Here is a 57671-nt window from a genome sequence, read left to right as displayed (position 1 = left end):
TGGCAGTCGCCTCGGGTCATCGACCCGAGGCGTACCATCAGCCGAGTGATTCCAAAGCCTAAAAGAAGATGATGGTGAGGGGTCCGGAGAGAGGAAGAATTCCTTCTTCCTCTCCCCGGGACAGGCCGGATGCGAAGGACCGGACGCCTACCCTTTGAACGCCTCCATCTGCGCCCGCGCCCCGGACACCATCGCGTTGATGTCGCTCCCCATGGTCGCGTAGTTGAAGCCCATCCCGTGCATGCGCTTCACGTAGGCGCCGGTGATCGCGTGCAGCCCGATGAACTTGCCCCTGTCGTGGCAGGCGCGGATCAGCATCTCGTAGAGATCGAGCATTTCCTTGTCCTCCCGCTCCATCACCGGCGGCAGGTAGCCGTGAGAGATCGCGAGGTCGGTCGGGCCGATGTAGATCCCGTCCACACCCGGCACGTCGAGGATCGCGTCCAGGTTCGCCACCGCTTCCCGCGTCTCGATCATCGGCAGGCAGAGGGTGTCGTCGTTCGCGTCGTAGAAGTACCGCCCGACCTCGCCGTAGATCCCGGCCCGCACCGGCCCGTTGGACCGCGTGCCGGCCGGCGGGTAGCGGCAGGAAGAGACGAAGGCCTCGGCCTGCTCCCGCGTGTTCACCATGGGGCAGATCAGCCCCTGCGCGCCCGCGTCCAGCAGCTTGCCGGCGATCCCCGGCTCGTTCCAGGGCAGCCGGGCCAGGGGCACCGGCCCGTGCCGCTGCATGCCCTGGAAGCACTCCACCGCCGACATGTAGTCCTGCACCCCGTGCTGCAGGTCCACCGTCAGGCTGTCGAAGCCCATCCCGGACATCACCTCGGCCGAGAAGGCCGAGGGAATGGCAAGCCACCCGTTCACCGTCCGGCGCCCGGCCTTCCAGGCCTCCTTCAGCGCATTTGCCACGCGCTTCCCCCCTTCTGATCGCGCGCCAGGTTCGGCGCTTCCGGCGGGCATCCTTCCCCGCCGCCCCGTCCAGCGCAATGCGAGGAGTGTCCCTGGCATCGGGGTTCCCCGGGCGTAACACATGCTTGGGCAATCCATCCCGAAGCGCAACCACCGGCTGCACTCGGCGCTAGCCACACGGCCCGCCGCACCGCAGGGACGGGGCCAGGCACAGGAGCACACACCATCATCCGCGAGGACGAAGAGGCGATCGCCACAGCCATCGAGGCCGCGCTGCGCCATGGCACGATCCGCCCGGCCTTCCAGCCCATCGTGCATCTCAAGAGCGGGTCCATCGCCTGTTTCGAGGTCCTGGCCCGCTGGACCGACGAGAACTTCGGCCCCATGCCCCCCGCCCGCTTCGTGCCCGTGGCGGAGCGGCATGGGCTTGCCGCCAACCTCGCCCGGCACATCATCCGCTCCGCGTGCCTCGCCGCCCTGGACTGGGGCGGCAGCTTCCGCCTCGCCTTCAACATCTCACCCCAGCACTTCCAGGACAGGGCCATGCCCGCCCTCTTCGAGGAGTCGGTCCAGGCCACCGGCTTCCCGCTGGATCGCACGAAGATCGAGATCACGGAGACGGCCGTGATCGGCGACATCGACGGGGCGCGCGTCGCCGCGGACCTGCTGCGCGGCAAGGGCGTGCGCATCGCGCTGGACGATTTCGGCACCGGCCACTCCAGCCTCACCCGCCTGCGCGCCCTGCCCTTCGACGAGATCAAGCTCGACGGCAGCTTCGTCCGCACCATGGGCGACTCGGAGGAGAGCCGGCAGATCGTCGGCGCCGTCATCGGCCTCGGCCGCAGCCTCGGCGCCCCCGTGGTGGCGGAAGGCGTGGAGACGGACGCCCAGGCGGAGGCCCTGGCCCGGCTGGACTGCGACTACGCCCAGGGCTGGCTCTTCGGCCGCCCCGTCCCGGCCGCGGAAGTGCCGCCCATGCTGCACGCCCGCGGCGCCATGGCCTTCGCCCCCGCCACCCGCTACCCCTCCGGCGAGCAGCGCCTGACGCAGCTGGAGGCCATCTACGCTGCCGCCCCTGTGGCCCTGGTCTTCGTGGACCGGGCGCTGCGGATCGGCGCCGCCAACCGCCGCTTCAGCGCGCTGATGGGGATGGACGCCCGCGCCCTCTCCGGCCGCAGCCTCGGCGAGATCGACCCGGCCGCCATGGCCCAGGCCCATTCGGACCTGGAGCACGCCCGGCGCGGCGAGCCCATCCCGCCGCGGATCTGGTTCCTTCCCGCCGGCCGGGGCGCCGCGCTCCTCCACACCGCCCCCGCGCGGGACGAGGCGGGCGAGCTGCTCGGCCTCTCCCTCGCCGTCTCGGAGCTGCCCGGCCAAGGTTGAACGGATCGGGTTGAGCGGATCGGGGCGAGCGGGGCAGGCCGGGGTGGGCAAGGGCGCCTCCCCCTCCTAACCTCCCTCGCATGCCCGAAAGCGCCCCCGGCCCTGCCTGGCGCGTCTCCTCCGAGACCGCCCCGCTGCGAGAGGTCCTCCTCTGCCCGCCGGACCACTACCGCTGGATCCCCACCAACAGCATCGTCCGCCGCACCCTGGCCGAGGGACGCCAGGCGCCCGCCACACACCACCTGCAGGCGCAGCACGCGGAACTCGTCCACGCCATCCGCCAGGGCGGCGCGGCATGGGGGATCGAGGTCCGGCTGATCGCCCCCGAACCCCACCTGCCCTACATGGCCTACACGCGGGACAGCGCGGTGGTGACGCATGAGGGCCCGGTCCTCTGCCAGCTCGAACGTCCCCAGCGCCGCGGCGAGTACGCGCCCCTCACCGACTGGCACGCGGCCCATGGCAGCGCCTTCTGGCGCAAGTCCAGCGCCGGGACGCTGGAGGGTGGCGACATCCACATCATCCGCCCCGGCCTCGCCGCCATCGGCGCCTCCGGCGGCCGTACCGATGAAGCGGGCGCGGAACAGCTCGCGGGATGGCTGCGCGAGGAGGGCTGGGAGATCCGCGTCGAGCCCTTCGACGAGCACTTTCTCCACCTCGACGTCCTCTTCTGCATGGCCGCCGACGGCCTCGCTGTCGCCTGCGAGGACGCGCTGGACCCCGCCTTCCTGGACTGGCTGCGGGGCAAGGGCATCCGCTGGATCGACGTGCCCTACCGCGCCGCCATGAACCTCGGCTGCAACATCCTCGCCCTCGGCAACGGCCGCGTGGTATCCGCCCGGGAGAGCACGGAGCTGAACGCCGCCCTGCGCGCCGAGGGGCTGGAGGTGCTGGACCCCGCCCTCTCCCTCTTCACCGCCGGCGGCGGTGGCCCTCACTGCCTTACCTGCCCCCTGCGGCGGGACGACTGAACGGAAGGACGGACATGACTGCCGAAACCCGCCCCGTGGACCACGTCATCGCCGCCCTGCGCGAGCTCATGGGCGACCGCGTGACCACCAACCCCTCCATCCGCGATCAGCACGCGCGGGGCGAGGACACCACCACCCCCGTCCAGCCCGACGCCGTCGCCTTTGCCGAGACGACCGAGGAGGTCTCGAAGGCCCTCGCCCTCTGCAACCGCCACGGCGTCCCCGTGGTCCCCTTCGGCGCCGGCACCTCGCTGGAAGGCCACGTCACCCCCGTCCGCGGCGGCATCAGCCTCGATCTCTCCCGCATGAACGCCATCCTGGACGTGAGCCAGGAGGACATGGACTGCCTCATCGAGCCCGGCGTCACCCGCCACCAGCTCAACGACCACCTGCGCGACCAGGGCCTGTTCTTCCCCGTCGATCCCGGCAGCCACTGCACCATCGGCGGCATGTGCGCCACGCGCGCCAGCGGCACCAACGCCGTCCGCTACGGCACCATCCGGGAGAACGTGATGGGGTTGGAGGTCGTGATGGCCGATGGCCGCGTCATCAACACGGGCAGCCGCACCCGCAAGGCCGCCAACGGCTACGACCTCACCCGCCTGGTCATCGGCAGCGAGGGCACGCTCGGCGTCGTCACCAAGATCCGCCTGCGCCTGCACGGAATTCCGGAAGCCACCTCGGCGGCCGTCGTCCAATTCCCAGACATGAAGGGCTGCGTGGAATCCGTGATCCAGGTGATGCAGCTCGGCATCCCCGTCGCCCGCATCGAGCTGCTGGACGAGGTGCAGGTCGCCGCCTGCATCAGCTACTCCAAGCTCGACAGCCTGCAGATCCTGCCCACCCTCTTCCTCGAATTCCACGGCACTGAGGCCGCGGTGAAGGAGCAGGCGGAGGCGGTTGAGGCCATCGCCACCGACATGGGCGGCCTCGGCTTCGCCTGGGCGGCGGACCAGGAGACGCGCAACAAGCTCTGGACCGCCCGCCACAACGCCTACTACGCGGCCATCGCCAGCCAGCCCAACTCCCGCGGCGTCACCACCGATGTCTGCGTCCCCATCTCTCGCCTGGCGGAGGCCATCCTCGGCGCGAAGCAGGACATCCTGGCATCCGGCCTCTCCGCCCCCATGGTCGGCCATGTCGGCGACGGCAACTTCCACACCGTCATCCTCGTGGACCAGGACGACCCCACGGCGCTGGACCGCGCCTGGGCGCTGGACCGCCAGATCGTCGCCCGCGGCCTCTCCCTCGGCGGCACCTGCTCCGGCGAGCACGGCGTCGGCATGGGCAAGGCCGAGTTCCTGGAGCAGGAGCACGGGATGGAGGCCCTGGCCGTCATGCGCAGCGTGAAGAACGCGCTGGACCCCAAGGGCATCCTCAACCCCGGCAAGATCTTCCGGAACTGACACCCGGCGGGCATCACCCGCCCCATCGATCGCGGCGACCCCGCCCCCATGCAGGGGCGGGGCGCGGAGGACGTCACCACCGATGCCCCCTCTCCATGAATGACGACGCGCGCGAGGCCTCGATCGCCTTCGCCGCCCCCCTCATCGCCCTCACCCTGGGCCATGTCCTCTCCAACGCCGTCCGCACCCTGCCCGCCATCGCGGCCGACCGGCTGGGGCACGACCTGGAGGTGACTGCCGGCGGCCTCGCCTCCCTCACCGGCGCCTACAATCTTTCCTTTGCGATCGCCCAGGTGCCAATCGGCGTGGCGCTGGACCGCTTCGGCGTGCGCCGCACCTCGCTCGGCCTCCTTGCCGTCATCGGCCTCGGCGCCGTGCTCGCGGCGGTCGCGGGCGGCGCCTCGGGCTTCCTCCTCGCGCAGATCGTGCTCGGCCTGGGCTGCGCGGGGATGCTCATGTGCCCCGTCACCTACGCCGCCAAGCGCCTTTCCTCCGCGCGCTTCGGCCTCTGGTCCGGCCTCATCCAGGCGCTCGGCAATTGCGGGATGCTCCTCTCCGCCAGCCCGCTCGCCCTGCTGGTGGAGGCGGCGGACTGGCGCGCCGGCTACCTGGCCTGCGCGGCCCTGGCCCTCGCCGCCATCCTCCTCGTCGCCACCCTCGTCCGGCACGATCCGCAGCCCGCCCCCACGGCCAGCCTCGGGGCCGATGCCCGCGCCGTGCTGCGCCTCGCCGCCTCCCCCGCGCTGCGCGGGGTGGTGGTGCTCGCCTTCGCCTCCTTCGCCGCTGCCATCGGCGTGCGCGGCCTCTGGGGCGGCCCCTGGCTGATGGAGGTGAAGGGGCTGGCCCGCGTGGAGGCCGGGAACGTCCTCCTCCTCGCCACGGTCGCCCTCGTCGTCGGCCCGGCCCTTTGGGGCATCGCGGACCGCCGCATCGGCCACCGTCGCACCCTTCTCGGCATTGGCCACCTCGGCGCGGCCGCCTTCCTCGTCCTCATCGCGCTCGGAGGCCCGGGCGGCCCCTTCGGCACCCTGCCCACGGCCTGGGACGCGGCCACGCTGCTCGGCTTCTTCTTCCTGATCGCCGTCCAGCCGCTGGCCTTCGCCGCCACCCGCGCGGCCGTCCCGCCGGAGATGGCCGGCAAGGCCCTCTCCGGCGTGAACCTCTCCTTCTTCGCCGGCGCCGCCGTGATCCAGGCCGCCTCGGGCCCGGTGGTCGCCGGCGCCGGCCTTGCCTCCGGCCTGCTCTTCCTCGCCGCCACCACGGCGGCCTGCACGCTGGGCTATCTCTGGCTCACGCGCCCGTCGCGCGGGCCGGTCAGTCCACCAGCCCGGTGAGCGGCGGCGCGTCGCGCTCAGGGCCGGGCTTGATGTCCGTGGCCTCCTTCACCCCGGGGGTAATCACGGTCGATTCCCCCGTGGCGGGCTCCGACTTGCCCGGACCGGCATTGCCCTCGTTGGTGCCGGGGCCGGGCTTGTAGCCGGCCTCCGGCCGGATCCCGGGATCGGCCGGGTTCTCCTGATCCTCCCTGGCGTGGTGCGGGCCCACGCTCTCCGGGCGGGCCGTCTTGGTCTGGGTGCCCCAGTTCTCCAGCATCCCCGGCACCCTGCTGTCGCGCCCCTCGGGGCCAGCGCCCTTCCCGTCCTCGGCCATGATCCGGTCCTCCAGATGTCAGCGGATGGAACGCCCGGCACGGAGAGGGGTTGTCCATGCGGCCCCGGGTGAGAGGCGACCCCGAGGGCGCGGGCGCCCCGGGATCACCCGCCCGGTCGCACCTCCAGCCCCGTCCAGCGCGCGGCGAAGGCCCAGAGGTCGGCCACCTCCTCGATGCCCTTGTCGATCGGCTTTCCCGCGCCGTGCCCGGCCCGGACGTCGATGCGCAGCAGGCGCGGCCGGTCGCCGAGATCGCCCGCCTGCAGCGCCGCGGCATATTTGAAGCTGTGGCCGGGAACGACGCGGTCGTCCGTGTCGGCCGTCGTCACCAAGACCGCCGGGTAGGCCACCCCCTCCCGGACGTTGTGATAGGGCGAGAGGGACAGGAGGTTGCGGAAATCCGCCTCCCTCTCCGGGTCACCGTAGTCCTGCTGCCAGAACCCCCCGCCGGTGAAGCGGTGGAAGCGCAGCATGTCCATCACCCCCACGCCGGGCAGCGCGGCCGCGAAGAGGTCCGGCCGCCGGTTGACCACGGCGCCGACGAGCAGGCCGCCATTGGACTCGCCCTGGATGGCAAGGCCGCCCGGCGCGGTGACGCCCTCCGCCTTCAGGTACTCGCCGGCCGCGATGAAGTCGTCGAGGACATTCTCCTTGTTCAGCAGGCGCCCCGCATCGTGCCAGGCCTTGCCGTACTCGCCGCCGCCCCGGAGGCCCGCCACGGCATAGACGCCTCCCTGTTCCACCCAGGCCAGATGGGCCGGCGAGTAGTAGGGGACCATGCTGATGCCGAACCCGCCGTAGCCGTAGAGCACCGTCGGCGCGGGGCCGGCGACATCCTTCCGGCGGACGATGACCAGCGGCACCCTCGTGCCGTCCTTCGAGCGGTAGAAGCGCTGCTCGACGGCGATCCGGCCGAGGTCGATCGCCACCTCGGGCCGCGCCCAGACCGTCCAGCGGTTCGCGGGCACGTCATAGCGCAGGACCGTCGTCGGCGCGTCGTGGCTCGTGAAGACGAGGAAGGCTTCGTCATCCCCGGGGTGCCCGCGGAACCCGCCGGCGGTGCCGAGGCCGGGAAGCCCCACCTCCCCGTCCGGGGTGCCGTCGGGGCGATGGCGCAGGATCCGCGTCCGGCCATCGACGAGGTAGGAGAGGAGGAGGCGGCCGCCGACGAGCGCCGCATCGACCAGCACCTCCTCGCGCTCGGGAACAAGGTCCCTCGGCCCCGCCCCCACCCGGTCGAGATCCAGGGCCACGACCTTCCCGCGCGGCGCGTCCTGCTGCGTCAGCAGGTAGAGGGTCGTGCCGAGGTTGCCGATCACGCTCCAGGCGACATCGGTCCGCTCGACCAGGCGGAAGGGCGTCCAGGCGGAATCCGCCAGGTCCAGCACGGTCAGGGCGTTGCCGCCCGGCCCGGGCATCGAGAGGATGGCCGCGTAGCGCCCGTCCGCGGTCACGGAGGCCAGGTTCAGGTGGTCCGGCCGGTCCGGCGTGGCATGGACGGCCCGGTCCTCCGCCTGGGGCGTGCCGATCGCGTGGAAGTACACCGCGTGCCCCATCACCCGGGCCTCGAAACCCGCCGGACCCTGGGGCGCGGGGAAGCGGGAGTAGAGGAAGCCGGACCCGTCCCCCACCCAGGCGAGCGCGGTGAAGCGTGCCCATTCCAGCCGGTCCTCCAGCCACGCGCCGCTCGCCACGTCGAGGACGCGGATCGTCCGCCAGTCGGTCCCGCCCTCCTGCACCGCGAAGGCGACATGCGCGCCGTCCGGCGAGGCCGACCACTCCGCGAGCGCCGTGGCGCCGTCCTCCGACCAGCTGTTCGGGTCGATCAGCACGCGGTCCGGGCCGTCCACCCCCTCGCGCAGGACGAGGACGTCCTGGTTGTCGAGGCCGGGGTTGCGAGTGAAGAAGTAGCGGTTCCCCCGCTTCTCCGGCGGCGTGAGGCGCTCGTGGTCGACCAGCGCGGCCAGCCGCTCCCGGAAGGCGTCGCGGCCCGGCAGCCCCGCGAGGTAGGACCGGGCCAGCCGGTCCTGGGCCGCTGCCCAGGCCGCGACCTCAGGATCGGTGCGGGCGTCGCTCTCCAGCCACCGGTAGGGATCGGCGACCCTCACGCCGAAACGCTCCTCAACGGCATCGACGCGCCGGGTCTCGGGATAGTCCATCGGCATCCTCCTGTCGTTCAGGCCGGGGAAGGTCCCCGCCGGGCAGTGCCCGGCCCCCCGGGCGCGGGCAGGCGCACGGGGTCGCAGATCGGCAGGGTGCAGGCCGCGCGGATTGCGGCCGCCAGCCGGTCAATGACCTCGGCAAGCCCGTATCTCCGCCCATGGGTGATGGCGGAGGAGCAGATCTCCTCGTCCACCACGCGCAGGGCCGCCATGGCCGCCGCCGCGCAGAGACGGACCTCGAAACCGTCCACGGGCAGCCCGGCCCGCGAGGCGACGATCGGCAGGAGCTCCGCCTCCGCCTGCGCGCTGGCCATCAGGTAGGCCGCGCGCAGGGCCGGCTCCCGCGGAAAGAGCGAGACGAGGCGCGCGGCGGCCACGCCGTCCTCCATCTCCTGCCCGCCCTCAGGCGCGGGCGTCATCGCCTCGTGCAGGTGGCGCTCGATCGAGACGTCGCCGGGCCAGGCCCGCAACGTCTCGATGAACCGGTACCCCGTGGCGAGGAACAGCGGCTCGACGCAGGCCTCCTTCGAGCGGAAGTAGCGCCAGACCGTACGCTTGGAGAGCCCGGCCGCCGCCGCGATCGCGTCGCCGCTCGTGCCCTCCACCCCGTGCTTCCAGAAGAGGGCCGCCGCGTGCCGCGCGACGGCGAGCCTGGCTTCCTGGATCCTCGGGCGCTCCACGGCCGCCTCCTGTCACTCAGTGCCAGACGCATATGGCACTGAGTGACAGTTCGCGCAACAGCCCGCGCCGATCCACGGGCACGCGGCACCGGCCAGGTCCCATCGCCCCGCCCCCGAGCAGCCCGATGCCGGCCGCTTCGCCCCGCTCCCGTAAAGCCGCAATCCCGCCTGCCGGGGCCGTACCGGCCCGGGAGACCGCGGGGCACACTTGCCCCCGCGGAACTCCCTACGCGGCGCCGGGGGTCAGGCCGCCTGCGCCGGCGCCGTGTTGAGCGCGGCCAGGACCGCGCCGCGCAGCCCGTCCAGCTTGCGCTCGTTCTCCACCTTCAGCCCGAACAGGTCCTTCACGTAGAACACGTCCACCGCCCGCACGCCGTAGGTGGTGACGTGGGCGGAGGCGATCTGCACCCCCTGGCCGGAGATGGCGGCCGTCACGTCATGCAGCAGGCCCGGCCGGTCGCGCCCGTTCACCTCGATCACGGTGTGGGTGTTGCTGGCGTGGTTGTCGATCACCACGCGCGGCGGCACCGTCACGGCCCGCAGCCGCGCGGGCTCGCGCTTCACCTTCCGGATCTCCTCCCCGATCCGCAGGCGGCCCGAGAGCGTCTGCTCGATCACCACGGAGAGCCGCGCCAGCCGGTGCGGCGCGTCCAGCGCCCCGCCAGCCGCGTCCTGCACCCAGAAGGTGTCCAGCGCCATGCCGTTGGTCATGGTGTGGATGCGCGCGTCCACGATGCTGGCGCCGGCGATCGCCAGCGCCCCCGCGATCTGGCTGAACAGCCCGGCATGGTCGGCGGTATAGACCGTCACCTCCGTCACCGCCCGGTCCTCAAGCACCTCCGTCCGCACGGTCAGCGGCGCCTGCACGCACTCCGCCTCCCGGATCATGGCGGCGTGGCGGGCATGGGTGTCGGGATCGAAGGAGAGCCAGTAGCCGGGGTAGCCGAGGGAGAGGAACGCCTCGATCTCCGCCTGCGGCCGCCCGGCCAGGGCGCCCGCCGCCGCCTCCCGCGCGCGAGCCACGCGCACGTCGCGCTCGGGCACGGAGAGCCCGCCCGCCAGCACCTCCGCCACGCGCCAGTAGATCTCCCGGAGCAGCGTGGCCTTCCAGCCGTTCCACACCTTCGGCCCCACCGCGCGCATGTCGCAGACCGTCAGCACCAGCAGCAGGCGCAGCCGCTCCGGCGACTGCACCACCTCCGCCATGTCGAGGATCGTCTTGGGGTCATCGATATCGCGCTTGAAGGCCGTCTGGCTGACGAGAAGGTGGTTGAGGACAAGCCAGGAGACCGTCTCCGTCTCCTCCGGGGAAAGCCCCAGCCGCGGGCAGAGCTCCTGCGCGATCCCCGCGCCGAGCTCCGAGTGATCCCCGCCCCGCCCCTTGGCGATGTCGTGCAGCAGCAGGGCGACGAAGAGTGCCCGGCGGGACTGCAGCTGCCCGACCAGCTCGGAGGCGACGGGCGCCACGGTGTCCAGCTCCCCCCGCTCCAGCGCGTTCATGACCCCCACCGCCTCGATCGTGTGCTCCTCGACCGTGAAGACGTGGTAGGTGTCGAACTGCATCAGCCCGACGATGCGCGCCCATTCCGGGATGAGGCGGGAGAGCACGCCCGCCTCGTTCAGCGCGCGCAGCCAGCGCCCGCTGTTCTTGCCCGTCAGGATATCGAGGAACAGCGCGTTCGCCTCCGCCCCGCCGCGCAGGCGGGCGGCGTAGCGCGCGTTGCGGATCAGCGCGCGCAGGCCCAGCGGGTGGATCTCCAGTCCCCGGTCCCGCGCCATCCGCATGATCCGCAGCATAACGGCCGGGTCGGCCGCGATGTCGTGCTCCGGGGCGAAGAGGATCTTGCCGTCGGCCAGCGTCAGGCAGGCCTTCTTCATCGCCTCGTCCGGCGCCCGCTGCAGCGCGGGCATCCCCAGCGCCGCCCGCTCGATCGCCGGCTCCAGCAGGCGCTTGAGGCGCACCACCTCCCGCGCCGTGAGGAAGAGGTGCTTCATGAATCGCTCCACCCCGTCCTGCTTGCCGTGGCGCGTGTAGCCCATCCGGGCGCCCACCACGGGCTGCAGGTCGAAGGTCAGCCGCTCCTCGGCGCGCCCGGTCACGTAGTGCAGGTGGAAGCGCACGGTCCACAGGAAGGACCAGGCCCGCTTAAAGGCCCGCGCTTCCTGCGCCGTCAGCAGCCCACCGCCGGGGCTGTCCGGCCCCACCATCTCCCACATCTTCTCCACGCCGAAGGCGTAGCGGGCCAGCCAGTACATGGTCTGCAGGTCGCGCAGCCCGCCCCGCCCCTCCTTGATGTGGGGCTCCACCAGGTAGGGGCTGTCGCCGTAGCGGGCGTGGCGCTGCCCGCGCTCGATCTGCTTGGCGTGGAGGAACTGCCCCAGCCCCCATTCCTTCCGCGCCCCGGCATAGGCGAGTTCGAAGCGGTCGTAGACCCCCCGGTCCCCCTCCAGGAAGCGCGCGTCCAGCAGGGCGGTCTGGACCGTCGTGTCGCCCCTGGCGTCCACCAGGCATTCCTCGATGGAGCGGGTGGCGTGGCCCACCTTCACCCCGAGGTCCCAGAGCAGGTAGAGCATGAACTCCACCGCCCGCCGCCCCGCCGCGTCCAGCGGCTCGTCCGAGACGAAGAGAAGGTCGATGTCGGAGTAGGGCGCCAGCGTGCCGCGCCCGTACCCCCCGGTCGCCGCCAGTGCGAAGGCGGGCACCGCCCGGCCGGAGGTCGCGAGAAGGCTGTAGCGCAGGATGGCCGCGATCAGCCCGTCCATCTCCGAGGCGAGCGCCCGGGCGGCGACGAGGCCCGGCAGGGTCTCCCGCTCGAAACGCTCCTGCATGCCCCCCTGGATGCGGCTGAGGTGCCGACGCAGCAGCCCCAGCGCCGCGTCACGGGGGATGGCGGGGGAGGATTCGAGGCCGTCCAGCCCCTGCTGAGGCGCGATCCCTGCTTCGGCGGCGCCCAGGCCAGCGGTGTTCATCCGACGGAAGATAAGGACTCGCGCTGCGCCGCAACAGCCGTTCCCTGCACCGGAAGCATCGATTTCAGCCGGTACAGCGCCTCCAGCGCCTCCCGGGGCGCCATGGCGTCCGGGTCCAGCCCTCCCAGGGCCTGGTGCAGGGGATCCGCCTCCACCCCCGGTTGCCGCGCCGCGGCGGGTGCCGCCGGCGACGCGAAGAGCGGCAGCTCCCCCGAGAGCGGGTCGAGTCCCCTCGCCCGCTCCTCCAGCGAGGCGAGGACCGTCTCCGCCCGCCCCACCACCTCCCGCGGCACCCCGGCCAGCCGGGCCACGTGCAGCCCCCAGGACCGCTCGGAGGCCCCGGGCCCGACGAGGTGCTGGAACACCACCTGCCCCCGGTGCTCCCGCACCTTCATGGCCGCCGGCGTCAGCTCCGGCAGCTTCCCGGCCAGGGCCGTGAGCTCGTGGAAATGGGTGGCGAAGAGGGTCCGGGACCGCAGCCGGTTGTGCAGCGCCTCCAGCACCGCCCAGGCGATCGCCAGCCCGTCCCAGGTGGCGGTCCCCCGCCCCACCTCGTCCAGCACCACGAAGCTCCGCGGCCCGGCCAGGTTCAGCACCGCCGCCGTCTCGCTCATCTCCACCATGAAGGTGGAGCGCCCGCCCGCGATGTCGTCCGCCGTCCCCACGCGGGAGAAGAGCCGGTCCACCAGCCCGATCCGTGCCGATTCCGCCGGCACGAAGAGCCCGGCCTGCGCCAGCACCACCATCAGCGCGTTCTGCCGGAGGTAGGTGGACTTGCCCGCCATGTTCGGCCCCGTCAGCAGGCAGAGCCGCCGCCCCGGGGAGAGATCCGCGTCGTTCGGCACGAAGGCCGGCCCGCGGCTCCGCCGCAGCGCCGCCTCCACCACGGGGTGCCGCCCCTGGGTGACGCAGAAATCCGGCCGGTCCGGGATCTCCGGCCGGCACCACCCGCCCGAGGACGCCAGCTCGGCCGCGGCCGCGTGCACGTCCACCTCCGCCGCCGCCCGCGCCGCCGCCGCGATCCCGCCCGCCGCGTCCAGGCACAGCTTCCGCAGGTGCCGAACCACCAACGCCTCCCGCTTCGCCGCCTCGTCCCGCGCCTGAGAGAGCTTGCGATCGAGGTCGGAGAGCGCCCCGCAGGTGAAGCGATGGGCATTGGCCATGGACTGCCGGTGCACGGGCGCCATCGGCCCCGGGGCGGGCTTCTGCCGCAGCAGCACCTCCCCCGCCGCCGCCGGCACCTCGGCCAGGAAACCCAGCTGCTGGTGGTGCCGGATCTTCAGGCTCGCCACGCCCCAGGCCTGCGCCAGGTCCATCTGCAGGGCCAGGATCGCCCCCCGCGCGTCGTCCCGCAGGCGCCGCAGCGCGTCCAGCTCCCCGTCATAGCCCGGGCCGACCACGCCCCCTTCCTCCAGCCGCGCCGGCAACTCCGCCGCCAGCGCCCGCGCCAGCTCCGCCCGGGGCGATCCCTCCGGCACCAGCGCCTCCCCGGCCGCGAGGAGCAAGGGCGGGACCGGCGGCACCCCGGCGGCCTCGGCCAGCGCCGCCCGCATCGCCTCCGCCCGCCCCAACCCGTCCCGCAGCGCCGCCAGGTCGCGCGGGAAGAACCGCTCCACCGAGAGCCGCCCCAGCGCCCGCGCCATGTCCGGCGCGCCCCGCAGCGCCTCCCGTAGCTGCCCGCGCACCGTCGTCGCCGCGAGAAGGAAGGAGACCGCGTCGTGCCGCGCCGCGATCGGCCCCGCCTCCGCCAGCGGCGCCGCCAGCCGCGCGGCCAGCTCCCGCGCCCCGGCCGCCGTCAGCGTCCGGTCCACCGCGGCCAGCAGGCAGTCCTTCCCCCCGCGCTCCGCCTTCAGGATCTCCAGGGATCGGCGGGTGGCCGCATCCATCCGCAGCGTCCCCTCCCCGCCCCGGCACTCCGGCGGGGCCAGCCGCGGCAGGCTCCCGCCCGAGGTCGCGCGCACGTAGTCCAGCGCCATCGCCAGGGCGCCCGCCTCCCCTTCGGAGAAGCTCCCAAACGCGTCCAGCGAGGCCACGCCCCAGGCCTCCGCCGCCAGCCGCGCCCCCTCCTTCGGCGGCATCGCCTCCCGCACGACCCCGCCCAGCGGGGTCAGCACGTCGCCCCCGGCCAGCGCCTCCGGCGCCAGCACCTCCGCCGGGTCCAGCCGCGCCAGCAGGGCGCCCAGTTCCCCCGCCGGCAAGGTTTCCGTGCAGACATGCCCCGTGGAAACATCCAGCCAGGCCGCCCCCACCCGGTCCGTCCCGTCCGGCACCAGCGCCAGCAGCCAGGAAGGCCGCGCGCCCTCCAGCAGCGCCTCCTCCGTCACCGTGGCCGGGGTAACGATCCGCACCACCTCCCGCCGCACCGCCGGGGCCTTGCGCGCCTTGGCCTGCTCCGGCGTCTCCATCTGCTCGCAGATGGCCACACGAAAGCCCCGCCGGATCAGCCGGGCCAGGTAGACCTCCATCGCGTGCACCGGCACGCCCGCCATGGGAATCGGCTGCCCGCCATGCTCCCCGCGATGCGCCACCGCCAGCCCCAGCGCCTCGCCGCCGAGGATCGCGTCCCCGAAGAACAGCTCGAAGAAGTCGCCCATGCGGAAGAAGATCAGCGCGTCCGGGTGCGCCGCCTTCGCCGCGAACCACTGCGCCATGGCCGGGGTGGCGCCGGCCGCATCGGGAAGGGGGGAGCTGGGCGAAGCGGCATCCATGGCGGGAGTCCTATGGCGCGCCGTGGGATCGGTCCAGCGCCTCCAACCCGATGCCCCCGAACCCGATGCTTGCGCGCCCGCATCGAGCGGGGGCAGGCTCGCGCGGAAGCGGAGGACGACGAGAGATGGAACGCCGGACCTTGTTGCGCGCCACCCTGTCGGGCGTCGGGGCGGGCGCCGCCGCCCTCGGCGGCCTCTCCGCCCCGTCCCTGGCACAGAATACCCGCGCCCGCACCCTGCGCTTCGTCCCCCAGGCCAACCTGACGAGCCTGGACCCGATCTGGACCACCGCCACCGTCACGGGCAACCACGGCTACTACGTCTTCGACACGCTCTACGCCGTGGATTCCCGCAACCGCCCGCAGCCCCAGATGGCGGAGGGCCATGAGGTGCTGGACGACGGCCGCCGCTGGCGCTTCCGCCTGCGCGAAGGCCTGCGCTTCCACGACAGCACGCCCGTCCGCGCCGCCGACTGCATCGCCAGCATCAAGCGCTGGTGCGTGCGCGACCCCTTCGGCCAGCTCCTCGCCCGCGCCGTCGCCGAATGGCGCGCCGTGGACGACCGCACCTTCGAGGCCGTGCTGCGCCGCCCCTTTCCCCTGATGCTGGACGCCCTCGCCAAGCCCGATGCCAGCGTCTGCTTCATCATGCCCGAGCGCCTTGCCTCGACAGAGGCCACGCGCGCGATCACCGAGATGATCGGCTCCGGCCCCTATCGCTTCGTCCCCGGCGAGTACAATTCCGGCTCCCGCGTGGTGTACGAGAGGTTCGACGGCTACGTGCCCCGCCAGGAACCGCCGGAGCGCGCCTCTGGCGGCAAGGTCGCCCACATCCCGCGCATCGAGTGGCACGTCATCCCCGACGCCTCCACCGCCGCCGCCGCCCTGACCAACGGCGAGATCGACTGGTGGGAACGCCCGCTCTCGGACCTGCGCTCCGCCCTCTCCCGCAGCCGCGACATCCGGCAGGAGATCCTCGACGTGGAGGGCCGCATGGCGCTGATGCGCCTGAACTGCCTGCAGCCCCCCTTCGACGACGTCCGCCTCCGCCGCGCCGTGCGCCTCTCCGTGGCGCAGGGGGACTACATGCGCGCCGCCCAGGGCGACGACACCACGCTCTGGAACGAGTGCCGCAGCCTCTACCCGCGCCGCACGCCCTACTACCGCGACAACCCCGACCTCATGCCCGGCAGCCTCGACGCCGCCCGCGCCGCGCTGCGGGAGGCCGGCTACACCAACGCCCGCACAGTCATCATCAACCCCACGGACTTCCCGGACATCGGCCCGCTCGGCCAGGTCACGGCGGACGCGCTGCGCCGCGCCGGCATGAACATCGACCTCGCCGAGAGCGACTGGGGCACGGTGATCCAGCGCCGTAACTCGCGCGAGCCGGTCGAGAGGGGCGGCTGGAGCATCTTCCACACCACCGGCAGCGCGAACACTTACGGCAGCCCCGCCATGTCCCCCCTGATCCGCGGCGCCGGCGAGGCCGGCTGGTTCGGCTGGTGGAAGAGCGACCGCGCCGAGGCGCTGACCGCGGAGTGGGTCGACGCGCCGGACGAGGCCGCCCGCGCCCGCCTGGCCGGCGAGATCGGCCGCCTCGCGCTGGAGGAGGTGGCCACGGTCCCCCTCGGCCAGTTCACCATCCGCACCGCCTTCCGCCGCGACCTGACGGGCATGCTGGAGGGCAGCACGCCCTACCCCTGGAACATCCGCCGCACCTGACGCGTCGCGCTGCGCCGCACGCTTGTGCGGCGCAGCTTCCGCATTGCAGCACGCAAGATTCGAACCCGGCCATTCCCCGCCACGCACCGATCCGCTAAACGCGGCCCTCCTGGCGCCCCATATGGGGGCAGGAGCGGAGGGAGCCGGCATGGACGACGCGCGACGCACCGGAGGGGGGGATTCCCGCACCGCCCGCATCACCCGCGAGGAAGCGCTGGCGATGCACGCGGAGGGCAAGCCCGGCAAGCTGGAGATCCGGCTGACGAAGCCGCTCGCCACCGCGCGCGACCTCTCCCTCGCCTACTCCCCCGGCGTCGCCGAGCCCTGCCTGGAGATCCACCGCGACCCGTCGCTGGCCTACGATTACACGGCGAAGGGCAACATGGTCGCCGTCATCTCCAACGGCACCGCCGTGCTCGGCCTCGGCGACCTCGGCGCCGTGGCCAGCAAGCCGGTGATGGAGGGCAAGGCCGCGCTGTTCAAGCGTTTCGCCGACGTGGACTCCATCGACCTCTGCGTTGACACCTCCGATGTGGACGAGTTCGTCAACTGCGTCCGCTTCCTCGCGCCCAGCTTCGGCGGCATCAACCTCGAGGACATCAAGGCCCCCGAGTGCTTCGTGATCGAGCAGCGCCTGCGCGAGATCATGAACATCCCCGTCTTCCACGACGACCAGCACGGCACCGCCATCGTCGCTGCAGCCGGCCTCATCAACGCCTGCCACCTGACCGGCCGCGAGCTGAAGGACACGAAGCTCGTCCTCAACGGTGCCGGCTCCGCCGCCATTGCCTGCGCGGAGCTGCTGCGCGCCATGGGGATGCGCCCGCAGAACATCACGATGTGCGACACCAAGGGCGTGCTCTATCGCGGCCGGACGGAGGGCATGAACCAGTGGAAGTCCGCGCACGCCGTGGACACCACCGCCCGCACCCTCGCCGAAGCGCTCAAGGGCGCAGACGCCTTCTTCGGCCTCTCCAAGAAGGGAGCCGTCACGCCTGACATGGTGAAGGCGATGGCGGAGAAGCCCATCATCTTCGCCATGGCCAACCCCGACCCGGAGATCACCCCGGACGAGGCTCGGGCCGCGCGCCCGGACTGCATCGTCGCCACCGGCCGGTCCGACTACCCGAACCAGGTCAACAACGTCCTCGGCTTCCCCTTCATCTTCCGCGGCGCGCTGGACGTGCGCGCCACCACCATCAACGAGCACATGAAGATCGCCGCCGCCGAGGCCCTGGCTCTCCTCGCGCGCGAGGACGTGCCTGAGGAAGTGGCCGGCGCCGGCGGCGGCGCGGGCCTGCGCTTCGGCCCGGACTACATCATCCCCCACGCCTTCGACCCTCGCCTCATCTCCCGCGTCTCCCCCGCGGTCGCGAAGGCGGCGATGGAGAGCGGCGTCGCCAGCAAGCCCATCACGGACATGCACCATTACGCGCGCACCCTCGCGCAGAAGCTGGACGCCGCCGGCGGCGCGCTGGAAGCGATCACGGAGCGCGTGCGCCAGAACCCCCGCCGCGTGGTGTTCGCGGAAGGCGAGGAGGAGAAGACGATCCGCGCCGCGATCGCCTTCCGCAACGCGGGCTACGGCACGCCGGTGCTGGTCGGGCGCGAGAATCGCATCCACGCCACCGTGGCATCCCTCGGCGTGCCCATGCCGGACGGCATCGAGATCCACAACGCCGCGCTGTCGGACAGCAACCTGCGCTACGCCGAGTACCTCTACGCCCGCAAGCAGCGCGAGGGCTTCCTGTTCCGCGACGCCCAGCGCGCCGTGAACCTGGACCGCAACGTCTTCGCCGCCTGCATGGTGGCGCTAGGCGACGCGGACGCGATGGTCACCGGCACCACCCGCTCCTACTCCGCCAGCCTGAAGCAGATCACGCTGGCCATAGACCCCGCCCCCGCCTCCCACGGCGGCCCCGGCGTGGTCTTCGGCCTCACCCTCCTGCTCACCCGGCGCGTCGGCACCGTCCTCGTGGCCGACACCGCCATCCACGAGCGCCCGGATGCGGAGACCCTGGCCGAGATCGCCGTGCAGTCCGCCGCCCAGGCCCGCCGCCTCGGCCTCGAACCCCGCGTGGCCTTCCTCTCCTTCTCCAACTTCGGCGACCCCCGCCACTCCGTGATCCCGGAGACGGTGCGCGACGCCGTGCACCTGCTCGACGCGCGCGGCGACCTCGGCTTCGAGTACGAGGGCGAGATGGCGGCCGACGTCGCGCTCGACCCGCAGCTCCGCGCCCTTTACCCCTTCTGCCGCCTCACCGGCCCCGCCAACGTGCTGGTGATGCCCGGCCTGCACGCCGCCCATATCCTGTCCAAGGCCGTGCCGCGCCTCACCAGCGCCCCCGCCATCGGCCCGCTGCTCATGGGCATCTCGAAGCCGGCGCAGATCCTCTCCATCGCGGCGGGGGTGAACAACATCCTCGACATGGCCTGCCTCGCCGCGCACGACGCCATCGCGCGTTAGCCGGGCCTCACGCCGTCCGCGCGCGAGCGGCGCTCACGGCAACGTCAGCAGTGGCCGGTTGGATCGAGGTCTGACGGCCCCAGATGACCGGTCGCGAACAGCGCCCCGGCGCCCGTTCCCCCGCCGCCCGGCCGCTCACGGCCCGGGCGGTCCCGTTCAGCCGAACAACCGCTGCACCCCCAGGGGCGTCGCCGCAAGGGAGGCCATCTCATGTCTGACAGCACCGGTTACGGCCAGCTCGACCCCGCCATCTTCGGGCCGGGCTACGGCCAGCAGGACCCGGCCGAGTTCGGCCCTGGCTACGGCCAGCTCGATCCATCCACCTTCGGCCCCGGCTACGGCCAACAGGACCCCGCCGAATTCGGGCCCGGCTACGGCCAGCTCGACCCGTCGATATTTTCCAGCAGCGTCGAAGAACCATCAGTCGTCAGCGCGACGACCTCGGACTGGCTCTTCGGCTGAGTGCGGGCGGCCTCGTCCGGCCGCTTCTCTCGCACCGGCCTAGGCCCGCTTCTCCACGATGAACCCGATCGAGGTGGAGACCAGCCCCTGGATTGACAGCCGCAGATGCGGCGCGTCCGGGATGGAGAGCGGCGCCTCGGCGCCGGGATAGGGCGGCAGGTCCACGAACTGGTCCAGCACGCCACTGCCCGTGCCGAAGTCCATCGGCAGCATGCGGTGTCCCGCCAGCGCCAGCCGCGCCTCCAGCTCCTCGATGTGCCGGCGCTGGAACAGCACCGTGGTGCCCTCCTCGAGCGTCGGCCCCTCCGGGTCCATGTTGAACTCGGTGGTGTGCACCGCCACGCCGCCGGGGCGCAGGCACTTCATCGCCTCCACCACGAAGTCCAGCCCCTGACGGATGGAGCCGCAATGCTCCAGGGAGCAGATGGACCAGAGGAAGTCGAAGCCGCCGTGCAGGTCCGCCGGGATCTCGTTCATGTCCACGGCGCGCATGGAGACACGCTCGTTGAAGGTCTCCACGTCGATCAGCCCGGGCTTGAAGATCGTCTCCACCCGGCCGCCGTGCTGGTCGGTTTCGATCCAGTTGCGGGCGCGCAGGTCGGTCGCGTCCAGGTCGGTGGCCAGCACCTCCACCCCGCGGGCCGCCAGGAAGCTCGGCAGCCACTCCGCCCCCACCGCGAAGCCCAGGCCGCGCCGGCCCGGCATCATCATGCCCCGCTCGTACAGCGCCTGCAGCGCGTAGCAGTCCTCCCACACCTTGCGGTGGTACACCGGCACGAAGCCGATCTGCCCGCACCAGTGGCGCAGCCAGTGGCTCTCAATGTCTTCCTGCCGGCAGAGCCGGCCGCCATGGCCCGTGTCCACCGGATCGGGCGGCAGCGGCGCCCCACGGCCGGCCACCCCCGCCTCGTAGAGCTGGCTCGCGATAACGGAGCCCATGACCTTCGTGTTCCACGCCGCCAGCTCCGCATTGCGGGCCGCGGTGCCGGAGGAGAGCTCCAGGGATTGCAGCTTGCCGAGCATCTGCCCCGGTGGGGTGCGGCTCAGGCCTTTGGCGATGGAGCGAAGACGACGGAGCAAGGGCACCTGGTTCCAGAAAGGACGGGCTGCCCGTGCGGCCCGCCCACCCCACTACCTACCGGGCCACCCCGCCCCTGACCACCCCCGAAGGGCGGCGGCCGGGTCTCGGCTCAGCTGTCCAGCCGGATCCCCAGCTCTCGGATCAGCGGCCGCCACTCCCCGTTCTCCCGCGCCACGAACCCCGCGAACTCCGCCGGGGAGAAATTGGCGCGCTCGATGCCCAGCGTGGTGAAGCGCGCGCTCATCTCCTCGGAGGCGATGGCGCGGGCCAGCTCCGCCGAGAGGCGGGCAACCACCGGCGCCGGCGTGCCGGTGGGGACGGAAATCCCCTGCCAGCCATAGGCGATGGCACTGGCGAACCCCAGCTCCCGCGCCGTCGGCACCTCCGGCGAGGTGGGGGAGCGCGCCTCGCTCAGCACGCAGAGCGCGCGCACCTTCCCGTCGCGGATGAAGGCGGTGCCGGTCGCGCAGTCGATCATCACGCTCTCCACCGTGCCCGCCAGCAGGTCCTGCATCGCCGCCGGACCGCCGCGATAGGGCACGTGCGTCGCGTCGAACCCCGCCCGCCGCTTGAACATCTCCATCGCCAGGTGGTGCGGCGAGGCGACGGCCGGCGTGCCGTAGGTCGGCGCCTTCGCCTTCGCTGCCGCGATGTAGCCCGCCAGGTCCCGGATCGGGCTGTCCGCCCGCACGGTCAGGAAGAGCGGGAAGCGCCCGATGAAGCCCACCCCCGCCAGGTCCTTGTCCGGATCATAGGGCAGCCGCGCGTAGAGGGCGGGATTGTAGACAAGGATCCCGTTATCGACGTGCAGCAGCGCGTAGCCATCCGCCGGGCTGCGGGAAACGGCCTCGCTCGCCACCACCGCGCCGCCGCCCGGCCGGTTCTCCACCACCACGTTCTGCCCCAGCCGCGGCCCCATCTGCCCGGCGATCATCCGCCCGAACAGGTCGGAGGCGCCGCCCGGCGGGTAGCCGATGATCAGCCGCAGCGGCCGGTCCGGCCAAGCCGGGGCTGCCGGGCCCTGGGCCATGGAGCGCGGGGCGACCAGGGCGGCGGCCCCGAGGCCGAGGGCACCGCGCGCGAGGCCTCGGCGGGTGGTCATGGGGTGCGGCATGAGAGGATTCCCCGGCAGGCAGGCGATCGGATCGGACGGACATCATGCGGCAGCACCGTGTCACCGCCAATCGGCGCTGCGCCGAGGAAATGCGCCCGCACCTGTGGCGCCGCCCGCCCCCGCATCAGGGCAGCGGCACGAATGCCCAAAGAATGAACAGCCACAACGGCAGGGTCACCACCGCCACCACGTGCTGCATGGTGGTCATCGCCGCCATCAGCGGCGCGTCCCCGCCCATCAGCCGCGCCATGACATAGGCCGTGGTGGCCGTGGGCTGCGCCATGAACACGGTGGCGATGGTCGCCGGCAGCGCCTCCAGCCCCAGCGCCAGGCACAGGGCCAGGGTCAGCGCCGGCATCGCCATCAGCTTCAGCGCCGCCGTCGCGGCCTGAAGCGTGAAGCGGTCCCGGATCGCCTCCGCCCCCAGCGCCGCCCCCACCGCCAGCAGCCCGAGCGAGACGGAGGCCTGCCCCAGCGTCCGCGCCAGCGGCCCCAGCCCCGGCGGCAGCCCGCCCAGCCCCGCCAGCACGAATCCCAGCGCGCAGCCGATGATCAGCGGGTTCAGCGCCACCTGCCGCAGCACCCGCCAGAGGTTCGGCCGCGCCCCGCCCATGGCGAAGACCGGCGTGATGATCACCTGCACGCAGGGCACGATCAGCCCCACCGTCACCGCCGCCAGCCCTGTGCCCGGCGCGCCGAACACCGCGCCGGTGATGGCGAAGCCCAGCAGGTTGTTGAACCGGATCCCGCCCTGCAGCACCGAGGTCGCGGCCGGGTGCGCCTGCCCGAAGCCCCGCGCCAGCAACAGCGAGAGCCCCGCCCCGATCAGCAGCGCCAGCCACAGCGCCGCCGCCATCCCCGCGATCGGCAGCGCCCCCAGCCGCACGGAGGAGAGGGAGGAGGCGAGAAGGCAGGGCAGCAGCACCCAGAAGACGAGCTTCTCGATCCCCGCCCACACCGCATCGTCCCGCAGCAGCCGTCGCTTCAGGAAGGCCCCGAGCGCGATCAGCCCGAAGGCTGGCAGGAAAGCGTCGAGCCAGGGTCCCACGGACTAGGTCAGGTCCTCGGCGGGGCTGTTCCGCGCCAGCCCGCCGAAGGCGTCCAGCAGCCGCCCGCGCCAGGCGTGCACGGGATCCCCCGCCTCCAGCAGCGGGAAGGCGGAGACGCAGCGCCCCCATTGCAGCGGCCCGAAGGCGATGTAGTCCGCCGCCCCGGCCGTGGGCCCGGAAAGCCAGGGCCTCTCCCGCAGCACCATGCGCAGCGGGTGCAGATCCCGCCGGAAGGCCTCCACCGCCGTGGCGCGATCCGCCGTCACCTCCGCCAGCGGCCTCCCGAACCGCTTCTCGCGGGATCGGGTGAAGTACGCCGCATCCTCCGGCGCCAGCAGCGCGGGAATGTCGGACACGACGAGCCGGGCGACCCCCGGCACCATCACCGAATCCGACCAGGCGTTAACGAAGCGCGCCAGCGCCCGCCCCCCTTCCCCGCCGAACAGGCTCGGCGCCCCCGGCCAGTGGTCCTCCAGGTACTCCAGCACCGCCCAGCTCTCGTGCACCGCGCGCCCGGCATGGCGCAGCACCGGCACCTTGTCCGTCCCCGCATCGGCGATCGCCGCCTTGTCCGTGAACCGCCAGGGTAGCGCCTCGTGCGGCACCCCCTTGTGCGCCAGCGCCATCCGCACCCGCCAGCAATATGGGGAGAAGCGCCGCGCCGGGTCCGCGCCGCAGAGGTCATGGAGGATCACGTCCATGCCGCCTATCGTGCGCCTCGAATCACCTCCGCGAAAGGAGGCGGGGGGAGAACGGGCATGGCGGACGCGCTGCTGGCGCTGGATCAGGGCACCACCTCCACCCGCGCCATCCTCTTCGACGCCGCCCTGGCCCCGCGCGCGACGCATCAGGTGGAACTGCCCCAGCACTTCCCGCAGCCCGGCTGGGTGGAGCACGACCCGGAAGACCTCTTCGCCCATTCCGTGGCGTGCCTGCGCGGCGCCCTGGCGCGCGCCGGCACGGCACCCGGCCGCGTCGCGGGCATCGGCATCACCAACCAGCGCGAGACGACCCTGGTCTGGGACCGCGCCACCGGCCGCCCCGTCCACAACGCCATCGTCTGGCAGGACCGCCGCAGCGCCGCCATCTGCGACCGCCTGCGCGCGGCCGGGCTGGAGCCGCTGCTGACGGAGCGCACCGGCCTCCTCGCCGACCCCTACTTCTCCGCCACCAAGCTCATGTGGATGCTGGAGCACATCCCCGGCCTGCGCGCCCGGGCGGAGGGCGGCGAGCTCGCCTTCGGCACCGTGGACAGCTACCTCCTCCACCGCCTCACCGGCGGCCGCGTCCACGCGACGGACGCCACCAACGCCGCACGCACGATGCTGCTGAACATCCGCACGGGCGAGTGGGACGAGGAGATCCTCCGCGCCCTCGGCATCCCCCGCGCCCTCCTGCCGGAAGTGCGGGACTGCGCCGCCGAGTTCGGTACCACCGACCCCGCCCTGCTCGGCGGCGCGATCCCCATCCGCGGCATGGCCGGCGACCAGCAGGCCGCCACCCTCGGTCAGGCCTGCTTCCGCCCGGGCATGGCGAAGTCCACCTACGGCACGGGCTGCTTCATGCTGCTCAACACCGGCGCCACCCCCGTGCCGTCGCGTCACCGCCTGCTCACCACCATCGCCTGGCAGATCGGCGGCGCCCGCACCTACGCGCTGGAAGGCGCGATCTTCGTCGCCGGCGCCGCCGTGCAGTGGCTGCGCGATGGCCTCCGCATCATCGGCAGCGCCGCCGAGGCCAGCGAGCTGGCAGCGAAGGCCGACCCCGATTCCGGCGTGGTGATGGTCCCCGCCTTCACCGGCCTCGGTGCCCCGCACTGGGACGCCTCCGCGCGCGGCGCCATCCTCGGCCTCACCCGCGGCGCCGGTGCCGCGGAGATCGCCCGCGCCGCGCTGGAGAGCGTGGCCTGGCAGACCCGCGACCTGCTGGACGCCATGCGCGCGGACTGGCCGGACATGGGGGGCACCGTCCTCCGCGTGGATGGCGGCATGACCGCCAGCGACTGGACCATGCGCTTCCTCGCGGACGCCCTGCAGTGCCCGGTGGATGTCCCGGCCGTGGCCGAGACCACCGCCCTCGGCGCCGCCTACCTCGCGGGCGTCCGGTCCGGCCTCATCCCGGCTCCGGGGGACAACGCCACCCACTGGCGCCGCCGCGTCCGCTTCGAGCCCGACATGCCGGCTGAGGAAGCGGACCGCCGCCACGCCGCGTGGCAGCACGCCGTCGGCCGGGTCCTGGCGGGCTAGAACTATTTCCGATCAGGTTGGATCACAGGCGTCGTAACCTGCGGCGGCGAAATAGTTGCGGCACTCGTCAGAGGTGAAGCGGGTAAAGGCTTGCTGGATGGCGGCGCGCAGATCAAGGACGGTGCGGGCTTCCGCGGTCCGGAGCAGCGCTTTCAACAGCCGCCTTTTCGTTGCTATAGGACGAGTTGAATTCGTGTCACGCGAGACGATGCAGCCGCACGCATTCGGATGCCGCGGCGGCGGCCTTTCGAGCGGCCAACGGGCGTCACGCGACGAGCGGCGGCGGAGCGAGGAGACGGCGATGGCGACGCCCTACAAGATCGAGATTTCCGACGACCGGCTCGCGACCATCGCGCGAAAGGTCGCCGCCTACGACTGGAGCGAGCTTCCCGACGCGGGAGGTTGGCGATCGGGCGTCGGGGTCGCCGACCTCCAGCGGCTTGTCACCTATTGGCGGGATGTCTACGACTGGCGTGCCGTCGAGCGGCGCCTCAATCGCCTTCCGAATTTCATGACGGGTATCGACGGCGAGCACCTGCATTTCGTGCACTTGAAGGGCGACGGCTCGAAGCCGCCGCTTCTACTCCTGCACGGCTGGCCAGGCTCGTATCTCGAGTTCGAGCCGCTGCTGGAGCCGCTGGTGGCGGACGGTCACGACGTCGTCGTCCCGTCGCTGCCGGGCTTCGCCTTCTCGAAGCCGATCACCGGCCTCGTCGGGCCGCGGCGGGCCGCGGCGCTGATGAACGGGCTGATGGGCGAGCTTTACGGTGCCGAGCGCTTCATCGTCCAGGGCGGGGATTGGGGTAACGCGATTGCCGCGTGGATGGCGCACGACCGGCCCGACGCGCTGCTCGGCATCCACCTCAACATGGTCAATCTACACGCGGAGGATGCCGCACCGACGAGCGACGCGGAAAAGGCATTCGTCGCCAAACGGGACGAACTCTTGGAGCTGGAGGGCGGCTACAGTCACCAGCTGGGGACGCGCCCGCAAACGCTCGGCGCGGCGATGGCCGACAGCCCCGTCGGCGCGGCCGGCTGGATGCTCGAGAAGATCGGCAAGTGGGCCGATCTCCCGGTAGCGCCCGATGGCCGCCCGGACATATGGAGCAAGTTCTCCGAAGAAGAGCTGCTCACCAACATCATGCTCTACGTCGCGCCGTCCTCGGTCGTTACCGCGACCTGGATCTATCAGGGCAGGCGCCTCGAAAAGTCGAACAAGTTTCCCGCTGGAACGCGCATCCAGGTGCCGACCGGCGTCGCCGCCTTCCCCGACCCCGTATTCATCCCGCCGCCGCGCTCCTTCGCACAGAAGACCTACGACATCGTGCACTGGAGTGACATGCCGTCGGGCGGCCACTTCGCCGCTTGGGAGGAGCCGGACCTGATGCTGAGCGACCTGCGGGCGTTCGTCGCCCTGGTCCTCGGCAAAAGCTCGTGACGTCGGCAATCCTGGTGACCGCGGAGTTGGCAGCTATACCTGCGGCCCTGCCGCGGGCGTGGCGGAATTGGAGCCGTGCCCTCTCAGGTTGGGTCATAGGCATCGCTTCCAGCAGCGGAGAGGTAGCTTCGGCACTCATCTCCGAAGGATCAAGGCGGCCTGCGCTTCCAGACGCTGCGAGTTACGGTCGCCGCCCATGGGCTTGGGCGCGATCTGCCCGTCCTGTCGGAAGCGCTCATGCCAACGGACCGCGCTGGCCGCCCCGACACCGAAGCGTTTGGCCGCCTGACGCCTCGAAGCACCCGCTTCAATCGCGGCGACCACACGCTCGCACAGATCGACCGACAAGGTTGAAGGCATGCCAATCCCCGTCGCAAGCCCATCCAGTGAGTCACAGGCCGGCCAGATCGCCTAGCCCAAGCGATTCAACCCGCAAGGGCACGGCTCTAGCGCAGGTCCGTTCCGGCCGACGATACGCCACCGCAAGATTTTCCCTCGCGTCCCCTGCGGGCACCGAATAAGCCCGCCGTCCCGAAGGTCTTCCCCTACCGAGTAGGCACCGCGGCGGCATGGATGGACATGCGGCTGCCCCAGTAGTTCTGCGCGGGCGGCAAGGCTCCGCGGGGATGAAAAGGCGATAGCTCTGCTAGCCCTTGCCGGCGGCAGAACCGGTCTCAAGCCCGGTGCGCGGCGCCGAACTCCGACGTGCGATGGGATCCGATCCCATCGCACGTCGCTTCAACAGGAAGCGGCGAGTCCCCACGGCGAACAGGTCCGCCGTGCCCGCCTAACCCACCGCCCTCACCCGCAGCACCGTCCCGTCCACCGCCTCCACCCGCACCAGCGCGCCCGGCGCGGGCACGGCGCCCTCCGCCCGGGCCGCCCAGTCGCTGTCGCCCACCCGCACGCGCAGCCCCGGCCCGCTGGAGGGCTGAATCACCCCTTCGCGTCCCACCAGCCCGGATTCCGGCATGTTCACCCCGGATGCCCCGCCCGTGCGGCGGCGGCGCAGCGCCAGCGCGATCCCCGCCGCCAGCAGCACCGCGAACACCACGACGGAGAGCGGGAATCCCGGTTCCACCAGCAGCCCCAGCAGCCCCGTGCCCACCGCCGCCAGCCCGGCCCAGAGCAGGAAGGCGCCTGGCAGCACCATCTCCGCCCCCAGCAGCACCAGCCCGGCGAGAAGCCAGATCAGCCAGGGCTCCACGGTCCCGCCCCCGTCTGCGGCCCGGAGGACGGCACCGAGCCGGGCGCCGCTGGCGGCAAGGAGGCGGGCGGCGCGGCCGCGCCCCTCGCCGGCGCCGCAACCCTGGGCGCTGCCGGCGCAACCCCCGCCGGCCCGCCCGTCGGCCCACCAGTGGGAGCGCGCAGCAGCTCCAGCGCCGCCGTCACCCCGCCCGCGAGCCCGGACGCCTCCATCGGCACCAGCACCAGCCGGGAATTCGGGCTGGAGGCGATGGCCTGGAACGCCGCCACGTACTTCTCCGCCACGAAGTAGCGCAGCGCGTCGCCGCCGGCGCCGGAGGCCACCTCGGCCACCATCCGTGCCGCCTCCGCCTCGGCCTGCCCCATGCGCTCCCGCGCCTCGGCGTCGCGGAAGGCCGCCTCGCGCCGCCCTTCCGCCTCCAGCACCAGCGCGGATTTCGCGCCCTCGGCCTTCAGCAGCGTGGCGCGCCGCTCGCGCTCGGCCGTCATCTGCAGGTTCATGGCGCGGATCAGGTTCTCCGGCGGCTCGATCTTTCGGATCTCGACGCGCGCCACCTTCACGCCCCAGGGGTCCGTCGCCCCGTCCAGGATCGTCAGCAGCGCCGAATTGATCCGCTCGCGGGAGGAAAGGGTCTGGTCGAGGTCCATCTCACCGATCACGGCGCGGATGTTCGTCATGGAGATCGCGGTCAGCGCCGCCTGCAGGTTCTGCACCTGGTAGGCCGCCTTCGCCGGATCCATCACGCGGTAGTAGACGATGCCGTCCACCGTCACCGTCGCGTTGTCGCGCGTGATCACGGACTGCTCGGGGATGTCGAGCACCACCTCCTGCACGTTCATCCGCCGCCCGACACCGTCCACGTAGGGGATGATGAAGTTCAGCCCGGGCTGCAGCAGCCGCGTGAAGCGCCCGAAGCGCTCCACCGTCCAAACCTCGCCCTGTGGCACCGTGCGGATGCCCATCGCCGCCGTCACGACGACGAGGATCAGGATTACCGCGAAGACGACCACGCCCGCCGAGACCATCACGTCCCTCCCTCTCGATTCGCGGCCACCCTAACGCGAAACGGCCGGGCACGCGGCCCGGCCGTCCTGACAAGGTCGTGGGGCCACCGCCCTGCCCGCCGCGCTCGGTTCAGTGGCCATTCAGCACACTGGCCGCTCAGCCCATCAGCCCCCGCGTCAGCCCCGCCGCGGCATCGGCCACCAGCATCTTCACCCGCTCCGCCTCCGGCCAGAGCCGCTCGGAAGCGCCGGAGATGGTCAGCGCCCCGCAGAGTGCCCCGCCGGGCTGGAACACCGGCGCGGAGACCGCCGCCGGATCGAGGTCCCGGCTGCCCTGCGTCGCCACCACGGGGTGGGCGCCCGGCACGGTGGCCGGCGCCGCCTCCGGCTCCTCGCCCATCCCCGGATCCCAGATCGCGAAGACCCGCCCGGTGGCGGCCCCGCCCAGTGGCATCATGTCACCCGCCTGCACCGCCACCCGGAGCGTGCGCGGCGGCGCGGAGCGGTAGAGGCAGATCCGCCGCTCGTCATCGGTCTTCACCCAGAAGGCCGCGCCGTGCCCCGTCGCCTCCGTCAGCGAATCCAGCACCGGCGGCACCAGCGCCTCCAGCCCCAGGCTGCGGGTATAGAGCGAGCCCCAGTGCAGCAGCATCGGCCCCGGGGACCAGGACCCGTCCGCGTTCCGCTTCACGCAGCAGTGCCGCTCCAGCGAGGCCAGCAGCCGCAGGATCGTGCTCTTGTAGAGCCCGGTCCGCGCCGCCAGCACCCGCAGCGGAAGCGCCGTGTCGCCGGGCCGGAAGGCGCCCAGCACCGTCATCGCCCGCCCGACCGCGGCCACGCCCGAGGCGGTGGAAGGCGGGGAGAGCAGCCGCGCCCGCGGCAGGGCCGGCCGCTCCGCCGGTGCGGCCCCGCGCCCGATGGGGATCACCGTCGCCTCCGCCCGGACAGCGATGGCCGCTGCGGCGGCCTCGGGGAAAGTCTCAGCGGTCAGCACGTTGGGTTCCAAGGCTTCAACTCCCTCAACGGCGCGGTCGCCCGCCCCTTCGGCTCTGCCTGCGGCGCCGCCCCCGGCGCGCGGCGGGACTATCAACTATCCCAAGTTGGCGCGGGAAGGGTTTCGTGCCGCACAACGGAACGCCGCGGCACGAAGATGCGAATTATTTTCAATCACACCCATGTTTCACACCCCGGTACTGCCGCAAGGCTAGACTGGACGGTGCGGTTCAGAGCGCTTGCGGAAAACTGGACCTTCCGCCACATCCCCGCCATGACGCGCCGCAATCCCTCCGCGCCGGCCTCCGCCGGCCGGGCCGCCCCGCTCGCGCCCCTCGCCGGGGCCGCGCGCCTGCTGGCGATGGCGCTCCTCGCGCCGCCCCTGCTCGCCCTGGCCGGCACCGCCCCGGCCCTGGCCCAGTTCGGCCCCCAGGGCCCGCCCGCCGTCGGCGTGATGGATGCCGCCCGCCGCCCGGTGACGGAGAGCACGGACTTCGTCGGCCGGGTCGAGGCGCTGGAGCGGGTGGACGTCGTCGCCCGCGTCACCGGCTACCTCCAGGAGCGCCTGTTCCAGGAGGGCCAGGAGGTGAGGAAGGGCGATCCCCTCTACCGGATCGAGCGCCAGACCTTCGAGGCCGACCTCGCCCGCGCCCAGGCAACCGTCGCCTCGGCGGAGGCCGAGCTGGCGAATGCCCGCGTCACCCTCTCCCGCGCGCAGGAACTGTCCCGCAGCGGCGCCGGCACCCGCGTCTCGCTGGATAACGCCGTGGCGCAGGAGCGCACGGCGAATGCCGGCCTCCTCTCCGCCCGCGCCGCGGCCCGCGCTGCGGAGATCAACCTCGGCTACACCGAGATCACCTCCCCCATCGACGGCAAGATCGGCCGCACGAACCTCACCATCGGCAACGTGGTCGGTCCCAATGCCGGGGCGCTGGCCGTCATCGTCAGCCAGGACCCGATGCGCGTCTCCTTCCCCGTCTCCCAGCGCCAGGCGCTGGAGCTCCGGGACCGCTACGCCGGCCGCGGCGGCGTGGACGCGGTGGTGATCCGCTTCCGCACCGTGGACGGCAAGACCTACCCCCATCCCGGCCGGATCGAGTTCATCGACAACCAGATCAACCGCAACACGGACAGCATCCTGATCCGCGCGCAGGTGCCGAACCCACCCGGCGGCCCGGGTAACGAGCGCCAGCTCATCGACGGCCAGTTCGTCAACGTCTCGGTGGAGGGCGCGGAGCCCGTCCAGGCCATCACCATCCCCCGCTCCGCCGTGCTGCAGGACCAGCAGGGCACCTACGCCTTCATCGTGGACGCGGAGAACAAGGCCCAGCGCCGCAACCTCCGTCTCGGCCGCAGCACGCCCGAGACCGCCGTGATCGAGGACGGCCTGAACCCCGGCGACAAGGTGATCGTCGAGGGTGTCCAGCGCGTCCGCCCCGGCCAGGAGGTGAACGCAGCGCCGGCCGGTTCTCCGGCCGGCGCTGCGCCCGGCGCCCAGGGCGGCGCGCCGGCCGGTGCCGCCCCCGCAGGCGGCGCCCCCGCTGGCGGGAACGCCCGGCCGGGCTCGCGCAACGGCAACCCGCAATCCGGCGCCGCCACCGGCAACGCCCCCTCCAGCGCCGCCCCCGGCGGGGCGAACCAGGGCACCGTCCAGGGCGGCCCGGCCGGCGCCGGCGCCTCCCCGCCCGGCGCGCCCGCCGCGCCGAGCACGGGCCAGCCCGGCACCTCCCAGCCGCAGGCCGCAACGCCCCCCGCCAACCAGTCCGGCACCGCCCGGTAAGGCGCCCCCATGATCTCCGGTACCTTCGTCGATCGCCCGCGTCTGGCGATCGTCATCGCGCTGCTCACCCTCATCGCCGGCGCGATCTCGCTCATCCGCATCCCCGTGTCCCAGTTCCCGGACATCGTGCCGCCCCAGGTCTCCGTGAACGCCCGCTACCCCGGCGCCTCCGCCGCGGTGATCGAGCAGACGATCGGCCAGGTGATCGAGGGCCAGGTGAACGGCGTGGACCGCATGATCTACATGCGCTCCAACTCCGCGAACGACGGCACCTACGCGCTCAACGTCTCATTCCAGCTCGGCACGGACCCCGACCTGGCGACGGTGAACGTGAACAACCGCGTCCAGGCCGCCCTCGCCCGCCTGCCGCAGGAGGTGCAGCGCAGCGGCGTCACCGTCCGCAAGCAGTCCTCCGCCGTGCTGATGTTCGCCTTCCTCTACGCGAAGGAAGGCGGGCTGAACCCGCTCTTCCTCTCCAACTACTTCACCATCAACATGCTGGACGACCTCGCCCGCGTGCCGGGCGTGGGCCAGGTGAACGTCTTCGGCGCGCAGGACTATTCCATGCGCGTCTGGTTCGAGGTGGACCGCCTCACCAGCCTGAACATGACCCCGCAGGACGTGATCGCCGCCATTCAGGGGCAGAACGTCCAGGCCGCCGTGGGCCGCCTCGGCGGCCGCCCGATCGGCGACGACCAGTCCTTCCAGATCAACCTGGAGACCCGCGGCCGCCTCCAGAGCCCGGAGGAGTTCGGCAATATCGTCGTCCGCGCCAACCAGGACGGCTCGGTGCTGCGCGTGCGCGACGTGGCGCGCGTCGAGATCGGCGCGGCCAACATGGACACGGAGAACCGCTTCAACGGCCAGCCCGCCATCGCCTTCGGCATCTATCTCGCCCCCGGCGCCAACGCCGTCTCCGTCTCGGAAGCGGTGAAGCAGCGCCTGCGCGAGCTCTCGGCCCGCTTCCCCCAGGGCCTGGACACGGAAGTCTTCTACGACAGCTCGGACTTCGTGAACGAGACGATCCACGAGGTCATCAAGACCCTGCTGGAGGCCTTCGTCCTCGTCGTCATCGTCGTCTACCTCTTCCTCGGCTCCTGGCGGGCCACGATCATCCCCACCGTCGCCGTCCCCGTCTCCCTCATCGGCGCGTTCATCATCCTGCTGGGCATGGGCTACTCGGCCAACACCGTCTCCCTGCTCGCCATGGTGCTCGCCATCGGCATCGTGGTGGACGACGCCATCGTGGTGGTGGAGAACGTGGAGCGCGTGATGGAGGAGCACCCCGAGCTCTCCACCGCCGACGCCACGAAGAAGGCGATGAGCGAGATCACGGCGCCCATCATCGCCATCACCCTCGTCCTCCTCTCCGTCTTCGTCCCCATCGCCTTCATCCCCGGCCTCTCGGGCGAGCTGTTCCGGCAGTTCGCGGTGACGATCTCGGCCGCCATGGTGATCTCGGCGATCAACGCCCTCACCCTCTCCCCGGCCCTCTGCGCCATCATCCTCAAGCCCCACCACGGCCCGCGCCGCGGTCCCATCGGCTACGTGCTGCGCGGCATCGACTGGACGCGGGACAAGTACGCCTCCGGCGTCGCCCGCCTCGTCCGGGTCGCCGCCCTGTCGCTGGTCATCACCGCCGGGCTCGGCTTCGCCATCTGGACCATCAGCGGCAAGACTCCCACGGGCTTCCTGCCGCAGGAGGACCAGGGCGCCTTCTTCATCCAGGCCCAGCTCCCCCCCGGTGCCAGCGTCTCCCGCACGCGCGAGGTGGTTCGCCAGATCGAGGAGATCGTCCGCCCCATCCCCTCCGTGCAGGGTACGCTCGGCATCGTCGGCTTCTCCCTCATCGATGGCGGTGCCCAGTCCAACTCCGCCTTCATGGTGGTCCGCATGAAGCCCTTCGCGGACCGCACGGGCGCGATGGACAGCGTGCAGGCCGCCATCGGCCGCGTCTTCGGCGCCACCCAGGGCATCCGCACCGCCAACACCTTCGCCTTCAACCTGCCACCCATCGTCGGCCTCGGCACCGGCGGCGGCTTCGAGTACATCCTGCAGGACCTGGAAGGGCGCGACATCGCGGCGCTCAACGCCGCCATGCAGGGCCTGATCGCCCCGGCCAACGGCGACCCCAACCTCACCGCCGTCTTCTCCACCTTCGCCGCCAACAACCCCTCCCTCTACCTGGAGGTGGACCGCGACAAGGCGCAGGCCCTCGGCATCCCCATCGCCAACGTCTTCACCACCCTGCAGGCGGCGCTCGGCGGCATCTACGTCAACGACTTCAACCTCTACGGCCGCGTCTGGCAGGTGAACATCCAGGCCGAGGCCGGGGACCGCAACGACATCGACGACATCTGGCGCATCCAGGTCCGCGCCAACAACGGGGAGATGGTGCCGCTGCGCGCCTTCGCCGATGTCCGCACCGTCGTCGGCCCGCAGACCATCACCCGCTACAACAACTACCGCGCCATCTCCATCAATGGCGCCCCCCGGCCCGGGATCTCCTCCGGCCAGGCCTTGGCCGCGATGGAGGGGCTCTCGGACCGCGTCCTCCCCAACGGCTACAGCTACGCCTGGACCGGCACCGCCTACCAGGAGAAGCTCGCCTCGGGGCAGACGGCCTACATCCTCGCGCTCGCCGTCCTCTTCGCCTACCTCTTCCTCGTCGCCCTCTACGAGAGCTGGGTCATCCCCATCCCCGTGCTGCTCTCCATCGCGGTGGGCGTGCTCGGCTCCTTCGGCGCCATCCTGCTGGCCGGGCTCTCGCTCGACATCTACGCCCAGATCGGCCTGGTGGTGCTCATCGCGCTCGCCGCGAAGAACGGCATCCTCATCATCGAGTTCGCGAAGGAGGCGCGCGAGCGCGGCATGCCCATCCGCGAGGCCGCGATCGAGGGCGCCCGCCTCCGATTCCGCGCGGTGATGATGACCTCCATCGCCTTCGTGCTCGGCCTCGTCCCGCTCGTCATCGCCACCGGCGCGGCCGCCGTCTCCCGCCGCGCCGTGGGCACGCCCGTCTTCGGCGGCATGCTCGCCGCCTCCATCATCGGCATCTTTATGATCCCGATGCTCTACGTAACCTTCCAGACCATGCGCGAATGGGTGAAGGGCAAGTTCGGCGGCGGGCGCGCCGAGCACGGCCCACCCTCCACCGGCACCCCGGCGGACCAGCACTGAACGGCCGGCTCTGAGGCCGCGGCACCGCCGGTGGGGCATGCCGCCGACGGTCCTGCTCCCAACCCGGCAGCCTCTCTCCGGCATCGCCGCCCACCACGGCGCCCCGGACCCCACGGCTGCCCCCTTCCCCGCGGGCACGCCCTGACGGCATGATCCGCCGCATCATCCCGGGCCGGGGCGGCACCTCCGCTTCCCCGGGACAGGTGCGGAGGACAGCACAGTGGCGAAGTTCGGCCTCAGCCAGAGCCTGCGTCGGGTCGAGGACCCCCGCCTCCTCCGCGGCGGTGGCCGCTACACGGACGATCTGGTGCCCCAGGGCGTCGCGGCCGGCGCCGCCATCAGCCACATCCTCCGCTCCCCCCACGCCCATGCCCGCATCCTCTCCATCGGCACGGAAGCCGCAAAGGCGGTCCCGGGCGTCCTCGCCGTGCTCACCGGCGAGGACTGGGCAGCGGAGGGCCTGAACGAGATCCCCTGCGCCATCCCCATGAAAAACCGGGACGGCTCCCCACGCGGCAACACCCCGCGCGGCGCCCTCGCCCAGGGCGTGGTGCGCCATGTCGGCGACCCCGTGGCCTTCATCGTCGCCGAATCCCACGCCGCCGCCCGCGACGCGGCGGAGGCGATCGAGGTGGAGTACGAGACCCTCCCCTCCGTGACAGATCTCGCCACCGCCACCGACCCCGGCCAGCCCCAGGTCTGGCCGGAGGTGGCGAACAACACCGTCTTTGACTGGGAGACCGGCAACCGCGAGGAGACGGACCGCCTCTTCGCGGGCGCCGCGCACGTCACCACCGTCCGCATCGTCAACAACCGCATCGTCGTCGCCTCCATGGAGGGCCGCGCCGCCGTTGCGGAGTACGACGAGGGCTACGACCGCTTCACCCTGCACGCCGGCACCCAGGGCAGCTGGGCGCTGAAGAGCACCCTCGCCGGCGTCTTCAACATCCCCAAGGAGAAGCTCCGCGTCGTCACCCACGACGTCGGCGGCGGCTTCGGGATGAAGATCTTCACCTACCCGGAATACGCCCTCTGCATGATGGCCGCCCGCCGCCTCGGCCGCCCCGTGCGCTGGACCAGCGAGCGGACAGAGGCCTTCCTCTCCGACACCCACGGCCGCGACAACATCACCACCGGCCAGCTCGCGCTGGACGCGGACGGCAAGTTCCTGGCGATGCGCACGAAGAACATCGCCAACATGGGCGCCTACCTCTCCACCTACGGCCCCTACATCCCCACCGCCGCCGGCACGAAGGTCCTCGCCAGCGTCTACGGCTTCCGGGCCATCCACGCGAACGTCATCGGCGTCGTCACCAACACCACGCCCGTCGATGCCTATCGCGGCGCCGGCCGCCCCGAATCCAACTACGTCGTGGAGCGCCTGATCGACGCCGCCGCGCGCGAGACGGGGATCGACCGCGTGGAGCTGCGCCGCCGCAACATGGTGCCCTCCTCCGCCATGCCGCACACCACCCCCGTCGGTCAGACCTACGATTCCGGCGAGTTCGCGCAGGTGATGGACCACGCCCTCGCGCTCATGGACTGGGACGGCTTCCCCGCCCGCCGCGCCGCCTCGCTCGCGGCCGGCAAGCGCCGCGGCATCGGCCTCGCCTACTACCTGGAGGCCACCGGCGGCTCCGACAGCGAGCGCGCGGAGGTCCGCTTCGCGGCCGATGGCGGCGTCGAGGTCCTCGTCGGCACCCAGTCCACCGGCCAGGGCCACGAGACCGCCTACGTCATGATCACCGCCCACGAGCTCGGCATCCCCGTGGAGAAGATCCGCGTCATCCAGGGCGATTCGGACGAGATCCCCACCGGCGGCGGCACCGGCGGCGCCCGCTCCCTCTACTCGGAGGGAACCGCCCTCCTCGCCACCACCGCCACCGTGATCGAGCGCGGCCGGCAGGCCGCCTCCGAGGCCCTGGAGGCCTCCCCCGCCGACATCGAGTTCGCGGATGGCCGCTTCGCCATCGCCGGCACGGACCGCGCCATCGGCATCCTCGACCTCGCCCGCACCCAGCGGGAGCGCGCCGCGCGCGGCGAGGCGGCCACGGTGCTGGACGCGGCCGAGGTCGCCGCCATCCCCAGCCATACCTTCCCCAATGGCTGCCACGTCGCCGAGGTGGAGGTGGACCCGGAGACCGGCATCATCTCCATCCCCCGCTACGTCGTGACGGACGATGTGGGCCACGCCCTCAACCCCCTCATCGTCCGCGGCCAGGTCCATGGCGGCGTCGCCCAGGGCATCGGCCAGGCGATGCTGGAGCGCACCGCCTACGACCCGGAGAGCGGCCAGCTCCTCTCCGCCTCCTTCATGGACTACGCCCTGCCGCGCGCCGGCGACCTTCCCCCGATCGAGGTGGAGTTCGTCTCCGTCCCCTGCCTGACCAACCCGCTCGGCGTGAAGGGCGCGGGCGAGGCGGGCGCCGTGGGATCCCCGCCCGCGCTGATGAACGCGCTGGTGGACGCCCTCTCCCCGGACGGCATCACCCACCTCGACATGCCCGCGACGCCCGAGGTGGTCTGGAAGGCGCTGGAGACGTCGCGCGCCGCCTGACGCGACCGCGCGACGCGGCCGCCCGGAGGGGGCGGCCGCTTTGACACTCCCCGGGGCCAGCCCTACCGTCCCGCCGGTCCGCGCGCAGTTGAGGCAGATGCCGGAAGAAGACCAGGGCGCCGAGCAGGGCGGGACCGGGAACCGGCTGCCCGCCGTCCCCGACGACATCCCGGCGGATCAGGTGCCGCTCTGGCACCTCCTGCTCCGCGTCCTCGGCCGCACCCCCGCGCCGCGCGACATGGAGATCTGGAACGGCGTGCTGGACGGGTCGCGGGACGGCCGGGATTTCCTCCGCAAGCTCGTCGGGAGCGCCCGCTTCCGCAACGCCGGCGGCGTCCGCGTGAAGTACCCCGCCGGCCACTTCTTCTCCCCCGTGGTGAACCCGGACGAGGTAGGGGACTACGTGCGGATGAGCCGCCGCGCCGGCCTGGCGGGGCTGCCCGGCATCCCGCTGGACCTCGAGGCCATGTCGGCCTTCTGGCAGGGCAACGCCGCCTTCATCGCCTCCACCCCCTTCACCGACGAGCCGGTGCCGGAGAACCGCTACTCCTACCGGGGCGGCCCCTACAGCTACGGCGACGGCATCACGGCGCGCGCCATGATCAACCACCTCCGGCCGCGCCGCGTGGTCGAGATCGGGTCGGGCTACTCATCCGCCTGCATGCTGGACGCCGCCGAGCATGCCGGGCTGGAGGCATTCCACCTCACCTGCATCGAGCCCTACCCCGCCCGGCTGCGCGGCCTGCTGCGGCCCGGGGACGACCGGAAGGTCACGATCCACGAGCGCGGCGTGCAGGGCATGCCGCTCGACATCTTCTCGTCGCTCGCGCCGAACGACGTCCTCTTCATCGACTCCACCCACGTCCTCAAGACCGGCAGCGACGTCCACTACGAGCTCTTCCACATCCTCCCCGCGCTGAAGCCCGGCGTGGTCGTCCACTTCCACGACTGCCGCTACCCCTTCGAGTACTCGGACAAGCAGATCTTCTCGAAGAACTACAGCTGGAACGAGGTCTACGGCGTGCGCGCCCTCCTCATGGACAGCACCCGCTACAAGGTCCTCTTCTGGGGCAGCTTCTTCGCCGACAGGCGGGCGGAGGAGGTGCGGGCCGTGAGCCCGGTCTACCTCCGCAACCCTGGCAGCGCCCTCTGGCTGAAGGTCGTCTGAGCACGACCCGATGAAGGCATCGGGCCGCGCCTCCGCCCCGCCCGTGCGGAGCCTTCGCGCGATGTCCCGCGCCACCCGGCGGAAGCGCTCCGCCGCCCGCAGCGGAACGCCCAGGGCGGCCGCCGCACCCACACGAGATCACCGCCCTGCAGCCCCGACAGCGCCTGGGCACCCCGCCCGCGGCCGCCCGCACCGGGCCGGTCCCCCACGCCCGCCCCCTAGCGCATCGCGACCACTGGTCCCTGCGCGGCCGGTGCCGCCGGCGGGGCATCCAGGAAGCTTACGCCGGTCACCCGGAAGCCATCGCCCTGCCAGGCCATCTCGAAAGCCACCCCGCCGGCCTCGTGCCGCGGCCCGTACTCCAGCCGGAACGAGGTCAGCCCCACCGCCCGGGCCGAGCGCAGCGTGGAGAGCGCGACCGTCGCGCCGTCCTCGCGCCCGCCCCGCCGCCGCGTGCCCAGCCAGGCCGACATCCCCTCCGGCCGCGCCCAGGATTCCGCCATCCGGTCCGCCATGGCCGAGAGATACCGCCGCGCTCCCCCGGTCTCGCCTTCCGGCACCTCCGCCGCCAGCCCGGCCCTCAGGCTGGCGAGGGTGGAGGGCGCGTCGATCTGCCGCAGCAGCCCCGGCGCGTCGCCCTGATCAATGGGCACGGAGAGGCGGAGCGCCAGCAGCCAGGGCAACACCAGCCAGGCCGCCAGCAGAACCGCCCCGCCCAGGGCACCGAGCCCGATCTGCAGCAGCGGCCGCAGGCGGGGCCGGCGGGCGCCCGATGCCCGCAGCGCCCGCTCCGCCTCCCAAGGCCTCGGCCAGCCGCGGCCCTCGACCCCCATGGCCGGCACCGGAAAGGATGGCACGGCAAAGGACGCCGCTCCGGCGACGGGCGAAACGGCCTCGGCTCCGGGGGTAGCGCGCAGACTTCGCGTCGCCTCCTGCGCCCGCACCGCCTGGCGGGCGTCGTACTCCGCCCAGACCTCGTCCCAGATCGCCGCCCGCCCATCGACCCGCATCGCGCCAGTCCCGTCCGTCTCAGGAACGGCGCGATCCTGGCGCCTTGTCTCTGTTTTTGAGACTGAGGCGTTGGCGGTGACTGAACCCTTAACGTCTCAAGCGATGAGACGATTTCCGCATCACGCGACCGCGCGCAGGTCGCCCTCCAGCCGCCCGAGCACGGCGGCCAGCGCCGCCACCATTCCCGCCGCCTGCGCGTCCGGCCCCAGCGGCCGGTCTGGCGGCACCGGCACGGTCGCCGTCTCGGCGTACTGCCCCACCACCCGCGTCCCGAACTGGCTCGTGTCCCGCAGCACCACCACGGTCATGGAGCACACCGCCACCCCGCGCCCGAGGTCGACGTGCAGCGCCACCAGCTCGCTCTCCATCGTCAGGTCCACGGCACCGCGCGTGCCCGGCGCCAGCACCGCGGCGAACATCCCGGAATCCACCAGCCACCGCCGCAGCGCGTCCTCCGCCGCCTCGGCCGGCGGCGCCGTCCACTCGGCGTAGTACTCCGTGGCCTCAGTCCCGTCCGCGCGGACCGAGCGCAGCAGCCGCCCGTCCAGCCCCGCCGCCGCGCGCGTCAGCCGCATCAGCAGCGTCTTCCGGTTCCGCCCCCTGCCCCCCGAGAGGGAGGCCCCCATCACCGAGGCACCGGGACGCCGCGGCGCCAGCGGGTAGCGCCGCGGCTCCACATAGTCCTGGTTCAGCACGGAGCACGCCCCCAGAAGGGGAAGCGCCCCGAGCACCATCCTTCGCCGCATCACCGCCTCTCCCTCGTCCAGGCCGGCGGCGGCGGGGGCGGCGCCAGAACGGCCGCCCCCGGCGATCGCCGCAGCATCTCCGTCGTGTCCCGCAGGTTGCCCGATGTCGCGCGCAGGTCGCGCAGCGTCGGCGTCAGGTCCACGTTCACGTCGCCCACCAGGTTGTTGATCGCGCGCGCGGCCGTCTCCACCTGCGCCACCGCCGCCGGCAGCCGCTGCATCCCCTGCTGGATCTGCTCCAGCGCCCGGTTCGCGTTCTGCACGGTCCCCCGGACCTCGCGCCCGTTGATCAGCGCCCGCGCATCCGCCACCGTCCCGCGAAGCTCGGTGGAGAGAGCGGGCAGGTTCAGCTCGGACACCGTCCGCTGCAGCGTCTGCAGCGTCTCCCGCGCCGCGCGGCTGGCCTGCGCCACCTCGCCGTCATTCACCTGCCGCCGCAGGTCCGTCAGCAGCCCCGCCATGTCCGCCAGGATCGCCTCGATCGGCAGGTTGCTGATCCGCTGCGCCAGCTGCTCCGCCACCGTCGTCACCTGCGAGATGGTGGAGGCGATGGCAGGGATCACGGGATAGGATGGCTGCCACGGCGGCTCCTCGACCGGGAACCGCTCGGCATCCACGAAGTCGAGTTCCAGGTAGCCCACGCCGGTGATGCCGGTGGATGCCAGCCGCGCCCGCAGCCCGAACTCCACCGCCCTCTCCACGTCCGCCTGCTCCCGCAGCCGGGAGAGGTCCAGCGCGAAGCGCACGATCACCCGCTGGTAGGCGGAGGAGAAGGCGCCCGGCGGCGGCGCGTACTCGGCGGCCACCAGGTTGATCTCCCGCACCTCGCCGAGCTGCACGCCCCGGAACCGCACGGCCGTGCCGACGCTCAGCCCCTGCACGCTCTCGCGGATATAGGTCTCGAAGGTCTGCGTGTTCCGCCCGAGCTTGCCGGCCGTGAAGAACAGCACGAACCCCACCCCCACCCCCAGCCCTACGAGGATGAGGATGCCGACGCGCAGGTAGAGCCCGCGTGAGGAGACCGCCATTCTACTGCGTCTCCCGCCGGAAGAACTTCCGCACCGTGTCGTTCGGCGGCTCATCCCGCAAGCGCCGCGGGTCGCCTTCTGCGATCATCCCCTGCGCCTCCTTGTCCAGCATGATGCAGCGATCCCCGATCGCCAGGATCGACTGCAGCTCGTGCGTCACCACAACGAATGTCGTGCCCAGGTCCCGCGCCAGGTCCTGGATCAGCTCGTCCAGCCCCGCGGAGGTCACGGGGTCCAGCCCCGCGCTCGGCTCGTCCAGGAACAGGATCGGCGGGTCCAGCGCCATGGCCCGCGCGATGCCCGCGCGCTTGGCCATGCCGCCCGAGATCTCCGCCGGCAGGCGAGACGCCGCGTCGGACAGCCCCACCAGCCCCAGCTTCACCCGCGCCACCGCCTCCCGCGCCTCGCGCGGCAGGTCGGTATGGGCCTCCAGCGGCAGCATCACGTTCTCCAGCAAGGTCATCGAGCCGAAGAGCGCGCCTGACTGCCACATGACGCCCAGCCGCGTCAGCAGGTTGCGCCGCGCCTCCCCCTCAGCCTCCGCCAGGTCGCCGCCGAGGATCGTCACCCGCCCCCCCGTCGGCCGGTACAGCCCGATCATCAGCTTCAGCAGCGTGGACTTGCCGCAGCCCGAGCCGCCGAGGATGACGAAGACCTCCCCCCGCCGCACCTCGAAGCTCACGTCCCGGAACAGCACGCGCTGCCCGAAGCCCATGCTCACCGTCTCGGCCCGGATCACGGCCGCACCGCCCTGGGGCGCCATCCCTACCACCCCAGCCGGAAGAACAGCACCGCGAAGATCCCGTCCAGCACCACCAGCGCCACGATCCCGCCCACCACGGCCGAGGTCGCCGCATCGCCCACCGCGCGCGGCCCGCTGCCGGCCTGCAGCCCGGCCCGGCAGCCGATGCCCGCGATCACCAGCCCGAACACCGCCGCCTTCCCAAGTCCCTGCAGCAGGTCCCACAGCTGCACCCCGGCATGGAGCTGGTCGATCACGATCGCGGGCGCGAAGCCCCGCCCGACCATGACCACCGCCATGCCCACCAGCCCGGAAAGGTCCATCAGCAGCGCCAGCACGGGCATGGCGATCGTCGCCGCCACCAGGCGCGGCAGCACCAGCAGCACCATGGGGTCGATCCCCATGATCCGCAGCGCGCTGATCTCCTCGTTCACCGTCATCGTGCCGAGCTCGGCCGCGAAGGCCGATCCCGTGCGCCCGGCCAGCACCACCGCGGCCAGCAGCGGCCCCAGCTCCCGCAGCAGGGAGATGCCCACCAGCCGCGGCACGAAGATGTCCGCCCCGTACTGCCGCATCGGCACGGCGGACTGGAAGGCCAGGATCACGCCGATCAGCACGCCCAGCAGCAGGATCAGCCCGAAGGCGCGCGTCCCCACCTCGTCCAGGTGCCGCAGCACGTCGGCCGCCCGCAGGTCGCGCGGCCGCCGCGCCGCGTTCACCACCGTGGCGGCGGATTCGCCGAGGAACTCCGCGGAATCCCCTGCCCCCTTCACCCGCCCCACGCCCCAGGCGCCCAGCCGCCGGATCGGCCCCAGCCGCGGCTTCTCCGGCGCGGGCGCCGGCGGCTTGCCCGAGGCCCCGCGCGCCCGCTCCAGCACCGCCGCCACCGGCTCCGAGGCGCCCTCGACCGGCACGTCCCCGTCCGCGGACTTGCCCGCGATGCGCTGCGCCGAGAGCACCAGCGCCGCTCCGCTCGTGTCCAGCGCCTCCAGCCCGGAGAGGTCAATCCGCCCCGCGCCCTTCGCCGCCTCCTCCGCCCGATGCCAGATCCGCCCGGCCGAGAGGCTCGTCAGCCGCCCGGTGAAGCGCAGGGCGTCGCCGTCCCGCGCCACCTCCGGCGGCGGCCCCTCCTCCGGTCCGGCATCGGATCCGGCGCCCACCTCGGGCCCGGCAACCGCCCCGCCCGGCTCCGGCGCCCGGTCCGGGGCCCGCCCCGGCCCCATATCCTCCGCCGGGGGCAGCGCCGGGCTACCGGCCGCCGGCGCCCGCTCCCGCGCCCCCTCGGCCCGCCCCTCGCGCCGGTTCCCCGCACCCTCCCCCACGGGAATGGCAGGGTCCGGCGGGTTCCGCTCCCCGTCCGCCACGCCCCCGCCCGTCACACTCCTGTCCGTCACGTCAGCCGCCTCACGGCCGCAACCGCCTCGCGCGCCGCCCGCGCGCCGCTCCCCCAGGCCCCCGCCAGCGTCCCCGCCAGGCTCTCGTGGCAGGCCTCCCCCGCCAGCATCAGCCGCCCCTCCCCGATCGGAGCCGAGAGCGCCGCCCGCGCCCCGCCCCGCCCCGGCCGCAGCGACGCGTAGGCGCCCATCGACCAGGGGTCCGTCCCCCAGGAGGACTCCACCCCCCCCTCGCGCCGCAGGGCGCGCTCCGCCCGCTCCCCGTACATCCCGCGCAGCTCCTGGAAGGCGAGGTCCACGATCGCCCCCTCCCCCTCCCGCGCCAGGTCCCAGGCCAGCGCCCCGCCCGCGAACCCCTCCAGATGGTCCCGCCCGAAAGACCAGGCGACGAAGGTCATCGCCCGCTCCCCCGGGTCCAGCCGCCGCTCGATCCCCCCGAAGGAGGGCAGGTCCAGCCGGTCATCTCCCGAGGCGCGCAGCCCCACCTTGCTCAGCAGCCCCATTGGCAGATCGTGCACCGCCCCGATCGTCCGCTCCGGCAGCGCCGGATCGAAGCGGATCGCCCCGGAGGCCAGCACCCCGGTGGAGGCCGTCACCACCGCCGCCCCCGCCTCCAGCACGCCGAAAGCCCCCTCCGCCCGCACCCGCTTCCCGCCCCAGGCGATCCGCTCCACCGGCGCCGAGAGCGTGATCGGCAGCCCCTCCGCCAGCACGGCCAGAAGGTGCCCGCACCCCTCGCGCGGCAGCAGGTTCGTCCCGTTCAGCAGCGTCGCCAGGTAGTCGTCCAGGTCGATTTCCCCGGCCTCGGCGGCCGCGATTACTGGCCCCTCCCAGTGCGTCAGCGTCGCGTCCCAGAACCCGCCCCGCGGCGCCGCATCGGCCAGGCTGCGAACCCCGCCGCCCGCCCCGGCGAGCGTCACCGCCGCGTGCCACGCCCGCTCGGCCCGGTCGTAGCCCTCCATGTCGGCCTCCGAGGCCCAACGATCCCCCATCCACACGCGGGAGGACCGCACGGAATCATGGTCGAACAGCTCCAGCCCCCGCGCCTCCGCCAGCGGCACCAGGGGGTTGGACTGCGCCGCATGCAGCCAGGTGGCCCCGAGGTCCATCGGCACGGCGGCGTCGGTCAGGGCCCGCCCGCCCACGCGCCCGCGCGCCTCCAGCACCCGGACCGTCAGCCCCAGCCCCATCGCCTCGCGCGCCGCCGCGATCCCGGCCGCGCCCGCACCCACGACCAGAAGGTCGCAATCCCCTGACACCATCAAGTCCCAATGGCCATAACCGGGCAGGGTTTCCACCGCCCCGCGCCCGGGGGCCAGCCCCTAACCGGCCGCCCATCGGCTTCGTGAAGCCCCGGCGGCCCCTTCCGTCACCCCGCGAAACGCCCCGTCACGGCCGGTATCGCAACCCGGTCCCCGGCCCCATCATCCCCGCCCCAACGGAATCGGACACCTATGAACTCCACCCGAGACCTCGAGGGCCGCCGCGCCCTCGTCATGGGCGGCAGCCGCGGCATCGGCCGCTCCATCGCCCTCGCCTTCGCCCGGGCCGGCGCCGCCGTGGCGATCTGCGCCCGCGGCGCCGAAACGCTGGAGGCCACCCGCGCAGAGATCGAGGCCGCCGGCGCGCAAAGCTTCGCCGCTCCCTGCGACCTCTCCGACCCCGCCGCCATCGCCGCCTTCGTCCCGGCCGCCGCCGGGGCCCTGGGCGGCATCGACATCCTCGTCAACAACGCCTCCGGCTTCGGCCGCGCCGATGACGAGGAGAGCTGGGCCGCCTCCCTCTCCGTGGACATCATGGCCGTGGTCCGCGCCAGCCACGCCGCCCTGCCCTGGCTCGAACGCTCGGCGGGCGGCGCCATCGTGAACATCGCGTCCATCTCGGCCCTGCACGCGACGAAGCGGAACCCGCCCTACGCGGCGGCCAAGGCCGCGGTGATCCAGTACACCTCCAGCCAGGCCCGGATCCTCGCGGCCAAGGGCATCCGCGCCAACGCCGTCTCCCCCGGCTCCATCGAGTTCCCCGGCGGCAACTGGGAGCGGCGCCGGACGGAGGACCCCGCCCTCTACCAGGGCACCCTGGCGGGAATCCCCTTCGGCCGCATGGGCCGCCCGGAGGAGGTGGCGGAAGCCGTCCTCTTCCTCGCCTCCCCGCGCGCGAGCTGGATCACCGGCCAGAGCCTCGTTGTGGATGGCGGCCAGCTCCTCGGCCCCTGAAGCCTGCACGCTTGAAACGAAGCAGGGCCTGAAACGAAGCGGGGCGGCCCCGAAGGACCGCCCCGCCGAAATCCCGTCCCCCGGAACTCAGTCCAGGGAAGCGCCGGACTCCTCCACCAGCCGCTTCCACAGCGCGTCCTGCTGCTGCAGGTACTGGCCATAGCCCTCCGGCGTCTCGTCCCAGGCCGGGGTGAAGCCCTGCGGCTCCATGCGGCCCTTGAACTCGTCGGACTTCACCACCTGCAGCAGCGCCTGGTGCAGCCGGTCCACGACCGGCCGCGGCGTGCCGGCCGGCAGGTTGACGCCGTACCAGCTCTGCATGTCGATGTTGGAGCCGGGCAGCAGCTCCTTCATGGAGGGCACGTCCCGCAGCTCCGGCACGTAGGTGATGCGCTCCGCGCTCCCCACCGCCAGCGGGCGGAACTTGCCCTCGCGCACGTTCGGCATCGCCGCCGGGATCACGTCGAACATCATGTCGATGTTCCCCGCCAGCAGGTCCGCGAAGGCAGGGCCGCCGCCGCGGTACGGCACGTGCGTGATCTCGACGCCCGCGGCCTTGGCCACGGTGGAGATGGTGATGTGGCTCACCGTCCCCGTTCCGGAGGAGCCCATGGTCAGCTTGCCCGGATCCTTCTTCGCCGCCGCGATCAGCTCGCCGAAGCTCTTCCAGGGCCGGTTGGAGTTCACGATCAGCAGCACCGTGCCCGTCGTCACCCGCGTCACCGGCGCCAGGTCGCGCAGCGGCTCCAGCGGCATGGAGCGGCGGTAGAGGTACTTGTTCGCCGCCATGATGGAGACGGAGGTGAGAAGGATCGTGTACCCGTCCTTCTCGCTCCGGGCCACGAAGTCCGCACCGATGTTGCCGCCCGCGCCGCCGCGGTTATCCACCACCACGTTCTGCCCGAGGATGCCCTGCAGCCTCTCCGCCAACAGCCGCCCGGTCAGGTCCACCGCGCCGCCGGGCGCGTAGGGAACCACGATTCGCGGCGGCCGCGCGGGCCAGTTCGTGCCCTGCGCCAGGGCCGAGGGGGCCAGGATAGGCAGGCCGAGCGGCGCGACGGCCGCGGCGCCCAGCAGGGCGCGACGAGTGGGGTGCATGACACTCTCTCCGGAGTTGTGAAGCCGCCGTCATGTCGCCCCAAGGCCCGCCCGGGGCAAGCCCTGGAGCCTTGCCCAACCGCCCGCCGCACCCAAGAAAGGGGCATGTCCGATCACACCGCGCCCCTCGAGGAGCGCCCCTGCATCAAAATCTGCAAGTACGACGACAGCACCGAGTGGTGCCTAGGCTGCGGGATGACGAAGCCCGAGAAGAAGGCCTGGAAACGCGCCCCGGAGTACCGCGCCGCCATCCACGCCAACCTCCCCGCCCGGATGGAGGCGATGGAGGCCGCAGGGCATGTCACGGGTAGGGCCGCGAAGAAGTAGGTTCGGGGCGGACCGCAAGGGGGTCACGCTTCCTCGCATCAGTGGCCCTGCGGCCGCGCGACCGCCCGTTCCAGCCGCCGCCGGCTTTCCGCTAGCAGAGTCGGATCCAACGTCCCTCGCCGCCGGGCTTCCAGCACGCAGGACATGGCGCGGTAGTACCCGTCCGGATCCCAGGAGAGCAGCAGCACGTCCACCCCCGCGTTCAGCGCGGCGATTCCCGCTCCGCACAACCCTGCCGCGAGGATCGGCGCCATGTTCATGTCGTCCGTCACCACGATGCCATCGAAGCCCCACTCCTGTCGCAGCAACCCCGTGACCACCCGCGCCGAGAGCGAGGCCGGCCGCTCCGGGTCCAGCGCCATCACCGTCGCATGCCCCAGCATCAGCCACGCCTCCGTGCCGCCCAGGACGTGGCGGAACGGCATCAGGTCGCTCGCTTCCAGCTCCTCCCGCGTGGCTGCGATGGGCGCGGTCGCGACGTGCGTGTCCGCCGTCGCGCGCCCCAGTCCCGGAAAGTGCTTCAACGTGGCGGTCACCCCCGCCTCGGCCAGTCCGCGCGCATAGGCCAGCCCGATTGCTCCGACGATGCGCGGGTCGTCGGAGATGGCGCGCTCGGCGATCGGGCTCTGCAGGTGCCGGCCGACCTGTAGGCCCGGCACCCGCAGGTCCAGCACCGGCGCGAAATTCACGTTCACCCCAAACGCCGCCAATCCCGCACCTTCCGACGCACCACGGGCCTGCGCCGCCGCTTCCCGCCCCACTGCCGGCAAGTCCGCGAGCGCGCCCAGCGGAGGCAGGGTGGGCAAGGGAGGAGACAGCCGCGACACCGCCCCCCCTTCCTGATCCGTCGCGACGAAGAGCGGCGGCAGACCCGCCTCTCGCCGGATCGCCTGCAAATCCGCGATCTCCGTCCTCAGCGCTTCCGCGCTCCGTCCTTCCAGGTTCCGCGTCGTCACGAACACGCCCCCGATCAGCCCCCGCGCCGCGAGCGATGCCACCGCCCGGGCATCGGTGTAGCCGACCAGGAAGTGCCGCCCGACCTCCTGTCCGGCGGCGCCCGACCCGAGCACCGCCCGCACCTGCTGCGCGAACAACAGCTCCCCATGGATCGCCAGCGCCGGTCCGGCTGCCCAAAGCAGGGCCAGACCGGGCACGAGGCCGCCTCGCCAACCGCGACGGCGCCACATCCACAGGCAGACCAGCGCGCCGGCCACTCCAAAGAGAACGACCCCCGATGTCGCCGTCCCCCGCAGTGCAAGTAGCCGCGGGTCGCGCAGGTGGACCGCCGCCACCAGCAGGCCCGCCCCCACCACCAGCGACGAAATCACGGCGGGCCAGTGATGCCGCGCCAAGCCCGATCTCCGCCCCTCATAACCCATCATCCTACGCCCTGGTCATCCCACGCCCTGGCGCCCCATCGAACCTCCCGCCGAACGCGGACGAGGATCGGGTTGAGAGACGGCCGCGGCAACGCCGCCCGCGTCCCTCTCGATCGGCCTAGACTCCCCACCGGACTTCGCGGGGATCGATCCTATGCTCGCCGCGCCGAGAGCGCGTGGATCAGCACCGCCGCCGCGACGGAGACGTTGAGGCTCTCCACCCGCCCCGATCCCGGCAGCGTCACCTGCATGTCGCAGGCCGCCGCCGTGGCGGGGCTCACCCCCTGCTCCTCGTTCCCGAGCACCAGCGCCACGCAGCCCCCCGCCGGCCGCCGCGCCAGCACCGCCTCCGGCGCCACCCCGCCGGAGGACACTGCCGCCACTGTCATCACCCCCAGCCGCGGCAGCGCTGCCGTCAAGTCCGGCGCCGTCCACAGGCTCAGCACCTCCAGCCCCCCCTCGCTCGTCCGCCAGGCCGCGTCCGAGAGCCCGGCCTGCCGGGGATCGCCCGAGAGCACCATCCCGATGCAGCCGAAGAAGGCCGCGGACCGCGCGATGGCGCCCAGATTGTGCGGGTTGGAGACCCCGTCCAGCACAGGCAGCACCGGTGCCGTCCGCAGCGCGGGCGGCAGCGGCAGCGCCACCGGCGCCACCCGCCGCCGCGCCACCACGGCCACGATCCCCCCGTGGTGGACCGTGCCCGCCACCCGCGCCAGCTCCTCTTCCCCCACCTCGCGATAGGGCTTCCGCGCCTCCGCCAGCACCGCGCAGAACGGGTTCGCCTCCCGCCGGCGGGTGGGCAGGTGGAACAGCCGCAGCACCTCCCGCGGCCGGCGCGCGAACACGGCCGAGACGGCCGCCAGCCCGCAGATCCGGTCCGGCTCCGGCGGGCGCGGCGGGCGCATCCCCGCTCCCCCGGGGGGCAGCGCGTCGCCCGGCCCTTCGAGCGATCCTTCCGCGAACCCTCCCGGCGGCCCGCCCGGCCGCGCCTGCCCCGGGCGGAGCGCGCCGGTCGCCGGCGGCCGGGGCCGCCGCGGGCCTGGGGGAGGAGGTCGTTCCATTCCGCCCATCCACACCGCGCGCCCCGCGGGGTCAACCCGCCAGGGCCTCGCTGCCGCCTGCCACCTAACCTGCCCCTGCGGCGTTCAGCGCCCGTCCCCTCACCCCGAGCCTGGGCAACCCCCGAGGAGGAGCACCGCCGTGCCAGCCCTATCCCCCGGCCCCCGCCCCGGCCCCCGCCATGGCCGCCGCGGCCTCCTCGCCGCCTTCGCTCTCCTGCCCGGCTGCGCCCCCCTCCTCCCGCCCCTGGCGGGAGGCACCGCACCGGAAGCGAAGGCCCTCCTCGATGCCAACGCCGAGGCGCACGGCCTCCCCGCCCTGCGCCGCGTGAACGACGTGAACGTCTCCTACGACGGCGAATGGGCGCCGCTCATCGGCCGCATCCAGCCCGCCCTCGTGGATTCCGGCCATCGCGGCCCCTCGCAGGAACGCCTCCTTCCCGGCCACCGCCTGCTTGCCCAGAACTTCACTGGCTCCGCCGGCCGCAAGGCCGTGCTCCGCCGCTGGGCCGCGAACGCCCCCGGCACCGTCCGCGTCCGGTTCGAGGACCGGGACGCGACGGAGGAGGACCGCCGCGCCGCCGCCCTCGTCGCGGACGGCTATGCCCTCTTCCTCCTCGGCCCCATGCTCCTCGCCGGCCCCTGGGCGGCGGACCGCGCCCCCCTCCTCGCCCCGGGCGGCGAGGAGCGCATCACCGTCAGCGGCCGCGCGAGGGACTGCGACATCCTCCGCGCCCGCATCGCCCCCGGCCTCGGCTTCTCCCCCGCCGAGGAGCTGGCCCTCTACATCGGCCGCGCGGACCGCCTGATGCACCGCGTCCGCTTCGGGCTGGAAGGTCTGGAATCCACCCGCGGCGCCGTCGCCGAGGTGGACCTGTGGGACCACATGGAACGGGGCGGCATCCGCTGGCCCACCCGCTTCCACGAACGCCTCCTCCGCCCCTTCCCGCTGGCCGTGCACGACTGGCACCTCACCGGCCTGGACCTGGACCGCGGTCTCACCCCTGCCGACCTCGAGGGCGAAACCCTCTCCCCGCGCGCCGCCGCCCCAGCGGGCGCGCCCCTGGGATAGACCGCCGGGAGAACCGCCCGCCCACCCCTTCCCCGCCCACCCCCGCCATGCCAGTTTCCGCGCCCTTCGCGGACAGGGAGAGAAACGATGGCCGGCGTCTTCTGGCACCTCGGCAACTGGTCCACCGAGGAGCCCAAGGTCCTCGGCCCCATGGACCACGCCTTCTGGCTGGGCTCCGTGATCTTCGACGGCGCCCGCGCCATCCGCGGCACCGTCCCGGACCTGGACCTGCACTGCCAGCGCTGCGTCAGGTCCGCCCGCAACATGCGGATGAACCCCACCATGACGGCCGACGAGATCGAGGAGCTCTGCCGCGAAGGCGTCCGCCGCATGGGCCCGGAGGCGGAGCTCTACATCCGCCCGATGTTCTTCGTCCGCCGTGGCCTCGGCGCCTCCCAGCCCGATCCCGACAGCACGGAGTTCATCCTCTCCATCTACGATTCCCCCCTGCCCCCGCCCACGGGCTTCTCCGCGATCACCGCGCCCTTCCGCCGCCCGGCCCCGGACCAGGCGCCCACAGACGCCAAGGCCAGCGCCCTCTACCCCAACGGCGCCCGCGCCGCCGCCTGGGCGCGGGAGCAGGGATACGAATGGGCCGTCATGCTGGACCCGGACGGCAACGTGGCCGAGTTCTCCGCCGCCAACCTGATGATGGTGAAGGACGGGGTGGTGATCACGCCGGTGCCCAACGGCACCTTCCTCGCCGGCGTCACCCGCGCCCGCATCATCGAGCTGCTGCGTGGCGCAGGCCGCGAGGTGCGCGAGGACGTCGTGACCCCGCAAATGCTGGAGGACGCGGACGAGATCTTCGCCACCGGCAACTTCGGCAAGGTCCAGCCCTGCACCCGCTACGGCACGCACGACATGCAGCCCGGCCCCGTCGCCGCCGAGGCCCGCCGCCTCTACTTCGAGTTCGCCGAGACCGCCCGCATCATCCCGAAGCCGGCCTGAACCCCGCGGGGCGGGAGCATCGGCCCGCCCCTGGGAGTCGGCGTCAGATTTTCGGCGTCACCTTCTCGGCGTCAGATTTCCGGACGGGGAGGCGGGAACCGGATGCCTCCGGCATCGTTCTCGCGTTGCCGGCGGGACCAACCCGGTCCCTTCCGGCACCCGCGCGGAGGAAGCCGGAACGCCCATGCCGAGGGACGACAGCCTGCCCGCCTCCACCACGGACAGGGCAAGGGCGGAAGCGGCCCGCCCCCGCGCCTCCCTGATCGGCCTCGGCATCCTCGCCGTTCTCCTCGTCGGCTGGATCGCCTACCGCCAGGTCGCCGTCGTCCCCGGCCCCGGCCAGATGATCCTCATCGGCAGCGGCGGAGAGGTGACGCGGGTCCTCGGCCCCGGCCAGTGGGGCTTCCTCAACCCCTTCAGCCAGAGCGCCAAGCCCTACGACATGGCGCTCCTCGCCTCGGACCGCTCCACCCCGGACCGCGGCATGCCCGCCCTCAGCGCGGAAGGGCACGCCGTCACCCTCTTCGGCACCGCCTTCTGGAAGGAAGGGGACGAGAGCGACCTGCGCTGGCGCTACGCCCATATCCGCGCGGGCGCCGACGCGATGCCCGCCCTCATGGCCGCCTCGGTCCAGACGGTGATGGGCCGCCACCCTATCGAGACGATCATCCGGGACGCCTCAGCCATCGGCCGCGAGCTGACGGACGACCTGAAAGCCCGCGCCCGCGGCCTGCTGCGCGTGAACATCGCCGAGTTCGCCCTCACCCGCATCGAGCCCGGCGAGAGCTGGCGCGCGGTGGTGAGCGAGCGGGAGCTGGGCCGCGCCCGCGCCGCCTCCATCGCCGCCTCCCCTGCCCTGTCCGGCGAGAACCCCCAGGCCATGGAGCTGGAGCGCATCCGCCGCTGGGACGGGCGGGGCATCATCCCCGAACGGCCGGGCCGCCCCGAACCGTGAACGCCCAGCTCTGAACGTCATGCCCTGAACGTCACTCCGTGATCGTTGGGACAAGCGGTCATGAGTACGGCGCCATGAACCACCTCCTGTCGGAACCCGCGCCCCATGCCCGGCCGGCCGGGCGATCAAGCGGAAATGAGCCGGCCCGCGGCGGGATGCACGGCCGAAGTCACCGCACCGCGGTAGACGCGCCGCGCCGCCTGTAGCAGGACCCCGCCATGGAATACGCCCGCCGCTTCAAGTTCCTCGTCTGCGCCCCCGGCTTCGACGAGGCCGATCTGGAAGGCGCCCGGCTGCGCCAGATCATCGCCGAGATCGAGGGCATGGGCTACGGCGTCACCCGCGCCCGGCGGGACGACGACGCGGAGCTCGTGGTCCGCACGGACGCCGCCATCGGCTGCATCGTGGTGGACTGGGGCAAGAAGGGCCTGCAGGGCCGCGCCGCCGCCCTCATCGCCCTCGTCCGCAAGCGCGGGCTGGAGATCCCGGTGATCCTCCTCGTGCGCCGCCAGCGGCTGGAGGACATCCCCGTCGAGGTGCTGGACGACGTGGACGGCTTCGTCTTCCTGGCGGAGGAGACGCCGGACTTCATCGCCCGCAACCTCGTCTCCAAGCTGCGCCAGTACGCGGACACGCTGAAGACCCCCTTCTTCGGCGCCCTGGTGGACTACTCCGAGCAGGGCAACCAGCTCTGGACCTGCCCCGGCCACAACGGCGGCAACTTCTACGCCCGCAGCCCCATCGGCCGCATCTTCGTGGAACACCTCGGCCAGGCCGTGTTCCGCGACGACCTCGACAACTCCGTGCTCGACATGGGCGACCTGCTGACGCACGAGGGCCCGGCGCTCCGCGCCCAGCAGGAGGCCGCCGAGATCTTCGGCGCGGAACGCACCTACTTCGTCCTCAACGGCACCTCCACCTCCAACAAGATCGCGCTCCAGGCCCTGCTGGCGGAAGGCGACCTCGTTCTCTTCGATCGCAACAACCACAAGGCCGCGCATCACGGCGCGCTGTTCCTCGGCGAGGCGACGCCGATCTTCATCGAGACCATGCGCAACCCGCACGGCCTGATCGGCCCCATGCTGGCCGATGCGCTGGACGAGGATCGCCTGCGCGCCGCCATCCGCGACAACCCGCTGGTGCGCGACCCGGAGGCGTGGAAGCGCCCCCGCCCCTTCCGCGCCGCGGTGGTGGAGCAGTGCACCTATGACGGCACGATCCACTCCGCGGACGAGATCATCGCCCGCATCGGCCACCTCTGCGACTACATCCTGTTCGACGAGGCCTGGGCCGGCTTCATGAAGTTCCACCCGCTCTTCCGCGGCCGCTTCGGCATGGGGCTGGAGAAGCTGGACGGGGACAGCCCCGGCATCATCGTCACGCAGAGCACGCACAAGCAGCTCGCCAGCTTCTCGCAGGCCTCGCAGATCCACGTGAAGGACAGCCATCTCGGCGAGCAGCGGCGCCGCGTGGAGCACCGCCGCTTCAACGAGATGTTCCTGCTGCACGCCTCCACCAGCCCCTTCTACCCGCTCTTCGCCTCGCTCGACGTCGGCGCGCAGATGATGAAGGGCCGCTCCGGCATGGTGCTGTGGGACGACACCGTCCGCCTCGGTGTGGAGCTGCGCAAGAAGCTGCGCCTGACCCGCCGGGAGTTCGAGGCCGACCCCGACCCGGCGAAGCGCTGGTTCTTCGAGCCCTTCGTGCCGAAGACCACGACGGTGGATGGCGCGACCATGCCCTGGGAGGACGCGCCGACCGACGCGCTCGCGGCCGACCCCGCCCACTGGGCGCTCGAGCCCGGCGCCGAGTGGCACGGCTTCGGCGACAACCCCCGCGGCTGGGCCATCACGGACCCCAACAAGCTCACCCTCCTCACCCCCGGCTTCGCCGGCGGCGGCTACGACGAGCACGGCATCCCCGCGCCCGTCGTCGCGGAATACCTGCGCCAGAACCGCATCGTGCCGGAGAAGAACGACCTCAACTCCCTCCTCTTCCTCCTCACCCCCGGCGTGGAGAGCAGCAAGGCCGGCACGCTCCTCGCGCACCTCATCACCTTCAAGAAGCTGCACGACAACAACGCCCCGCTGGACGAGGTGATCCCCCGCTTCGTCGCCCGCAGGCCGGAGCGCTACGGCCGCGCGCGGCTGCGCGACCTCTGCGCGGAGATGCACGCCTTCTACCGCAGCGCCGGCATCAGCCGCCTGCAGACCGCGCAGTTCACCGCGAACCACTTCCCGGAGATGGCGATGCCGCCGAACGAGGCAGTGCGCGCGCTGGTGAAGAACAAGGTGGACTACGTCCCGCTGGAGGAGACCGCCGGCCGTATCGCCGCCACCCTCTGGCTCGTCTACCCGCCGGGCATCGCCACCGTGATCCCCGGCGAGCGCCTGGACGATCGCGCGAAGCCCATGGTGGACTACCTCAAGGCCTTCGAGGCCGCCTGCAACCGCTTCCCCGGCTTCGAGAGCGAGGTGCAGGGCCTCTACCGCGAGACCGGCGCCGACGGGCGCACCCGGTTCTACACCTACGTCGTGCGGGAGTAGCGCCCGGTGGCCCCGGGGGAAGGCTTCGCCTTCCCCCGGCCCCCCATTCACCGGGAGGCTGAGCCTCCTGGACCTTCTTGGGGCTGCCGCGGATGCAATGATCGAGGGGAGTTCCAACCTTCGTGGAAACCGTCCTGCGCTGACAGCCGCCTCGGGTCGAGGATCCGAGGCGTGCGCCAGATCAGCAAAACCAATCGATAGAAGAAGATGATGGTGGGAGGTCCGGAGGGAGGAGGAATTCCTTCTTCCTCCCTGGCCACGGCGGCCGACCGCAAGCCCGGACCCGCCGCCCCTAAGCCTTCCGCCGCGCCCGCACGGAGGGCACGTCCCCGCCCTCCGCCAGCATCGCCTCGACCGCCTCCCGCCCCGGCGTCCGCCCGTCCCGCGCCCGCAGCGCCCCGGCGGCCGAAGCGAAGCGCAGCGCCTCCTCCACCTCCTGCCCTTCGGCCAGCGCCAGCGCGTAGGCCCCGTGGAACACGTCCCCCGCCCCCGTGGTGTTCGTCGCCTCCACCGGGAAGCTCGGCTGCCGCGCCGCCGCCACCATCCCCGGCGCCCGCCACAGCGTTCCCTTCTCCCCGTCCGTCACCGCCGCCAGCGCCAGCGGCCCGGAGGTCAGCGCCCGCCACAGCCCCTCCTCGGGCGCCACACCCGGCGCGAAGATCCCCAACCCCGTGCGCGCGAAGATCGCGTGCCCGGCCAGCGGCACGAGTTGCCGCAGGATCCGCTCCTCGCTCTTCTCCGCGTCCAGCACCGCGGGCAATCCCCGCTCTCGCGCCGCGCGGAACACCGCCTCCGCCGCCTCCGGCCAGCGCGGGTCGCACAGCACGGCCCCCGCCCCCGCCAGCCGCTCCAGCGGCAGGCCGGAAGGGTCGGCCGGCAGCCTCTCGCCGCGGTAGGTCACGATGCTCCGCTCCCCCACCTTGTCCACGATCACGGCCGAGAGCGGCGTGCGCGCCCCCTCCGCCATCACGAGGCCGGAGGCGTCCACCCCCTCCTCCTCCAGCGCGTGCCGCAGCGCCACCCCGGCCTCGTCCCGGCCCACGCGCCCCCAGAACACGGCCCGCCCGCCCAGCCGCGCCACCGCGATCGCCGCATGGGCCGCCATCCCGCCCACCCCCACGGAATAGCCCCGCGCCGTGACCTTGGAGGGCGGAAGTTCGATCTCGTCCACGCGGAAGCTATGGTCCGTCACCACCTGCCCCACGCAGACCACGACCGCACCCTTACTCACCGTATCGGCAGCACCGGACCCCATGCGCGACCCCTCATCCCTGCCCGGCAAACTCGCCGCGCGAATCCTGCACATCCGGCCCGAGCTGATGGTGATCGACAAGCCCGCCGGCCTGCCCCTCGATCCCGGCCGCGCAAGCGGGCCCAGCCTTGCCGACTGGCTCCCGCTGCTCCAGCTCGGCAAGCGCCACCTTCCCCACCCCGCCCACCGGCTGGACCGGGACACGGCCGGCTGCCTCGTCCTCGGCCGCACGAAGCCGGCGCTCGCCGCCCTCAACGCCCTCTTCGCCGCCCGCGCCGTCCGCAAGACCTACTGGGCCGTCACCGCCGGCAGCCCGAGTGGCGATGCGGGCGTGATCGACGCCCCCCTCCGCAAGGTCAGCACGCGGGAGGCTGGCTGGCGCATGGAGACCCATCCGGAAGGCCAGCCCGCCCGCACCGCTTGGCGTCTGCTCGGAACGGCCGCGGGGCCGGAGGGCGACCTCGCCTGGCTGGAGCTGCAGCCGGAGACCGGCCGCACCCACCAGCTCCGCGTCCACCTCGCCGCCCTGGGCCTCCCCATCCTCGGCGACCCCGTCTACGGCACCCGTGCGCACCCGGCCGGGCTGCACCTCCTCGCCCGCGCCATCGCCCTCCCCGCCGGACCGGAAACAGGCGCCGCCCTTGTCTGCGAGGCGCCGGTCCCGCCGGCCATGGCCCCCGCCTTCGCCCGCTGCGGCGCCCCCACCCGCACCCCCGGTCCCAGCCCCGTCACGAAAGTTTGACGACCCCTCCCCCGGCCTGCCAAACCGTGTGGGCAAGGAACGGGGAACCATGCCGGAGGGCCTCAACATCGCGCTTCCGCAGTCCCCGGCGGTGCAGGGAGAGATTGGGCAGGCCTCCCGCTGGACCTTCAGCCAGCGCCTCGCCCTCGTCTACGGCGCCGTCTCCCTCGTCATCCTCCTCGGCGCCGGCGCCTTCACCTGGTGGCAGGCCGAAACCCTCTCCGCCCGCAACGAGGACCTGGCCGTCGCCGAGACCCGCCGCCTCGCGGAGCGCGTGGGCAGCGCGCTGGAGCAGGCGCGCCAGGGCGTCTCCGTCCTCGCGGTGGCCGACCCGATGTCGCGCGGGCCGGAGGGCTGCACCGCCCTCATCAACGGCGCCCACCTCACCATGGACGCCCTGGTCCGCCACGTCTTCGTCGTGGATGCCGGGCACCGCATCACCTGCTCCACCCTCCCCGCCATGACGGGCCGCCCCGCCACCCAGGGCGTCTCCCGCACCGCGGAGCTCACCGGGCGCCCCGTCACCGGCGCCCTCGTCCCCTCCTCCTTCGGCGCCGGCCAGGTCATCGGCATCGCCCACCCCATCCGCCGCAGCGGACGGCACGAGGCGGTGGTCGTCGCCGCCGTCACGGTGGAAGGGCTGCGCGACGCCATCGCCCGCTACGTGCCCGCACGGGAAGGGCTCCGCGTCTGGCTCCTCGATTCTGCGGAGGCCAGCGTCGCCCTCGTCGGCGCGCCGGACGACCCCCTGCCGGCCCTGCCGGACGCGCTGCGCGTCTCCTTCAACGCCCCCACGCCGGACGATGCCGGAACGGCGGCGGAGGGCGGCCAGGTCCTCATCC

General features: G+C 72.7%; 44 protein-coding genes and 2 pseudogenes (1 of these 46 cut by a window edge). 21 read left to right on the top strand and 25 right to left on the bottom strand.

The features are described from left to right. Positions 1 to 147 precede the first annotated feature (147 nt). Positions 148 to 909: an aldolase/citrate lyase family protein gene (locus VQH23_RS17690; protein ID WP_338662048.1), complete on the bottom strand. Its 762-nt coding sequence runs from the start codon at positions 907 to 909 to the stop codon at positions 148 to 150. A 132-nt stretch (positions 910 to 1041) separates the two neighbouring features. Between VQH23_RS17690 and VQH23_RS17685 the strand changes: the two genes are divergently transcribed. The 4 genes from VQH23_RS17685 to VQH23_RS17670 all read left to right on the top strand — a co-directional run bounded on the left by VQH23_RS17685 (position 1042) and on the right by VQH23_RS17670 (position 6003). After that, complete coding sequence (locus VQH23_RS17685) at positions 1042 to 2292, top strand: EAL domain-containing protein (RefSeq protein ID WP_338666120.1); 1251 nt, start codon at positions 1042 to 1044, stop codon at positions 2290 to 2292. Positions 2293 to 2372: 80 nt separating this feature from the next. Further along, the gene (locus VQH23_RS17680) at positions 2373 to 3263 is read left to right on the top strand and encodes an arginine deiminase family protein (RefSeq protein ID WP_338662047.1); all 891 of its coding nucleotides are present in this window, start codon (positions 2373 to 2375) and stop codon (positions 3261 to 3263) included. A 14-nt stretch (positions 3264 to 3277) separates the two neighbouring features. Next, positions 3278 to 4669, top strand: a complete 1392-nt coding sequence (locus tag VQH23_RS17675) for an FAD-linked oxidase C-terminal domain-containing protein (RefSeq protein WP_338662046.1) — start codon at positions 3278 to 3280, stop codon at positions 4667 to 4669. Positions 4670 to 4764: 95 nt separating this feature from the next. Then, entirely contained in the window at positions 4765 to 6003 is a 1239-nt protein-coding gene (locus tag VQH23_RS17670) for an MFS transporter (RefSeq protein ID WP_338662045.1), read from the top strand. Here VQH23_RS17670 and VQH23_RS17665 read toward each other — a convergent pair. The 5 genes from VQH23_RS17665 to mutS form a co-directional block, all read right to left on the bottom strand. Next, positions 5984 to 6319 (bottom strand): hypothetical protein, encoded by a 336-nt coding sequence (locus tag VQH23_RS17665; protein WP_338662044.1) that lies wholly within the window; start codon positions 6317 to 6319, stop codon positions 5984 to 5986. The two genes, VQH23_RS17670 and VQH23_RS17665, sit on opposite strands and share 20 nt — an antisense overlap. Before the next feature lie 104 nt (positions 6320 to 6423). Next, a complete protein-coding gene (locus tag VQH23_RS17660; RefSeq protein WP_338662043.1) occupies positions 6424 to 8478 on the bottom strand; it encodes a prolyl oligopeptidase family serine peptidase in 2055 nt (684 codons plus the stop codon). Between the two features lie 17 nt (positions 8479 to 8495). Then, complete coding sequence (locus VQH23_RS17655; RefSeq protein WP_338662042.1) at positions 8496 to 9161, bottom strand: helix-turn-helix domain-containing protein; 666 nt, start codon at positions 9159 to 9161, stop codon at positions 8496 to 8498. 243 nt (positions 9162 to 9404) lie between these two features. Then, positions 9405 to 12131: a [protein-PII] uridylyltransferase gene (locus tag VQH23_RS17650; protein WP_338662041.1), complete on the bottom strand. Its 2727-nt coding sequence runs from the start codon at positions 12129 to 12131 to the stop codon at positions 9405 to 9407. Continuing rightward, positions 12128 to 14839, bottom strand: a complete 2712-nt coding sequence (mutS, locus tag VQH23_RS17645) for a DNA mismatch repair protein MutS (protein WP_338662040.1) — start codon at positions 14837 to 14839, stop codon at positions 12128 to 12130. Before mutS ends, VQH23_RS17650 begins: the two co-directional genes overlap by 4 nt. Before the next feature lie 125 nt (positions 14840 to 14964). Between mutS and VQH23_RS17640 the strand changes: the two genes are divergently transcribed. The 3 genes from VQH23_RS17640 (at position 14965) to VQH23_RS17630 (ending at position 19492) form a co-directional block, all read left to right on the top strand. After that, the gene (locus VQH23_RS17640) at positions 14965 to 16563 is read left to right on the top strand and encodes an ABC transporter substrate-binding protein (protein ID WP_338662039.1); all 1599 of its coding nucleotides are present in this window, start codon (positions 14965 to 14967) and stop codon (positions 16561 to 16563) included. A 148-nt stretch (positions 16564 to 16711) separates the two neighbouring features. Beyond that, entirely contained in the window at positions 16712 to 19030 is a 2319-nt protein-coding gene (locus VQH23_RS17635) for an NADP-dependent malic enzyme (protein WP_338662038.1), read from the top strand. 210 nt (positions 19031 to 19240) lie between these two features. Beyond that, positions 19241 to 19492, top strand: coding sequence for a hypothetical protein (locus VQH23_RS17630; protein WP_338662037.1), 252 nt, complete (start codon positions 19241 to 19243; stop codon positions 19490 to 19492). Positions 19493 to 19531: 39 nt separating this feature from the next. Here VQH23_RS17630 and VQH23_RS17625 read toward each other — a convergent pair whose 3' ends face one another. The 4 genes from VQH23_RS17625 to VQH23_RS17610 form a co-directional block, all read right to left on the bottom strand. Beyond that, positions 19532 to 20572 carry a methyltransferase gene (locus VQH23_RS17625; protein ID WP_338662036.1) on the bottom strand — a complete coding sequence of 347 codons (1041 nt, stop codon included), beginning with the start codon at positions 20570 to 20572 and terminating at the stop codon, positions 19532 to 19534. A gap of 110 nt (positions 20573 to 20682) precedes the next feature. Then, positions 20683 to 21675, bottom strand: a complete 993-nt coding sequence (locus VQH23_RS17620; RefSeq protein WP_338662035.1) for a tripartite tricarboxylate transporter substrate binding protein — start codon at positions 21673 to 21675, stop codon at positions 20683 to 20685. 136 nt (positions 21676 to 21811) lie between these two features. After that, complete coding sequence (locus VQH23_RS17615; protein WP_338662034.1) at positions 21812 to 22735, bottom strand: AEC family transporter; 924 nt, start codon at positions 22733 to 22735, stop codon at positions 21812 to 21814. A gap of 3 nt (positions 22736 to 22738) precedes the next feature. After that, positions 22739 to 23437: a glutathione S-transferase family protein gene (locus tag VQH23_RS17610; protein ID WP_338662033.1), complete on the bottom strand. Its 699-nt coding sequence runs from the start codon at positions 23435 to 23437 to the stop codon at positions 22739 to 22741. A gap of 57 nt (positions 23438 to 23494) precedes the next feature. Between VQH23_RS17610 and glpK the strand changes: the two genes are divergently transcribed. Continuing rightward, a complete protein-coding gene (gene glpK, locus VQH23_RS17605) occupies positions 23495 to 24982 on the top strand; it encodes a glycerol kinase GlpK (protein ID WP_338662032.1) in 1488 nt (495 codons plus the stop codon). Between the two features lie 12 nt (positions 24983 to 24994). Here the strand turns inward: glpK and VQH23_RS17600 are convergent. Further along, positions 24995 to 25138 (bottom strand): annotated as a pseudogene (locus VQH23_RS17600) (IS630 family transposase); the annotation flags it as partial. A 145-nt stretch (positions 25139 to 25283) separates the two neighbouring features. Between VQH23_RS17600 and VQH23_RS17595 the strand changes: the two are divergent. Beyond that, positions 25284 to 26423 (top strand): epoxide hydrolase family protein, encoded by a 1140-nt coding sequence (locus VQH23_RS17595; RefSeq protein ID WP_338662031.1) that lies wholly within the window; start codon positions 25284 to 25286, stop codon positions 26421 to 26423. 141 nt (positions 26424 to 26564) lie between these two features. On the opposite strand, the pseudogene VQH23_RS17590 reads toward VQH23_RS17595, so the two are convergent. The 4 genes and pseudogenes from VQH23_RS17590 to VQH23_RS17575 form a co-directional block, all read right to left on the bottom strand. Beyond that, a pseudogene (locus tag VQH23_RS17590) lies at positions 26565 to 26783 on the bottom strand (helix-turn-helix domain-containing protein); the annotation flags it as partial. Between the two features lie 427 nt (positions 26784 to 27210). After that, positions 27211 to 27630, bottom strand: a complete 420-nt coding sequence (locus tag VQH23_RS17585; protein WP_338662030.1) for an NfeD family protein — start codon at positions 27628 to 27630, stop codon at positions 27211 to 27213. Further along, positions 27615 to 28655, bottom strand: a complete 1041-nt coding sequence (locus tag VQH23_RS17580; RefSeq protein WP_338662029.1) for an SPFH domain-containing protein — start codon at positions 28653 to 28655, stop codon at positions 27615 to 27617. The genes VQH23_RS17585 and VQH23_RS17580 overlap by 16 nt, the downstream gene beginning before the upstream one ends. Before the next feature lie 136 nt (positions 28656 to 28791). Then, a complete protein-coding gene (locus VQH23_RS17575; protein WP_338662028.1) occupies positions 28792 to 29628 on the bottom strand; it encodes a helix-turn-helix domain-containing protein in 837 nt (278 codons plus the stop codon). Positions 29629 to 29901: 273 nt separating this feature from the next. On the opposite strand from VQH23_RS17575, the gene VQH23_RS17570 reads away from it, so the two are divergent. The 4 genes from VQH23_RS17570 to VQH23_RS17555 all read left to right on the top strand — a co-directional run bounded on the left by VQH23_RS17570 (position 29902) and on the right by VQH23_RS17555 (position 38312). Then, on the top strand, positions 29902 to 31407 hold the full coding sequence (locus VQH23_RS17570) for an efflux RND transporter periplasmic adaptor subunit (protein WP_338662027.1): 1506 nt from the start codon (positions 29902 to 29904) through the stop codon (positions 31405 to 31407). Positions 31408 to 31416: 9 nt separating this feature from the next. Beyond that, positions 31417 to 34587 carry a multidrug efflux RND transporter permease subunit gene (locus tag VQH23_RS17565; protein WP_338662026.1) on the top strand — a complete coding sequence of 1057 codons (3171 nt, stop codon included), beginning with the start codon at positions 31417 to 31419 and terminating at the stop codon, positions 34585 to 34587. 220 nt (positions 34588 to 34807) lie between these two features. Further along, a complete protein-coding gene (locus VQH23_RS17560; protein ID WP_338662025.1) occupies positions 34808 to 37144 on the top strand; it encodes a xanthine dehydrogenase family protein molybdopterin-binding subunit in 2337 nt (778 codons plus the stop codon). Between the two features lie 97 nt (positions 37145 to 37241). Further along, a complete protein-coding gene (locus tag VQH23_RS17555; protein ID WP_338662024.1) occupies positions 37242 to 38312 on the top strand; it encodes a class I SAM-dependent methyltransferase in 1071 nt (356 codons plus the stop codon). A 218-nt stretch (positions 38313 to 38530) separates the two neighbouring features. Here the strand turns inward: VQH23_RS17555 and VQH23_RS17550 are convergent, their stop codons facing one another. The 6 genes from VQH23_RS17550 to VQH23_RS17525 form a co-directional block, all read right to left on the bottom strand. Further along, entirely contained in the window at positions 38531 to 39322 is a 792-nt protein-coding gene (locus tag VQH23_RS17550; RefSeq protein WP_338662023.1) for a hypothetical protein, read from the bottom strand. Positions 39323 to 39442: 120 nt separating this feature from the next. Then, positions 39443 to 40069, bottom strand: coding sequence for a hypothetical protein (locus VQH23_RS17545; RefSeq protein WP_338662022.1), 627 nt, complete (start codon positions 40067 to 40069; stop codon positions 39443 to 39445). Beyond that, a complete protein-coding gene (locus VQH23_RS17540; protein WP_338662021.1) occupies positions 40069 to 41097 on the bottom strand; it encodes an MlaD family protein in 1029 nt (342 codons plus the stop codon). The genes VQH23_RS17545 and VQH23_RS17540 overlap by 1 nt, the downstream gene beginning before the upstream one ends. 1 nt (position 41098) lies before the next feature. Next, positions 41099 to 41860 carry an ATP-binding cassette domain-containing protein gene (locus tag VQH23_RS17535; RefSeq protein ID WP_338662020.1) on the bottom strand — a complete coding sequence of 254 codons (762 nt, stop codon included), beginning with the start codon at positions 41858 to 41860 and terminating at the stop codon, positions 41099 to 41101. A 2-nt stretch (positions 41861 to 41862) separates the two neighbouring features. Continuing rightward, the gene (locus VQH23_RS17530) at positions 41863 to 43233 is read right to left on the bottom strand and encodes an MlaE family lipid ABC transporter permease subunit (protein ID WP_338662019.1); all 1371 of its coding nucleotides are present in this window, start codon (positions 43231 to 43233) and stop codon (positions 41863 to 41865) included. Next, positions 43230 to 44465, bottom strand: a complete 1236-nt coding sequence (locus tag VQH23_RS17525) for an NAD(P)/FAD-dependent oxidoreductase (RefSeq protein ID WP_338662018.1) — start codon at positions 44463 to 44465, stop codon at positions 43230 to 43232. The genes VQH23_RS17530 and VQH23_RS17525 overlap by 4 nt, the downstream gene beginning before the upstream one ends. Positions 44466 to 44687: 222 nt before the next feature. Here VQH23_RS17525 and VQH23_RS17520 point away from each other — a divergent pair, with 222 nt between their 5' ends. After that, on the top strand, positions 44688 to 45449 hold the full coding sequence (locus VQH23_RS17520) for an SDR family NAD(P)-dependent oxidoreductase (protein ID WP_338662017.1): 762 nt from the start codon (positions 44688 to 44690) through the stop codon (positions 45447 to 45449). An 87-nt stretch (positions 45450 to 45536) separates the two neighbouring features. On the opposite strand, the gene VQH23_RS17515 is transcribed toward VQH23_RS17520, so the two are convergent. Further along, positions 45537 to 46547 (bottom strand): tripartite tricarboxylate transporter substrate binding protein, encoded by a 1011-nt coding sequence (locus VQH23_RS17515; protein ID WP_338662016.1) that lies wholly within the window; start codon positions 46545 to 46547, stop codon positions 45537 to 45539. A 105-nt stretch (positions 46548 to 46652) separates the two neighbouring features. Here VQH23_RS17515 and VQH23_RS17510 point away from each other — a divergent pair, with 105 nt between their 5' ends. Continuing rightward, positions 46653 to 46874, top strand: coding sequence for a DUF1289 domain-containing protein (locus VQH23_RS17510; RefSeq protein WP_338662015.1), 222 nt, complete (start codon positions 46653 to 46655; stop codon positions 46872 to 46874). A 38-nt stretch (positions 46875 to 46912) separates the two neighbouring features. Here the strand turns inward: VQH23_RS17510 and VQH23_RS17505 are convergent, their stop codons facing one another. Next, positions 46913 to 48226 carry a glycoside hydrolase family 3 N-terminal domain-containing protein gene (locus VQH23_RS17505; protein WP_338662014.1) on the bottom strand — a complete coding sequence of 438 codons (1314 nt, stop codon included), beginning with the start codon at positions 48224 to 48226 and terminating at the stop codon, positions 46913 to 46915. A 179-nt stretch (positions 48227 to 48405) separates the two neighbouring features. Then, the gene (locus VQH23_RS17500) at positions 48406 to 49158 is read right to left on the bottom strand and encodes an RNA methyltransferase (RefSeq protein WP_338662013.1); all 753 of its coding nucleotides are present in this window, start codon (positions 49156 to 49158) and stop codon (positions 48406 to 48408) included. Positions 49159 to 49453: 295 nt separating this feature from the next. On the opposite strand from VQH23_RS17500, the gene VQH23_RS17495 reads away from it, so the two are divergent. The 4 genes from VQH23_RS17495 (at position 49454) to VQH23_RS17480 (ending at position 54835) form a co-directional block, all read left to right on the top strand. Beyond that, positions 49454 to 50383, top strand: a complete 930-nt coding sequence (locus VQH23_RS17495) for a hypothetical protein (protein ID WP_338662012.1) — start codon at positions 49454 to 49456, stop codon at positions 50381 to 50383. Between the two features lie 87 nt (positions 50384 to 50470). After that, a complete protein-coding gene (locus tag VQH23_RS17490) occupies positions 50471 to 51334 on the top strand; it encodes a branched-chain amino acid aminotransferase (RefSeq protein WP_338662011.1) in 864 nt (287 codons plus the stop codon). A 184-nt stretch (positions 51335 to 51518) separates the two neighbouring features. Continuing rightward, entirely contained in the window at positions 51519 to 52289 is a 771-nt protein-coding gene (locus VQH23_RS17485; protein WP_338662010.1) for an SPFH domain-containing protein, read from the top strand. Between the two features lie 218 nt (positions 52290 to 52507). After that, positions 52508 to 54835, top strand: a complete 2328-nt coding sequence (locus tag VQH23_RS17480; RefSeq protein ID WP_338662009.1) for an Orn/Lys/Arg decarboxylase N-terminal domain-containing protein — start codon at positions 52508 to 52510, stop codon at positions 54833 to 54835. 292 nt (positions 54836 to 55127) lie between these two features. Here the strand turns inward: VQH23_RS17480 and VQH23_RS17475 are convergent, their stop codons facing one another. Beyond that, a complete protein-coding gene (locus VQH23_RS17475) occupies positions 55128 to 56090 on the bottom strand; it encodes a PfkB family carbohydrate kinase (protein ID WP_338662008.1) in 963 nt (320 codons plus the stop codon). On the opposite strand from VQH23_RS17475, the gene VQH23_RS17470 reads away from it, so the two are divergent. Both VQH23_RS17470 and VQH23_RS17465 read left to right on the top strand, forming a co-directional pair. After that, a complete protein-coding gene (locus tag VQH23_RS17470) occupies positions 56089 to 56829 on the top strand; it encodes an RNA pseudouridine synthase (protein WP_338662007.1) in 741 nt (246 codons plus the stop codon). The two genes, VQH23_RS17475 and VQH23_RS17470, sit on opposite strands and share 2 nt — an antisense overlap. Before the next feature lie 49 nt (positions 56830 to 56878). Next, positions 56879 to 57671: the beginning of a sensor histidine kinase gene (locus VQH23_RS17465; protein WP_338662006.1), read on the top strand. 920 nt of this gene lie beyond the right edge of the window; the window shows 793 of its 1713 coding nt (coding positions 1-793); it begins with the start codon at positions 56879 to 56881; the stop codon falls past the right edge of the window.

Source organism: Pararoseomonas sp. SCSIO 73927 (genome assembly GCF_037040815.1).
Taxonomy (GTDB): domain Bacteria; phylum Pseudomonadota; class Alphaproteobacteria; order Acetobacterales; family Acetobacteraceae; genus Roseomonas.
This window is presented reverse-complemented; position numbering and strand designations above follow the sequence as displayed.

Excerpts from the sequence above, each read along its gene's own strand:
- VQH23_RS17620 (WP_338662035.1), bottom strand. The coding sequence starts at position 21,675 with ATGACCACCCGCCGAGGCCTCGCGCGCGGTGCCCTCGGCCTCGGGGCC.
- VQH23_RS17680 (WP_338662047.1), top strand. The coding sequence starts at position 2,373 with ATGCCCGAAAGCGCCCCCGGCCCTGCCTGGCGCGTCTCCTCCGAGACC.
- VQH23_RS17475 (WP_338662008.1), bottom strand. The coding sequence starts at position 56,090 with ATGGGGTCCGGTGCTGCCGATACGGTGAGTAAGGGTGCGGTCGTGGTC.
- VQH23_RS17545 (WP_338662022.1), bottom strand. The coding sequence starts at position 40,069 with ATGCGGCGAAGGATGGTGCTCGGGGCGCTTCCCCTTCTGGGGGCGTGC.
- VQH23_RS17470 (WP_338662007.1), top strand. The coding sequence starts at position 56,089 with ATGCGCGACCCCTCATCCCTGCCCGGCAAACTCGCCGCGCGAATCCTG.
- VQH23_RS17670 (WP_338662045.1), top strand. The coding sequence starts at position 4,765 with ATGAATGACGACGCGCGCGAGGCCTCGATCGCCTTCGCCGCCCCCCTC.
- VQH23_RS17610 (WP_338662033.1), bottom strand. The coding sequence starts at position 23,437 with ATGGACGTGATCCTCCATGACCTCTGCGGCGCGGACCCGGCGCGGCGC.
- VQH23_RS17665 (WP_338662044.1), bottom strand. The coding sequence starts at position 6,319 with ATGGCCGAGGACGGGAAGGGCGCTGGCCCCGAGGGGCGCGACAGCAGG.
- VQH23_RS17570 (WP_338662027.1), top strand. The coding sequence starts at position 29,902 with ATGACGCGCCGCAATCCCTCCGCGCCGGCCTCCGCCGGCCGGGCCGCC.
- VQH23_RS17515 (WP_338662016.1), bottom strand. The coding sequence starts at position 46,547 with ATGCACCCCACTCGTCGCGCCCTGCTGGGCGCCGCGGCCGTCGCGCCG.
- VQH23_RS17660 (WP_338662043.1), bottom strand. The coding sequence starts at position 8,478 with ATGGACTATCCCGAGACCCGGCGCGTCGATGCCGTTGAGGAGCGTTTC.
- VQH23_RS17640 (WP_338662039.1), top strand. The coding sequence starts at position 14,965 with ATGGAACGCCGGACCTTGTTGCGCGCCACCCTGTCGGGCGTCGGGGCG.
- VQH23_RS17630 (WP_338662037.1), top strand. The coding sequence starts at position 19,241 with ATGTCTGACAGCACCGGTTACGGCCAGCTCGACCCCGCCATCTTCGGG.
- VQH23_RS17595 (WP_338662031.1), top strand. The coding sequence starts at position 25,284 with ATGGCGACGCCCTACAAGATCGAGATTTCCGACGACCGGCTCGCGACC.
- VQH23_RS17510 (WP_338662015.1), top strand. The coding sequence starts at position 46,653 with ATGTCCGATCACACCGCGCCCCTCGAGGAGCGCCCCTGCATCAAAATC.
- VQH23_RS17480 (WP_338662009.1), top strand. The coding sequence starts at position 52,508 with ATGGAATACGCCCGCCGCTTCAAGTTCCTCGTCTGCGCCCCCGGCTTC.
- VQH23_RS17635 (WP_338662038.1), top strand. The coding sequence starts at position 16,712 with ATGGACGACGCGCGACGCACCGGAGGGGGGGATTCCCGCACCGCCCGC.
- glpK (WP_338662032.1), top strand. The coding sequence starts at position 23,495 with ATGGCGGACGCGCTGCTGGCGCTGGATCAGGGCACCACCTCCACCCGC.
- VQH23_RS17500 (WP_338662013.1), bottom strand. The coding sequence starts at position 49,158 with ATGCGCCCGCCGCGCCCGCCGGAGCCGGACCGGATCTGCGGGCTGGCG.
- VQH23_RS17565 (WP_338662026.1), top strand. The coding sequence starts at position 31,417 with ATGATCTCCGGTACCTTCGTCGATCGCCCGCGTCTGGCGATCGTCATC.
- VQH23_RS17540 (WP_338662021.1), bottom strand. The coding sequence starts at position 41,097 with ATGGCGGTCTCCTCACGCGGGCTCTACCTGCGCGTCGGCATCCTCATC.
- VQH23_RS17520 (WP_338662017.1), top strand. The coding sequence starts at position 44,688 with ATGAACTCCACCCGAGACCTCGAGGGCCGCCGCGCCCTCGTCATGGGC.
- VQH23_RS17485 (WP_338662010.1), top strand. The coding sequence starts at position 51,519 with ATGCCGAGGGACGACAGCCTGCCCGCCTCCACCACGGACAGGGCAAGG.
- VQH23_RS17675 (WP_338662046.1), top strand. The coding sequence starts at position 3,278 with ATGACTGCCGAAACCCGCCCCGTGGACCACGTCATCGCCGCCCTGCGC.
- VQH23_RS17535 (WP_338662020.1), bottom strand. The coding sequence starts at position 41,860 with ATGGCGCCCCAGGGCGGTGCGGCCGTGATCCGGGCCGAGACGGTGAGC.
- VQH23_RS17490 (WP_338662011.1), top strand. The coding sequence starts at position 50,471 with ATGGCCGGCGTCTTCTGGCACCTCGGCAACTGGTCCACCGAGGAGCCC.
- mutS (WP_338662040.1), bottom strand. The coding sequence starts at position 14,839 with ATGGATGCCGCTTCGCCCAGCTCCCCCCTTCCCGATGCGGCCGGCGCC.
- VQH23_RS17555 (WP_338662024.1), top strand. The coding sequence starts at position 37,242 with ATGCCGGAAGAAGACCAGGGCGCCGAGCAGGGCGGGACCGGGAACCGG.
- VQH23_RS17580 (WP_338662029.1), bottom strand. The coding sequence starts at position 28,655 with ATGGTCTCGGCGGGCGTGGTCGTCTTCGCGGTAATCCTGATCCTCGTC.
- VQH23_RS17650 (WP_338662041.1), bottom strand. The coding sequence starts at position 12,131 with ATGAACACCGCTGGCCTGGGCGCCGCCGAAGCAGGGATCGCGCCTCAG.
- VQH23_RS17550 (WP_338662023.1), bottom strand. The coding sequence starts at position 39,322 with ATGCGGGTCGATGGGCGGGCGGCGATCTGGGACGAGGTCTGGGCGGAG.